The following is a 42,874-nucleotide window of genomic DNA, read 5'->3' as shown; positions in this document are numbered from 1 at the left end:
ACCGAATGCTCTTAAGGCACTTGATCGCTCTCATGATCGGTGTCCGGGCGAGCAAGGCTCGCTTCCGGCCACGGTCACGTCAAGACCAGCGGCAGGGCCCTTTCGGCACCCTGCCGTGTATGCTTGCCGAACACCTCCAGAGCCCCGGCTCTCGCCGGACCCCTGGACGCATTCCCTCTTCACGATGTCAAACATCCGCGCCGGCCGCATCGCGGCGGCGCGAAACCCGTTGCCCTTCCGGCGCCCGGATCCGCCGCTCGACACCGCACCCCGAGAGGAGAGTGGTGGAGCTGGACGGGATCGAACCGACGACCTCATGCTTGCAAAGCACGCGCTCTCCCAACTGAGCTACAGCCCCGCGCGGCGATCGCAGCCCCGGCGATCTGGTGGGCCTGGGACGACTCGAACGTCCGACCTCACCCTTATCAGGGGTGCGCTCTAACCACCTGAGCTACAGGCCCCAGGGATTGGCATCAGCCAATCCCCCGGAAAGGCGGAGAAAGAGAAACGAGGACGGCGCGTCCCGCCAATCGAGGCCTGACCGGCCTCGTATGATCCAACGACGCCGGGAGAGTGAGCGCACCCACGTCCACCAGCATCCTTAGAAAGGAGGTGATCCAGCCGCAGGTTCCCCTACGGCTACCTTGTTACGACTTCACCCCAGTCGCTGACCCTACCGTGGTCGCCTGCCCCCTCGCGGTTGGCGCAGCGCCGTCGGGTAAGACCAACTCCCATGGTGTGACGGGCGGTGTGTACAAGGCCCGGGAACGTATTCACCGTGGCGTGCTGATCCACGATTACTAGCGATTCCGCCTTCATGCACTCGAGTTGCAGAGTGCAATCTGAACTGAGACGGCTTTTGGGGATTTGCTCCAGGTCGCCCCTTCGCTTCCCATTGTCACCGCCATTGTAGCACGTGTGTAGCCCATCCCGTAAGGGCCATGAGGACTTGACGTCATCCCCACCTTCCTCGCGGCTTATCACCGGCAGTCCCCCTAGAGTGCCCAACTCAATGATGGCAACTAAGGGCGAGGGTTGCGCTCGTTGCGGGACTTAACCCAACATCTCACGACACGAGCTGACGACAGCCATGCAGCACCTGTGTGCAGGTCCCCGAAGGGAACCGTGAATCTCTCCACGTAGCCTGCCATGTCAAGGGATGGTAAGGTTCTGCGCGTTGCTTCGAATTAAACCACATGCTCCACCGCTTGTGCGGGCCCCCGTCAATTCCTTTGAGTTTTAATCTTGCGACCGTACTCCCCAGGCGGAATGCTTAAAGCGTTAGCGGCGCCACTGAGGTGCATGCACCCCAACGGCTAGCATTCATCGTTTACAGCGTGGACTACCAGGGTATCTAATCCTGTTTGCTCCCCACGCTTTCGCGCCTCAGCGTCAGAACCGGACCAGACAGCCGCCTTCGCCACTGGTGTTCTTGCGAATATCTACGAATTTCACCTCTACACTCGCAGTTCCGCTGTCCTCTTCCGGTCTCAAGCCCGCCAGTATCGAAGGCCATTCCGTGGTTGAGCCACGGGCTTTCACCCCCGACTTGGCGAGCCGCCTACGCGCCCTTTACGCCCAGTGATTCCGAGCAACGCTAGCCCCCTTCGTATTACCGCGGCTGCTGGCACGAAGTTAGCCGGGGCTTATTCCTCCGGTACCGTCATTATCGTCCCGAAGAAAAGAGCTTTACAACCCTAAGGCCGTCATCACTCACGCGGCATGGCTGGATCAGGCTTGCGCCCATTGTCCAATATTCCCCACTGCTGCCTCCCGTAGGAGTCTGGGCCGTGTCTCAGTCCCAGTGTGGCTGATCATCCTCTCAGACCAGCTACTGATCGTCGCCTTGGTGAGCCGTTACCCCACCAACCAGCTAATCAGACGCGGGCCGATCCTTCGGCAGTCAAGCCTTTCTCCTTGCGGACGTATCCGGTATTAGCCCTAGTTTCCCAGGGTTGTTCCGAACCGAAGGGCACGTTCCCACGCGTTACTCACCCGTCTGCCGCTGACCCCGCAGGGCCCGCTCGACTTGCATGTGTTAAGCCTGCCGCCAGCGTTCGCTCTGAGCCAGGATCAAACTCTCACCTTGAAGAGCTGACCTCAAAACGCTCGATCACAACATTGACAGGGCACACTCGATCCCGGGTTGCCCCGGATCGGTGAGCTTCCAGAAACGTCGGACCGGCGCCTCATCCTGCTCCGGCCAGGGCCCAAGCCCCAGCCCGCAAGGACAACGCCGTCCACGCTTCTCTTCCTCCGATGCACTTGTCAAAGAGCAGAACCGGCTTTCGCCAGAGTATCTCGACCAAGAGAACTTGCCGTCCTCTATACCGAACCGGTCGAACCTGGCAAGTCCCTTTTTCTAACCTTCTCTAACCTTCGATTTTGGCCCCGGATTGCTGGGGCCCGTCGAAGGAGGCGCCCGTATAGTCGGCTCCCGAGAGGCTGTCAACCGCCCCGATCCGGCCGATGCCCCGCCGCTCCGGCAGGACCGGCCGGGGGTGCGCGAAAAGGGGAGGGGAGGGGCCGCGCTCCAGGAGCCGCGGCGCCTCAGCCCCATGTGGGGACGACCGCACCGCTCTTCAAGCCGAGCGCGGGTTCGCCGGCGGCTTGCGGAAACGCGGAACCACGCCAGCGGGCGCGCGTTGTCGGGGCCCGTCAACGGTGCCAGCTCAGCGCGTGCATGTCCCTGTCGAAAAAGGTGAAAGTCGCCCTCGACGAGAGCCGCATCCTGATCCTCGGGTCGCAGATCCTGCTCGGCTTTCAGCTCCAGGGCGCGTTCCGTCCGGCGATCGCCAAGCTGCCGCCCCACGACAGCCTGGTCTGGTGCGCGGCGCTCGGCCTGATCACACTCACGCTCGCCCTGTTGATCACACCCTCGGTGAGGCACCGGATGGTCGAGGGCGGCCAGGACACACGGCGGATCCTGCGGGTCATCGGGCGATGCGCCAGCCTGTCCCTCGTGCCCTTCGCGCTCGTCCTCGGGGCGGATCTCTTCCTTGCCGTGGAGCGGGTGCTCGGGCTCTGGGCCGGCATCTCCGCCGGTCTCGTCTTCGGCGCGCTGGCGCTCACGTTCTGGTTCGGGCTCGAGGCGGCGCGGGCACGCCGCACGGGCGGCCGTGAGCGCGCCATGGCCGATTCCGAACCCGAGCCCGGACCAACGCCCCTCGACGTGAAGATCGAGCAGATGCTGACCGAGGCCCGCGTGATCCTGCCCGGCGCGCAGGCGCTGCTCGGATTCCAGCTCGTCATCACCTTCACGGAAGCATTCGAGACCCTGCCGCTCGCCGCCCGGATCATCCACCTCGCCGCCCTCGGCCTGATCGCCCTCACGGTGATCTGGCTCATCGCGCCCGCCGCCTTCCACCGGATCGTCTATGCGGGCGAGGACACAGCGGAGTTCCACCGGCTGGGCACGCGCTTCCTGCTGGCCGCGAGCGTGACGCTGGCGCTCGGGATCTCGGCTGATCTCGGGGTCGTCGTGGCGAAGGTCGTCGGGTCCGGATCCTGGGGAATCGCTGCGGCGGGACTGTCACTCTGCGGGCTCGTCGGCCTGTGGCACGTGACGCCCCTCGTCCTTCGCCGACGGCAAGCACGGAGACGCCCGTTCCCGCAAACGAGAGGCGCCCCCCGATAGGCGGGCTGCCCGGAGATGCGGCCCGCCGCGGAGATCATCGCGGCGCATCCCGGCGTGATGCACCATCACATCCTCCCTCACCGGTGCGCCACAGACGGCAATCCGTCGCCGTGACCGGCCCACCCCGCCGCAGGATCAGCGCAGGACCGAGAGGTAATGCATGTCCTGCGTCAGGCAGAGGGAGAGGCGCCACTCCACCGGGCGCTCCTCCAGGTCCATCGCGACGCGGTCGATCTCCAGGGCGGGCGTTCCTTCCGGCATCTCCAGCAGGGCGGCCTCGCGGGCCGGCAGCAGGATCGCCTTGAGACGCTCGCGGGCGGTCCCGATGGTGATCCCGAACCGCGTCGCGTAGAGGCTGTAGAGCGTGTTGGGGAGCGAAAGCTCGGCAATGCCCGGAAACAGACTCTCCGGCAGGCTGATCGTCTCGCACACGCAGAGCCGGCCGGCGACGGAGCGCAGGCGCTCGATCCGAACCACCTGGGCCGTCCGGGGCAGATCGAGGCGCTCGCGCTCGTCGCCATTCGCCGTGCCCCGGGAGAGCGCCAGCACGCGGCTGTCGGGGATCCCGCCCCCGTCCGCATCCGGCCGCAGCTTGAAGAAGCGAAAAACGCTCTGCTGGTCGTCGTGCTCGGCCACGAAGGTGCCGCGTCCCTGGCGGCGCACCAGCAGGCTGTCGGCGGTCAGGGCGTCCAGGGCCTTGCGCACCGTCCCCTGGCTGACCCCGAGTTCGGCGGCGAGTTGCCCCTCGCTCGGCAGCAACTGGCCAGGCTGCCAGACCGCGTCGGCGAGGCGGCGCAGCAGTGTGTCGTAGACCTGCCGGTAGAGCGGCCGATATCCCACGGTCTCGCCGCGCGGCGCATCGGTCGAAGGGCCTGAGCCCGATCGCCTCATCTCGTCCCGACGCCGCTCCTCACCCCTGGGAGATGCGGTCGCATCCGTACTCGGCACAGTCTCCCTCTCCTCGTTAGAGCGCGGGTCTGAGGCTGGCAATCGGAGGAGCGGAGCAAGCCACAGACAATGAGATTGGGTAGCCTTCGCTCACAGCGACCGGATCTCCGCCAGGAGGGCATCGGGAATGCTCACCCCCTCGGCTTCCGCCCGGGCGCGCAGGGCGAGACGGCGGGCCCCCGGGAGGCGAGCCCCCTCCTGCGCCTCGATCGACGCCGCGAGCGCCGCGAAGCGTGCCAGGGTTCCGTCGCCGAAGGCGGTGGCGTCGATCGCGATGAGAAGCTGGCCGGTGCCCGGCGGCTCGCCCTCGGCGTCGAGGAACGAGCTCGCCTCGGCGGCGTAGCGCCCGCCCGTCAGCCCGGCGGCAAGCAGCTCGACCATCAGCGCGAGCGCCGTACCCTTGGCGTCGCCGAGGGGCACCATGGTGCCGGCGAGGGCGGCGGCCGGATCGGTGGTGGGGCGGCCCTCCGCGTCGAGCGCCCAGCCCTCCGGGATGGCCTCGCCGCGCTGCCGGGCCGCCATGATGTTGCCCCGCGCGACCTTCGAGAGGGAGAGATCGACCACGATCGGGGCGCGGCCCGGCAGCGGGCAGGCGAAGGCGATCGGGTTGGTGCCGAACACCGCTTTTGCCCCGCCCCAGGGAGCCATCGCGGCGGGCGTGTTGGCGAACAGCAACGCGACGAGCCCCTGTGCGGCGAGCGCCTCGACGGGCCGCCCGGCCGCGCCGCAATGGTGCGAGCGGCGAATGCCAGCCGCCGCAAGGCCCTGCGCCCGCGCTACCGCCGGCAGCTGCGCCACGGCCGCGTCGAGGGCCGGATAGGCGAAGCCGTGCGCGGCATCGATCGCCAGGAGGCCGGGCCGCGGCCGGGTGACCACCGGGACGGCATCGCCCACCACCTTGCCGCGGCGCAGTTGCGCCGCGTAGGCGGGCAGCCGCGACAGGCCGTGCCCCTTCAGCCCGTCGGCCTCGGCGCCGACGAGGGCCCGGGCCGTGCTGGCGGCCGCATTCGGGCTCGCCCCGCAGCTGATCAGCGCCGCGGCGGCGAGGTCGTGGGCGGCCGCAAGGGTGAGGATCGGCATCGGGTCTGCCCTCCGTGAGGCGGTGCCTCGGATGCTCAGGCGCTGCGGTAGAGCTTGGTCATCACGAATTCCCGGTGGCCGAGCGCCTCGGCAGCGGTGAGCCGGCCGTTGGCAGTGCGCACCACCATGTCGATCAGTGCGTCACCCGCTTGGCTGATCGTCATCTCCCGCGTCAGCACGCCCGAGACATCGACGTCGATGTGCTCGCCCATGGTGCGCACGGTGCGCGGATTGCCCGAGATCTTGATCACCGGAAGGATCGGGTTGCCGATGACGTTGCCCTGGCCGGTCGGGAAGGTGTGCACCACGTAGCCCGCCGCCGCCATCAGGGTCACGCATTCGGCCGCCGCCGAGGACGTGTCCATGAAGTAGAGGCCCGGCCCCTTCGCGGGCGCCTCGGCGGGCTTCAGCGCGTCGATGAAGCGCGAGGTGTGGCCGATCTTCTCCAGGTTGCCGAGCGCCTTCTCCTCAATGGTGGTGAGCCCGCCCACGATGTTGCCCTTGGTGGGCTGGCTGTCCGAGAGGTCATCGGTCTTGTGCGCCTCGATCACCTCGTCCTGATAGGCCTTCCACATCGCGTACCACTTCTCCGCCACGTCCGGCGTGGCGGCGCGCTCGCGGCAGAGATGCTCGGCGCCGGTGATCTCGGAGGTCTCGCCGAAGACGCCGTAGATGCCGAGCGGGATCAGCTTGTCGTAGAGGTTGCCGACGGTGGGGCAGGAGGACAGGCCCGTGGTGGTGTCGGACTCGCCGCACTTGGTCGAGACCCAGAGATCCGCGATCGGGCAGCGCTCGCGCGGCAGCTCGGTCGCCCATTGCACGAGGCGCTTGGCCTGGTAGCTCGCCTTGGCGATGGTGGCGATGTCGCCGTGGCCCTCGATGCCGAAGCCCACCACCGGCTTGCCGGTCCGGGCGATGCCCGCGACGACGCGGTTGGTCCACTGGTCCTCGATGCCGATCACCACCACGGCGGCGACGTTCGGGTTCGAGCCGATGCCGATCAGGGTGCGGAAATGCAGCTCCAGGTCCTCGCCGAACTGCAGCCGGCCATAGGAATGGGGCAGCGCCATCGTGCCCTTGACGAGGTTCGCGACCGCCTCGCAGGCGGCGTTGGAGAGGTCGTCGAGGGGCAGCAGCACCACGTGGTTGCGCACGCCCACGCGGCCGTTCTCGCGCCGCCAGCCCATGAAGGTGGCGTTGCGGTAGTCTGCCGAGGCGCGGGCGGCGGGCAGGGCTTTGGTGGCGAACTGGTCGGGGGCGCCGCCCGCGAAGGGGCTGGCGATCTCGGAGGCGAGCGTGGCAGCGGTTTTGGACATGATCACCTCACCAGCGCTTCGTCTTGACATTGTGAACATGGACGTGCTCGCCCTTGGCCACGTCCTTGATGACCCTGCCGATATCCTGGCCATACTTGATCGCCGTGTCGCCGGTCTTGAGGTCGGCGAGCGCCACCTTGTGGCCGATCGGGATGTCGTGCCGGACCTCGACCTCGAAGGTCGAGTTGTCCTGCGTAACGACGCCGAAGGCGGCCGTGCCGGCCTTGAGATCCTCGACCACCGCCACGGCGACGTTGTCGAGCGGGCTGTGGGCGAGAAGGTGCGGGTGGGTCCGCCCCCCGCCCGAAGCGGCGTGACTGCTCATCCTGTCTCCTCCCGGGCCGGCCGTCAGATTCCCTGGCCGGAAGTCTTCTATAAGACATCGGATTCCAGCGCCGTCAACCGCCCCGCCCGACCCCTGAGAATCCGGCTGCAAGGGCGAAGCTTCCGCCTTGAACTATCAGGCTGCGCAGGGCTGCTCGCGCGCCTCGATTGCGCAAAAAGATCTATCTTATATAAGACTGTCGCGATGCGCCCACCGCTGCGGGCGACAGGCGCATCGGCATGCGCAACGGCACCTGCCGTGCTGCCCCCGCGAGAGGCCGGACGGGTTCAGCCGTCGGCCAGGATCCGCCCCACATGCCGCAGCTTGTCCGGATTGCGCACGATGTAGATCGCGGCGATGCGCCCGTCCTCGATCGCCAGCGCCGTCGTCTGCAGGATCGCGCCGCGATCGATGCTGACATAGCCGGGAAGGCCGTCGATCCAGATCGGGCGCAGGAGCTGCGGCACCGCGGGCCCATGCTTGCGCTGCAGCCCCGCATAGAGCCGCAGGACCCGCGCGATCCCGACGATCGGGTTGCGGAAGGCGATCACCCGCCCGCCGCCATCCGAATGCAGTACGACATCCGCGGCCAGCATCCGGCCGAGCGCCTGCGTGTCGCCGTCGCGCGAGGCTGCGAAGAAGGCGGTCGCGATGCGCTCGGCCTCGGCCCGTTCGACCGTGTAGCGCGGGCGCGCCGCCTGGACATGCCGGCGCGCCCGGACGGCAAGCTGGCGCACCGCCGCCGCCTCCCGCCCGAGCGTGCCGGCGACCTCGTTCAGGGGAACGCCGAAGACGTCGTGCAGCAGGAAGGCCGCGCGTTCGAGCGGCGAGAGGCGTTCGAGCGCGAGCATCAGGGTCAGGGTGAGGTCGTCCTCGGGCTCCTCCGGCGTCGTGCCCATCAGCGGTTCGGGAAGCCACGCGCCCACATAGGTCTCGCGGCGCGCCCGTGCGGATTTCATCCGGTCGAGGCAGAGCCGCGTGACGATGCGGGTCAGGTAGGCCGCGGGCTCGTCCACCTCCGCCTCGACGCGCCGCCAGCGCAGCCACGCATCCTGGACCGCATCCTCCGCCTCCGCGACGGAGCCGAGCATGCGGTAGGCCAAGCGAACGAGGCGCAGGCGCTGCGCCTCGAAGACCCGTGTCGCCGCATCAGGCGGCATCACGGGGCGCCTCCGCGGGATGCGGCACCCGGAAGCCGACCTGAAGCCGATTCCAGACGTTGATCGCGCCGATCAGGAGCGTGAGCCGAACCTGCTCGGCCTCGCTGAACTCCGCGGCGAGCAGCGCATAATCGGCGTCGGGGGCGCCGGTCTCGGCGACGCGGGTCAGCGCCTCGGTCCAGGCGAGCGCCGCGCGCTCGCGCGGGCTGTAAAGGCTGGATTCGCGCCATGCGCTCAGCATGTAGAGACGCATCTCGGTCTCGCCGTGCCGGCGGGCATCGGTCGCATGCATGTGGATGCAGAAGGCGCAGCCGTTGATCTGCGAGGCGCGCATCTTCACGAGCTCCATCAGGCGGTGCTCCAGAGGGCCTGCCTTGAAGCTCGCCTCCAGCGCAAGCATCGCCTGAATGCCCTCGGGCGCCAACTTGTGGGGGTTCCGCAAACGGGGGGTCATGGTCCATCTCCCGCGTGCACCATGCACGCTTGCCACCATGACGATCGGCCCCTGCCGGGTGTGACATGCCGGGTTCAGTACCGGTGGTGCAGCACCGATGCCCTCCGCAATCCCTGCCGCGCCCATGACGGGAACCGACCGGTTCGCTCCTTCCCGCATGGCCTTGAACCGCCCCGGTCCGACCTTCCGTTTCATGTCCTCGCAGGGCGCGCGGGCCGGCCTCTCCGAAGGACGAAGCTGCGGGCCGGGCGCCGGACGCCCCAGTCGGCCACGTGCCGGAGCCGGCCGACCGAGATGGCTTCGGCAGCCAAGCCAGGGCTGCGGGCCTTCAGCCTGTTCTCTCCCATATCGCCGGATCCCGCTTCCCACCCTGGATGATGGATAATCTTGGCTTATGCCGTGTATCCAGCGTATCTCTGAGCGCCTTAAGAAATCCCGTAGCCTGGTCCGGGAGCATGCCTATCAATTCGTCCAGCTTGCGGAGCGTATTCGCCCTGGACGTGAGATCATCAGGCTCAAGCGCGTTGAGAGAGTAGGAAAACAGATCGCCAATGCGGATTTCGAGCCTGGCCGTATTGTCGGACCTGCGTCCCGGTATGAGGTCGGCCATGTCCTACTCCATCCATGTGGCTCGCACGCTGCATCTATCCTCCTGTTCCAACGATCCTGCTCGTCGCCCGTTCACCCCGCGGCGCGAGACTCGCCGACCGCCGGCTGCGTGCAGCATCCGCACGCTCGTCCTCACCGGGACCATCGCGCGCAGCTTCGGCCTCGACGCCCTCGCGGACGCGTTCCGCTACGAGGAACCCGGCGCGCATCTCGGGAAGATCTGCGTTGACGTCCGAGGCCGGTCTGCGGCACTCGCGGGATGCGGCGGCACGAACGCTGCGAGAGCGGCACGAAGGAGCGTCACACATGAGAGCGGCGGACCTCGCGCCCTATGCGGATCGGGTTCTGGCGGAGGCGACCCTCCCGGAGCTGCCGAACCATTCCCGCGGCAAGGTGCGGGACAATTACGACCTGCCCGACGGGCGGCGCATCCTGATCAGCAGCGACCGGATCAGCGCCTTCGACCGCATCCTGGCCGCGATCCCGTTCAAGGGGCAGGTCCTCACCCAGACGGCGCGCTACTGGTTCGAGGCCACCCGCGACCTCTGCCCGAACCACGTGCTGGACTATCCCGACCCGAACGTGGTGGTGGCCCGCCGCCTCGACATCCTGCCGGTGGAGATCGTGGTGCGCGGCTATCTCGCCGGGACCACCGCGACCTCGATCCTGACCCAGTACAGGGCGGGCTTGCGCGAGATGTACGGCCACCGCCTGCCGGACGGGATGCGGCCGAACGAGCGCCTGCCGGAGGCGATCCTTACGCCCACCACCAAGGCAGGGGAGGGCGGCCACGACACGCCGCTGACGCCCGACGCGATCCTCGCCCAGGGGCTGCTGACGCAGGAGCAGTGGGAGACGGTGTCCCGCGCCGCGCTTGCGCTGTTCGCGCGCGGCCAGGAGCTCGCCGCCCGGCGCGGGCTCATCCTCGCCGACACCAAGTACGAGTTCGGGACGGATGCGGATGGCCGGATCGTGCTGGCCGACGAGATCCACACGCCCGACAGCAGCCGCTACTGGTTCGCCGCCAGCTACCCGGAGCGCTTCGCCGCCGGCACGGCCCCGGAGAGCTTCGACAAGGATTTCATCCGCAACTGGGTCGTGGCCCGCTGCGACCCCTATCGGGACGCGATCCCGGCGATCCCGCCCGAGATGGTGCTGGAAACCGCCTCGGTCTACATCCGCGCCTTCGAGACCATCACCGGCGAGACCTTCATACTCCCGGATCTCTCGCTTGCGCCGCTCGAACGCATCCGCCGCAACCTGCGGGCCTATCTGTGAGGGGGCTTGGTCCGCGGGGGTGATGCGGATTTCGCGCGGCCCATCGTCCGGGACAGGGGGCGGGAGAGAAACCGACGGTCGGCTCGGAGACCGTCGGTTCCCTCGCAACCAGCCGGCCGGAGGCCGGATCACGCCAGCATCTGCAGGTCGCCGTCGACCGCGAGGGCCTGGCCCGAGATGGTGCGCCCCCGCGGCGAGGCCAGGAACACGATCTGATCGGCGATCTGGCGGGCCGTGACGTAGTCCTTGATCGAGGCCGCCGCGAAGGCTTCAGCCTCGGCCTGCGCGAAGCTCAGGCCCCGCTGCTGGGCGCGGGCTTCGAGCACCCGCCGCTGCCGGTCGCCCGCGACGATGCCCGGCAGGACCGCGTTCACCCGGATCCCGTCCGCCCCGAGTTCCCGCGACAGGGACTTCGTGAAGCCGATGACCCCCCACTTCGCCGCCGCGTAGGGCGTGCGCAGGGGAAAGCCGAACCGGCCCGCCGCCGAGGACAGGTTGACGATCGACGGGTTGCGGCTTCGGCGCAGGAGCGGCACCGCGTGGCGCACGCAGTTGAACTGCCCGGTGAGGCAGACCGCGAGGCAGCGGTCCCACTCCTCCGGACCGATCTCCTCGACGCGGCCGGTCGGGCCGGCGATGCCCGCGTTGTTGACGAGCGCATCGAGCCCGCCGAGCGCGGCCGCGGCCTCCGCGAACAGATGCTCCACCGCCGCGCGATCGGCGACATCGGCCCGCGTGCCGGTGATCCCCGCCGGCAGCGCGGCGAGCGCGCCATCATCGACGTCGCAGACATGGACCCGCGCGCCCTCCTCCTGGAAGGCGCGGGCGATCTCAAGCCCGATTCCGGAAGCCCCCGCCGTCACCAGGACCCGCAGGTCCTTCACGTCCATATCCATCACGCTCTCCCTTCCTCCGGCAGACGCCCGCTGCCGGCAATGAATCGCGCCGCCTCCTCGATATCGGCGACGAGGGCCGCGCGGGCGGAGGGCCCGTTCCGCTCGCGGATCGCCGCGACGAGGCGGGCGTGGTGGCGCTCCGCCGTCCCCTCCGCGAGGCGCTGGCCCGAGACGCGCATGTCGAGGTTGAGCACCGGGCCGACCCGCAGCCACAGCCCCTCGATGATCGACACCAGCGTCGGCAGCTGCGTCGCGGCGTAGACCGCGAAGTGCAGGTCCTTGTTCGCCCGCACCGCCCGCTCGAAATCCGGATTCTCGGCATGCGCCTCCGCCCGGAAGACCGCGTCATGCGCGGCGATCGCCGCGAGATCCGCCTCGCCGCGCAGGCGGGCCGCCTCCTCGGCGGCGAAGCCCTCGATGGCGATCCGCACCCGCGTCAGCTCGCGGAACTGGCCGGCATTCATCAGCGGCACGCGCACCGAGCGGTTGGGCAGCACCTCGAGCGCGTCGTCCGCCGCGAGCCGCGACACGGCCTCGCGCACCGGCATCATCGAGGTGCCGAGCTGGTCGGCGACCCGGCGCAGCGACAGGCGCTCGCCGGGCGCGAGCTCCCCCGCGATGAGGAGCGCGCGCAGCTCCGCATAGACGCGCTCGCCGAGCGTCGCGCGCTCCATCCGGCCGATCCTGGCGATGGCTCCGTCCACGGCGCTCCTGCCCTTTCCCGATCCTGCGGCGCGAGGGCTCGACAGGCACCCGGTTTGATGCCACCCTAAGTGTGATCACAGATCACGGCAAGCCATCGACCGTGACGGGTTGCAAGGGCAGGAACGCACCATGACGCAGGGGATGAACCCGACGCGCCGCCGCATCATGCAGGGTACGCTCGCAGCCGGCGCGGCGCTCGCCATGCCGGCCATCGTCCGCGCGCAGGAGGGCCCGATTCGCATCGGCCACCTGACGCCGCGCACGGGCTTCCTCGGGCCGCTCGGCGAATATGCGGTGGCGGCCGCCCAGCTCGCCACCGAGGAGATCAACGCGGCGGGCGGCATCAACGGCCGCAAGGTCGAGCTCCTCACCGAGGATTCGGTGAACCCGCAGACCGCGTCGAGCAAGGCGGAGCGCTACATCGAGCGCGACAAGGTGGTGGCGATCGTGGGCGAGATCTCCTCGGCCTCGGCGCTCGCCATCGGGCAGGTGGCGCAGCGCGGGCGCACCCCCTTCTTCAACACCGGCGCCAATTCCGACGCGCTGCGCGGCCAGGACTGCAAGCGCTTCATGTTCCACATCGAGGGCGCGAACTCGATGTACGTGAAGGCGGTCGGCCGCTCGCTGGTCCAGGAGGGACTGGTCAAGGGCAAGAAGTGGTACTCGCTCACCGCCGACTACGCCTTCGGCCACGATCTCCTGCGCGTCGCCAAGGTGTTCATGGAGGCCAATGGCGGCACCTTCGCGGCCGACGAGCTCGTGCCCACCGACGCCACCGACTTCTCCGCCTACCTCATCAAGATCCGGCAGGCGAAGCCCGACCTCGTGATTTCGAACCTCGCCGGCAACCAGATCACCAACTTCCTCAAGCAATACGCCGAGTACGGGCTGCCCTTCCCCATCGCCGGCTTCGGCTTCGACACGGCGCTCGCCTGGGGCGCGGGGCCCGGCAGCTTCGCCGGGACCTGGCCCTGCCTGTGGCACCACAAGGTCGATACGCCCTCCGCCAAGGCCTTCGTCGCCGCCTTCACCAAGAAGACCGGCAAGCCGCCCGAGAACCAGGCCTGGGGCGACTACAACGGCATCAGAATCGTCGCCCAGGCGATCCGCGAAACGAAGTCGATGGAGGGACCTGCGCTCGTCTCCTACCTGGAGAGCGGCGCCAAGTTCGACGTGCTGAAGCCCCGCCCCGGCTATTTCCGTGCGCGCGACCACCAGCTCATCAGCGAGATGTTCGCCATCACGGCGCTTCCGGCTGACAAGGTGAAGGACAAGTGGGACATCTTCACCTCCTCGCCGGCCCTGCCGGGGCCGCAGGAGGACATGGAGGTGCTGGCGCCCACGGCCGAGGAGGCCGCCTGCAAGATGGATGCGTGATCCCCGCCGGATCCGCATGACCCGCAGGAACCCCTCTCCCGAGCGGGGAGAGGGGTTCCTGCGTCACGTGTTTCGAAATCTGGTCCACCGAAACGGAACCGACCCGCCGTGATGCTTCTCACCCTTGCCGTCGAGCAGGTCGTGAACGGCCTGTTCCTGGGCGCGATCTACCTGCTCATCGCCCTCGGGCTGTCGCTGATCTTCAGCCTGGGCGGCATCGTGAACCTCGCGCACGGGGCGTTCTTCGCCATCGGCGCCTACCTGACCATCGTGCTCTCGCCCGTTCTCGGCTTCGGCGGTGCGCTCGTGGCGGCGCCCGCCATCGTCGGGATCATCGGCCTCGTGGTCGAGCGGGTGCTCTTCCGCCGCTTCTACCGCGCGGACCCGATCCTCTCGCTCCTCCTCACCTTCGGCCTCGCCATGGTGGCCGAGCAGGCCCTGCGGATGATCTTCGGCGCCCCGCCGCTCCCCTACAGCATCCCGCAGGCCCTGCGCGGGCAGCTCTTCCTCGGCGATTTCGTGCTCTCCCGCTACCGCCTCAGCATCCTGGCCGCGGTGGTGCTCGCGGTCGCCGCCGTCTGGTACCTGCTCCAGCGCACCACCTTCGGGCGCGTGGTGCGGGCGGGCGTGCAGAACCCCGACATGGTCGCGGCGCTCGGCATCTCCCTCAAACCCTACATGGCCGCGGTCGTGTTCATCAGCGTCGGGCTCGCGGCGCTCGCCGGGGTCATGCTCGCGCCGATCACCGGCGTGCATCCGGCCATGGGCGCCGAGGTGCTCACCGGGGCCTTCGTGGTGGTGGTGATCGGCGGCCTCGGCTCGTTCTGGGGCGTCGTCGCGGCGGCGCTCATCGTGGGCGTCGTCCGCGGCCTGATGGTGCTGGTCTATCCGGGCTTCGCCGAGGCCGCGATCTACGCCCTCATGGCCATCATCCTGCTCGTCCGGCCCCGCGGCCTGTTCGGCGAGCGCATCCTGCGCTTCGAATAGGAGCCGCCCGATGACCCGTACGGACCGGCTTGCGCTTCCGGCCTTCGTCGCCGCCCTCGTCGTCCTGCCCCTTGGGCTCCAGGCGATCGGGCTGACCCTCACCTCGGCCACCGACGTCGTGGTCTTCGCGGTCGCCTGCCTCGGCCTCAACATCCTGGTCGGGCAGACCGGCCTCGTGTCCTTCGGGCACGGCGCCTTCTTCGGCCTCGGCGCCTATGCGGCGGCGATCAGCCAGCGGGCCTTCTTTCCCGGCAGCCTCGTCGCCCCGACGCTGTTCGCCCTGGTGTTCGTGGCGCTTGCCGCCCTCCTGGTCGGCCTCCTGGTCCTGCGGCGGCGCGGGGTCTACTTCTCCCTGCTCACGCTGGCCCTCTCGGCCCTCAGCTTCACGGTGGCCTATCGCTGGACCGCGCTCACCGGCGGCGAGAGCGGCTTCGGGGGCGTGGTGCGGCCGGCCCTGCTCGGATTCGATCTCGGCGAATCCGTCCTCTGGTACGGGGTGGTCGCGGCCTGCGGCTTCGGTGTCCTGTACGCGCTGGCGCGCCTGCGCCGCTCGCCCGTGGGCAGCGTGCTGGAGGCGATCCGCGAGAACGAGCAGCGGGCGCGCTTTCTCGGCTACCCGACGACCCGCTACAAGCTCCTCGCCTTCACGGTGTCGGCGACCGTGACCGGGTTTGCCGGCGTGCTCTCGGTCTTCACCCACCGCTTCGCTTCCGCCGAGCCGCTCGGCATCGCCTTCTCGGGCGAGCTCCTTGCCATGGTGGTGATCGGCGGCATGCGCAGCCTCGCCGGGCCGGCGATCGGCGCCCTGTTCTTCATCCTGTTCCGCGAACTGCTCTCGATCTGGACCGGCGACTGGCTGTTCTGGTTCGGCCTCCTGTTCATCGGCTTCATCCTGTTCTCGCCGGACGGGCTCGTCGGCATCGGCGAGCGCATCCTGCGCCTGATGCGGCCCGCGGCGACCGAGGCCGCCGCCATGGCGGGCCGCAAGGCCGGCGCGCCCGAGAACCTGCCGGACTTCCTGCGCCCGACCGGGCTCGTGCCGGGCTCGATCCTGGCCGCGACCCACATCTCGAAGCATTTCGGGGGCATCAAGGCGGTGGAGGACGTCTCGATCGCGGTGCGCGACCGGACGCTCCACGCCCTGATCGGCCCGAACGGCGCCGGCAAGACCACGGCCTTCAACCTGATCTCCGGCATGTTCCGCCCGGATACCGGCGACGTTACCCTGCAGGAGCACTCGATCGCGGGCCTGCCGCCGGAGCGGATCTGCGCGGCCGGCCTCGGGCGCTCCTTCCAGATCACCAACCTGTTCCCGGCCCTCAGCGTCGAGGAGAATGTGCGCCTCGCGGTGCAGGGGCGGCATCCCGGGCGCTTCAACCCCTGGCGCGACGCCCGCCACCGGCGGGAGGTCGCGGCCGAGACCCGCGAGATCCTGCGCTGGCTCGGCCTTGCCGGCCTGGAGCGGGCCGAGGCCGGCTCGCTCTCCTATGGCGGCCAGCGCCTCCTCGACATGGGGGTGGCGCTCGCGACGAAGCCGCGCGTGCTCCTCCTCGACGAGCCGCTCGCCGGGCTCGCCGCCGCCGAGCGCGGGCGCATCGGCGACATCATCAAGCGCGTCTCGACCGAGGTGCCGGTCCTGATGGTCGAGCACGACATCGACCGGGTGTTCCAGATCGCCGATGCCGTCACGGTGATGAACGAGGGCCGGGTGCTGGTCGACGGCACGGTCGAGGATGCCCGCTCCAGCAAGGCCGTGCAGGAGGTCTATATCGGCTCGGGCACGGCCGCGATGGCAGCGAAGCCCCGCCCGAGCGCCGCGGGAGGCGGCACGCTCCTGTCGCTCGACAAGGTCGATACCTTCTACGGCAAGAGCCACATCCTGGCCGGCGTCACCTTCGACGTGCACGAGAACGAGATCGTGGCGCTGCTCGGCCGCAACGGGGCGGGCAAGTCCACCTGCCTCAAGACCATCACGGGCATCGCGCCCCATGCCGCCGGCCATATCCGGCTCGGCACTGATAGCCTCGACGGGCGCTCGGCCGCCGCGATCGCCCGGGCCGGCATCGGATACGTGCCGCAGGGGAGGGGGCTCTTCGCCGGCATGAGCGTCGCCGAGAACCTCGAACTGGGGCGGCTTCGCCGCCGCACCGGCAACGGCGTGCACTGGGACGAGGAGCGCATCCTCTCCTACTTCCCGCGCCTGCGCCAGCGCTGGCGCACCGCCGCCGACTACCTGTCGGGCGGCGAGCAGCAGATGGTGGCGGTGGCGCGCGCCCTGTCCGGCGACACCCGCGTCCTCCTCCTCGACGAGCCCTTCGAGGGGCTGGCGCCCGCCGTGGTCGAGAGCCTGTTCGAGACCTTCGACGCGCTCCGCCGCGAGGTCTCGATCGTGATCGTCGACCACAACCTCGACCTCGCGCTGGCGTTATCGGACCGCACCGTCGCGCTGGAGCGCGGCCGGGTCATGCATGTCGGCCCGTCGAGCGCGCTGCGCGACGACTTGGATCTGCGCCGCAAGGTGCTGTGGCTGTGACCGGAGATTCTCGCATGCCGACCGTCGCAATCATCGGAGCCGGGCTGATCGGCCGCTCCTGGGCCGTGGTCTTCGCCCGGGCCGGCTTCCAGGTCCGCCTCACCGACCGGGATCCGGCGGCTTTGTCCGCCGCGCCCGGCCATATCGCGGAGGCCCTGCGCCAGCTCGAAACCCATGGCCTCGTCGGGGACATCCCGGTCATCCTCGAGCGGGTGACCTGCACCGGCGCGCTGGCCGATGCGGTCGCGGGCGCCGATCTCGTGCAGGAATGCGGTCCCGAGACCGTCGAGGCCAAGCGCGCGCTGTTCGCGGAGCTCGATGCCCTCTGCCCGCCCGGCACGATCCTCGCCTCCTCCACCTCGGCCATCGTGGCCTCGCGCTTCACGGAGGATCTGCCCGGCCGCGCCCGCTGCCTCGTCGGGCATCCGGTCAACCCGCCCCACCTCGTGCCGGTGGTTGAATTGTGCGGCGCGCCCTGGACCGACCCGGCGGTGGTGGAGCGCGCCCGCGCCCTCTACGCGGCGGCGGGCCAGGTGCCGGTGACCCTGCACCGCGAGGTCGAAGGCTTCGTGCTCAACCGGCTGCAGGGGGCGCTCCTGTCGGAGGCGTTCCGCCTCGTCGCCGAGGGCGTGGTGAGTCCGGAGGACCTCGACAAGACCGTGGCGGAGGGGTTGGGCCTGCGCTGGTCCTTCCTCGGCCCCTTCGCCACCATCGACCTCAACGCCCCGGGCGGCGTCGCCGATTACGCCGCCCGTTACGGCGGGTTCTATCGCCGCCTCGCCGCCGACCCGGCCCCACCCGAGGTCTGGGATGCGGACAGCCTCGCGCGGATCGGGGCCGCCTGGAACGGCGGGCCGGATCCGGCAAGCCCCGACGAGCGCGCACGCCGCCGCGACGCCCGCCTCGCCGCCCTGATGGCGCACAAACGCGCCCAAAACTGAGCAAGAAAGGCACCCCCATGGCCGCACGCAAAGTCATCATCACCTGCGCCGTCACGGGAGCGATCCACACGCCCTCAATGTCGCCCCACCTGCCGGTGACGCCCGAGGAGATCGCCGAGGCGGCGATCGGGGCCGCGGAGGCCGGCGCAGCGATCGTCCATCTGCACGCCCGGGATCCGAAGACGGGCAAGCCCGACCAGCGCCCGGAGGCCTTCCGGCCCTTCCTCTCCGTCATCAAGCAGCGGGCGAACTGCGTCATCAACCTGACCACCGGCGGCGCCCCCACCATGGGCATCGAGGAGCGTCTGGCGCCGGCCTCCGAACTCAAGCCCGAGGTCGCCTCCCTCAACATGGGCTCGATGAATTTCGGCCTCTACCCGATGCTGGAACGCTTCAAGTCGTTCAAGCACGACTGGGAGGAGCCCTACCTGGCCGGCTCGCGCGACCGCATCTTCAAGAACACCTTCGCGGATATCGAGCACATCCTGACCACCTGCGCCGAGAACGGCACGCGCTTCGAGGTCGAGTGCTACGACATCGGCCATCTCTACACGCTCGCGCATTTCGCCGACCGCGGGGTGATCAAGCCGCCCTTCTTCGTCCAGAGCGTGTTCGGGATCCTGGGCGGAATCGGCCCGCATCCGGAGGACGTGGCGCACATGAAGCGCACCGCCGACCGGCTGTTCGGCAACGACTATCACTGGTCGGTGCTGGGGGCTGGCCGCAACCAGCTCCCCATCGCCGCCCAGGCCGCCGCGCTGGGCGGCAACATCCGGGTCGGGCTGGAGGACTCGCTCTGGATCGGCCCCGGCAAGCTCGCCCAGTCGAATGCCGAACAGGTGACGCGGGCGCGCCAGATCATCGAGGGCCTCGGTCTCGAGATCGCGACCCCGGACGACGCCCGCACGATCCTCGGGCTGAAGGGCGGAGACCGGGTCGGGTTCTGACCCCCCGGCGGCCCAGGACGGGGACGACCGTCGGCGGCGACCGAGAGGGCCCGGTTCGCCCGCAAGCGCGCCTGAGAGGTCGCCGCGCGGGTCGGCTGCGACCGTGCCGCGCGGCGCTCCGGCGGCGGCGCCCCAGGGCGCGCTGATCACCTTTGAGAACGGCCAGCTGCGCATTCCGGAGTGAGCGCGCGCCGACCGGGCGGCCTCACGCCGCCCGGTCCAGCGCGGCCTCGGCGAGGATGGCGGCGATCGCGTCCGCCAGCGCGGTGTCGTCGCCCGCCATGCCCTCCATGGCGGCGAGCCGCGCCACGACGGTCGCGGTGACCGCCTCCTCCACGGTATCCTCCGCATAGGCGTAGTAGATCACCGCGTGCTGGCCGTCGCGGTGGCAGCGGCCCTCGATCTGCTGGAGCTGGATCGCGCTGTGGCGCATGTCGTGCACGACGAGCGCGCGCGGCGCCTCGCCGCCGAGACACTCGCCGCGATGCAGCGAGATCGATTCGGTGACCGTGAAGATGACGATGTCGCTGTCGCCGCGCTGGAAGGCGAGGCGGGCTTCCTCGTTCGCCTCGCCCGGGCGCTGCCCGTTGATCTCCTCGACGCGCCAGCCCTGCCCGCGCAGCGTCGCGGCGAGAAGAGCCGAAGTCTCCAGGAACGCCACCGAGATCGCCACCTGCTCGCCCGCCGCCAGCAGGTCGCCCGCGAAGGAAGCGGTGCCCTCGACCCGCAGCAGGCTCGCCTTCTGGCGGAAGCGCAGATCCGCCGCCCAGCCGGTCGGGCGCCGCGTCGAGCCGCCGGCGAGGCCGAACTCGCGGCGGAACTCGCGCCAGGTCGCCGCATAGAGGCGGCGCTCGGCCGGCCCGAGCGCGGTCGGGGCGACTTCGCGCTGCACCTCCGGCCAGCCCGCGATGTCGGCAGGGCGGCGGCGCAGCCCGATCGCGCGCTCGCCCCGATAGAGCAGGTCGGCCATTACCGCGCGGTCGCGCTCGTTCGGCGTCCAGGACCAGTTCACCCAGCGCCCCTTCGCCCGCCCGATCCCAAGGCTGCGCATCAGGGTGCGGAAATCCGCCAGGGTCTCGGTCGGGCGCCCGGCCGCATGGCCGAGCAGGCGCCCGAGATAGGAGAGTTCGTGCGGCGACTGCCCGGCCGTGGCGCTCATGTAGACCGTGAAGGCCGCCCGGTCGGCGAGCTGGCGGCAGGCCATGCTCTGCTGTGCGTAAGGATTGCGCAGCCGATGGGCCTCGTCGAAGGCGACGAGGGGCCAGGTCCGCTTCGGCCGCCCCTCCCGGGCCAGTTCGTTGTTGCGCGCGCGGGTCGAGCGCCGGGTGCTGCCCGGCGGCGCCTCGAACAGGGATTTTGTGCGCTCGTAGTTGATCAGCGTCACGGCCTTGGGCGGCAGGCCGGCGCCCGCGATGGTCCGGCGCCATTGCGGCAGGGCCCCCTTGGGGCAGACGATCAGCACCTCGGCCTCGGGCATCGCGGCCAGCGCCGCCCAGACGGAGAGCGTCTTGCCGAGCCCGGTGAGATCGCCGAGCAGGAAGCCCGGCCGGCCGGCAGCGCGGGCCGCCAGGATCGCGTCGCGCGCCACGCGCTGGTGAGGACGCAGGACGAAGGTCGGGGACGGGCCGGTCTCGACGGGCATTGCACCTCAGGATGGGGTGGGGGCGGACTCGATCGGCAGCGTGGCCGAGGATCCGCTCCCCGACGCGCCCGATCCCGCATACCGCAGCCGCTGGCGGCGCGATACGGCCGCGCAGCTCGACCCGCAGTGCCTCCTGCCTGCTCTCATGCTCTCCGTCGCCAAGCTCGCGATCGACGCCGTCGTGGCGGGACGGGCTGTGGGCTGCCGTCCGCCCCTCCCAAGTCCGCAAGACGGTCGTGGAGGCCGGAACAATCCTCATGCTGAGGCGCGGGCGATCGCAGATCGCCCGCGCCTCAGCATGAGGGCCGGGGCTGGTTGCCACGGGAGGGAGCGCTCGGTCAGCCGGTTTCATACGGCTTCCGGTTGATCTGTTCCGAGGCGAGTCCGCGCGGGGAACCCCTCTCCCGTGCGGGAGAGGGGTTCCCGCGGTTCCCGCGCCCTCTTGTCTCCGAACGGAGCGGCCGGAAACCGGATCACCCCCTACCCCGCCCGCGGCGGGGCAGGGCGCCTCCATCCGGAGCCTAGGCCGCGCTCTGGATCGACCGGAGAACCGTCGCGAGCTGATCGGCTTGTTCACGCGTCAGCCCGGTGCTGACGACACCACCATTGCAACAGACCGTGTAGGTTCCATCCCCGCACAGTCTCACCTTGATCGAGGCCATGACGCCCTTTACTCGGCACCGCAAAAGCGGCTTGCCCGAACCTTAGCCATTCGGTCGCAGGCCGCAACTGCCGCAGGCCGGGGATGTGGGGATGGCGGCCCGCCTCCATCAATACGCCACCCATGAGCGGGATGCAGACCCGGTCTCGCCCGCATGCCGGCCTCTCACGGATCGGGCTTCAGGGCCGCGAAGGCCGGTTCCAGCGACGCGAGAAACATCTCGGACGCCACCGGCAGCGTCCGGTGGGCTTTCTTGATCAGGCAGACCGGGCGCTCGAAGCTCGGCTCGGCGATGGGGCGCGAGCGCAGATCCGGCTCGGCCCGGATCTCCCGCGCCGAGCCGGGCAGGATCGTCAGGCCGAGCCCCGCCCGCACCATGCCGATCGCCGTCATCATGTAGGTCGCCTCGCAGGCCGTCACGGGAAGCCGTCCGGCCGCCACGAAGGCGCTATCGACCACGGCCCGCACGCTCGTCTCGGCATCCATGAGCACGAGCGGATACTCGGCGAGGCACTCCACGGTCACCGCCGCCATCGCCCCGATCGGGTGGCCGGCGGGATAGACCACGTGCAGGGTGTCGACCGCGCGGGCGAGCACCGTCACCTCGGGATCGCGGATCTCGCCGCCCATGATGCCGAGATCGACCTCCTCCCGGCGCACGAGGTCGAGCACGCGCTGCGCGATCGCGTCCTTCACCGCGAAGGTCATGCGCGGATGGGCAGCCCGGAAGGCCGCGATGGCGTCCGGCAGGAGATCGGCCGCGAAGGAGGGCAGGGTCGCGATCCGCACGATGCCGTGACGGCGCGCGGCGAGATCGCGGGTGTCCACGACCACGCTATCGAGCTCGCGCAGCACCCGCTGGAAGACCGGCAGCAATTCGCGGCCGATCCGGGTCGGCGCGACGTTGCGGCTGTCGCGGTCGAGGAGGCGCACCGCCAGCGCCTCCTCGAGGCGCCGGATCTGCACGGTGAGCGCAGGCTGCGACAGGTTCAGCAGCGCCGCCGCGCGCGTGAAGCTGCGCAGATGCGCGACGGAGACGAAGGCGCGGATCTGGCGCAGGCTGAGGTCCATAACGAAACACTATCGCTGCGATCCAACCTTTTCAATTGCTTGATCGAACCATCCGTCGTTTCGTGATCCAAAGAACACGCGGCACCCCGCGACCGAAGACGGAGGAAACGATGCTGGCCCTGCTCGGCCTGTGCACGATCGCCCTTTTGCTCGCCGTCATCCTGACGAAGCGCATGTCGCCGCTCGTCGCCCTGATCGTCATCCCGGTGGCGGCCTCCCTCGTCGGCGGGTTCGGCCTCGAGACCGGCAAATTCGTGCTCGGCGGGATCCAGAGCCTCGCGGGCGTCGTCGGCATGTTCGTGTTCGCGATCCTGTTCTTCGGGGTCGTCAGCGATGCGGGGATGCTCGACCCGATCATCGATCGCATTCTCGCTACGGTCGGCACCCGCCCGACCCGGATCGTGCCCGGCACGACGCTGCTCGCACTCCTGATCCACCTCGACGGCTCGGGCGCGGTGACCTTCCTGATCACTATCCCGGCGATGCTGCCGCTCTACGACCGCGTCGGCATCGACCGGCGGATCCTCGCCTGCGCCGCCTCGATGGCGGCGGGCGTCAACTTCCTGCCCTGGACCGGGCCGATGATCCGGGCCTCGGCCGCCCTCAAGCTGCCGATCCCCGAGATCTTCTCGCCCCTCGTCGCCGTGCAGGCGGTCGGTCTCGTGTTCATCTTCACGGTCTCGTACTGGCTCGGCCTGCGCGAGGAGCGCCGCCTCAAGCGTGCGCAGCGGGCCCTCGCCGCGGGCGGCGAGGCGGGCCCGGCCATCCGCACCTTGAGCGACGCCGAGCGGGCCCTGCGCCGGCCCGACCGGTTCTGGGTCAACCTCGCGCTCACCCTCGCGGTGCTCGGCACCATGGTGTTCATGGCGGAGAAGATCCCGCCGGCCCTGATGTTCATGCTCGGCACGGCCGTCGCGCTCCTCGTCAACTACCCGAACGTGGATGCGCAGCGTCAGCGGGTCGACGCCCACGCCAAGGCGGCGGTCCTGATGGCCTCGATCCTCCTCGCGGCGGGCGTCTTCACCGGCATCATGCAGGGCACCGGCATGCTGAAGGCGATGGCCCAGAGCGCCGTGGCCTTCGTGCCGCCCGGGATGGCGCCGCACATCCCCTTCGCGCTCGGGCTCGTCTCGATGCCGCTCAGCATGCTGTTCGACCCCGATTCCTTCTATTTCGGCGTCCTGCCCGTGGTGGCCGAGGTCGCCCACCAGCTCGGCGTGCCGCCCCTGCAGGTGGCCCAGGGCGCGCTCCTCGGGCAGATGACCACGGGCTTCCCGGTGAGCCCGCTCACCCCCGCCACCTTCCTGGTCTGCGGCCTGACCGGCATCGACCTCGCCGACCACCAGAAGTTCACCTTCCCGTTCCTGTTCGCCGCCTCGGTGGTGATGACCTTCGCCTGCGTCGCCCTCGGCGTGTTTCCCCTCTGATCGGAGACGAAGCATGAAGACCATCCGTCTCGGCGCCGGGGCCGGATATGCGGGAGACCGCATCGAGCCCGCCGTCGAACTCGCCGAGAAGGGCGGGCTCGACTATCTCGTCTTCGAGTGCCTCGCGGAGCGGACCATCGCGCTCGCCCAGCAAGCGCGGATGCGCGATCCCGGCGCCGGCTACGATCCGCTGCTGGAGGCGCGGATGCGGGCGGTGCTGGAACCCTGCCGGCGGCAGGGCATCCGCATCGTCACCAATATGGGGGCGGCCAATCCCCTCGCGGCGGCCGAGCGCACCCGGGCCATCGCGCGGGACCTCGGGCTTGCCGGCCTCAAAGTCGCGGCGGTGACCGGAGACGACGTCCTCGCGGCGCTCCAGGCGAGCGACCCGGTGATCGAGGAGACCGGAGGCCGTCTGTCCGATCTCGGCAACCGCATCGTCTCGGCGAACGCCTATCTCGGCGCGGGGCCGATCGTCGACACGCTCGGGCAGGGCGCGGACGTGGTGATCACCGGGCGGGTGGGCGACCCGGCCCTGTTCCTCGCGCCGCTCATCCACGCCTTCGGCTGGCGCTGGGACGACTGGGACGCGCTCGGGCGCGGCACGCTGGCCGGCCATCTCCTCGAATGCGCCGGCCAGATCACCGGGGGCTATTTCGCCGATCCGGGGGTCAAGGAGGTGGAGGGCCTCGCCCGGCTCGGCTTCCCGATCGGGATCGTGGCGGAGGACGGCACGGTCGAGATCACCAAGGTGCCGGGCTCGGGCGGGGCGGTGACGCTCGCGACCTGCAAGGAGCAGCTGCTCTACGAGGTGCACGACCCGGCCCGCTACCTGCAGCCGGACGTGGTCGCCGATTTCTCGCAGGTCGCGATGGAGGTGCTCGGCCCGGACCGCGTGCGGATCACCGGAGCCCGCGGCGCCCCTGCGACGGGCTCGCTCAAGGTCTCGGTCGGCTATGTCGATTCCTACATCGGCGAGGGCCAGATCTCCTATGCGGGACCGGGCGCGCTCGCGCGGGGCCGGCTCGCCCTCGACATCGTGCGCGAGCGCCTGCGGCTCACCGGCGTGGCGTCGAGCGAGCTGCGCTGCGACCTCATCGGGATCGACGCCCTGCACGGGGATCGGCCGGGACGCGCGGAGCCCTACGAAGTGCGCCTGCGCGTGGCGGGGCGGACGGACAGCCTCGCCGAGGCCGTGCGGATCGGGAACGAGGTCGAGACTCTCTACACCAACGGCCCGGCCGGCGGCGGCGGCGCCTGGAAATCCGCCCGCGAGGTCGTCGCGGTGCTCTCGGTCCTGGTTCCGGCGGCCCTGGCGCGGCCGGCCGTCCACATCATGGAGGCGTGATCATGCGGCTGCGCGCCATCGCCCATTCGCGGACCGGCGACAAGGGCGACACCTCCAACGTCTCGCTGATCGCCTACGACCCCGCCGATTATCCCTGGCTGGAGGCGCAGGTGACGGCCGAGCGGGTACGCGAGCACTTCGCCGGCCTCGTCACCGGCCCCGTCGTGCGCTACGCCCTGCCGCAGCTCGGGGCGCTCAACTTCGTGATGCGCGGGGCGCTCGGCGGCGGGGTGACGCGCTCGCTCGCCCTCGACGCCCACGGCAAGAGCCTGAGCTCGCTGCTGCTCGATCTCGAGATCCCGGATCGGGACGCGGGCTGATAGCAACGGGCCTTAAAGGACCGCTGGTTCCGTTCTCGAATTTTCGCCAAGCCTTGGGCTTGGCGAAAATTCGAGACGGGTCAACGGCCCGCTGCGTGAGCATGCGCGGCAGCACTTGGCTTACGTCAGCAGCCTGGGCCGTTAGCATGAGGGGCGCGATCTCTCGCCCGAGGTGCAAGAGCCTTGGCTTGAAGTAGGCTTGGCTTGGCTTGAAGACCGCGAGTATCCGGAGCCCGGATGGAGGCGGACATGGCCGAGCTGCCCGAAGACACCACGCTCGACGTCATCGAGCAACTGATCGACGAGGGGGAGACGCGCCGGGCCGAACAGGTGCTGCTGATCGAGATGCAGGACCGGCGCGGCCAGGACACCACCGAGGCCGAGCAGGTGCTGCAGGAGATCGAGGACACTCTCGCGGCCCTGCACTGCCGCCGGGCCTACCTGCGGGCGATGCAGACGGACCCGTGATGCGGCGCCCGGCCGGCGTCACGCGGCGAGGTCGCGCATCACCCGGATCAGGTCCGACTTGCCCTCGAACCCGATGCCGGGAAGCTCCGGCATGACGATGTGGCCATCCTCGACCCGCACGCCGTCCGGGAAGCCGCCATAGGGCTGGAACAGGTCCGGGTAGCTCTCGTTGCCGCCCAGGCCCAGACCCGCCGCGATGTTGAGCGACATCTGGTGCCCGCCATGCGGGATGCAGCGGGCGGGCGACCAGCCGAACCGCTCAAGCACCTCGAGGGTGCGCAGGTACTCGACGAGACCGTAGGACAGGGCGCAGTCGAACTGCAGCCAGTCGCGATCGGGCCGCATCCCGCCATAGCGCAGCAGGTTCCTCGCATCCTGGTGCGAGAACAGGTTCTCGCCCGTGGCCATCGGTCCGGGATAGAACTCCGCCAGCGCCGCCTGGAGGGCATAGTCGAGCGGGTCGCCGGCCTCCTCGTACCAGAACAGCGGGTACTGGCGCAGCATCTTGGCGTAGGCGATCGCGGTTTCGAGGTCGAAGCGCCCGTTCGCGTCGACGGCCAGCCGCGCCTGCACGCCGATCTCGGCGAGCACCGCCTCGATCCGGCGCTGATCCTCGGCCAGGGAGGCGCCGCCGATCTTCATCTTCACGACGGTATAGCCGCGGTCGAGATAGCTGCGCATCTCGGCCCGCAGGGCGGAATCGTCCTTGCCGGGATAGTAGTAGCCGCCCGCCGCGTAGACGAAGACCTTCGGATCCGCAGCCCGGCCGGTCCGCTCGGCGAGCAGCCGGAACAGCGGTTTGCCGGCAATCTTGGCCGTGGCGTCCCAGATCGCTATGTCGAGGGTGCCAACCGCCACCGAGCGCTCGCCGTGGCCGCCGGGCTTCTCGTTGGTCATCATCGCGGCCCAGATCCGGTGCGGATCGAGGGTGCCGTTGCTCTCGTCGACGAGGCTCTCGGGCGGCGCCTCCAGGATCCGGTCCCGGAACCGCTCGCGGATCAGGCCGCCCTGGCCGTAGCGGCCGTTCGAGTTGAAGCCGTAGCCGACGACCCGCCGCCCGTCGCGCACCACGTCCGTGACGACGGCCACGAGGCTCGTGGTCATCTTCGTGAAGTCGATATAGGCGTTGCGGATCGGGGAGGCGATCGGCTTCGTGACCTCGCGAACGTCGACGATGCGCATGGACGGACCTCCTGGGTCGGCACGGGGGAGCGGCGACCATCGCTCGCCGGATGGCGCCGACTAGCCTAGTGACTCGAGGCACGCCAATGCCGAGATCGGCGCGGCCCATGCGCGAACGGCATCATGGACCTGGACTGGCTCAAGGATTTCCTGGCGCTTGCCGAGCAGAGGACCTTCTCGCGCGCGGCGGAGGTCCGGAACGTCACCCAACCCGCCTTCAGCCGGCGCATCCGTGCCCTGGAGGACTGGATCGGCACCCCGCTCTTCGTGCGGGGGGCGCAGGGGGCGGTGCTCACGCCGGCCGGCGCCCACCTGCAGCCGCTCGCCGCCGAGCTGGCGCGCAGCCTCGACCGGGCCCGGCGCGAGACCCGCGCCGTGGGCGCGGCCGAGACCGCGACGCTGTCGATCGCGGCGACCCACGCCCTGTCCTTCACCTTCTTTCCCGCCTGGATCCGCCGGCATTTGCGCGTCGAGGTGCTCGGGACGCTCAACCTGATCTCGGACAGCCTCGAAGCCTGCGAGCAGATCATGCTGGCCGGGGAGGTGCATTTCCTGCTCTGCCACACCCATCCGGACGTGCCGCTGCGTGTCGATGCCGACCGCTTCCCGAGCCGGCGCGTGGGCGACGATCTCCTGGTCCCGGTCTGCGCCCCGGATGCCGCGGGCGCCCCGCTGTGGCCGCTCCCCGGCCCGCCGGGCGCCCCGACCCGCCTCCTCGCCTACAGCCAAGCCTCCGGGCTCGGCCGCATCCTGGCGGCGCGGGAGGCGGACCGGCCCAGCGGCACGGCCCTGGAGACCGTCTTCACCTCTCATCTCGCCGCGACGCTGATGAGCATGGCCCGGGAGGGTCACGGCCTCGCATGGCTGCCCCTGACCCTGGCGGAGGAGGATCTGGCACGCGGGCGCCTCGTCCGGGCCGGGCCGGACGCGTTCGCGATTCCGGTCGAGATCACGCTGTTCCGGGCGATCGGCTGCCGCAATCCCGCAGCCGACGCGATGTGGGCGCAGGTGACGGGCATCCATGCGGGCGACGATCCCGGCGGCCAGCCGGGTCGTTCCGGCATGGCGGACCCGGAATAGGATCGGATCTCGCTCAGCTTGGCAGCGGAAAAGCCGCTCCGCGGTGCCGCGTCGCCCGCCATCTCTCGCAGGTGCATCCTCGGCACTGCCTCGCATTCTACCGTTTTCGCGGCCGTACTCTCCACCTTCACGCCGGTGTGCACAGCTGCTCCTTGACATCATTGTCAGATCGCCAATATCGCGGGCGGGCTCGGTATTCGGCCGAGCTGTGAGATCTAGGATCCATCAACGTGTCAGAAGAAAATCGAGGTCGTCAGACCAAACTCATTACGCTCGCAGCCGATCTCGTCTCGGCCTACGTAGCCAACAACTCCGTTCCGGCGGCCGGCCTGCCCGACCTGATCAGCGTGGTGCACGGCTCGCTCGCGGCCCTGGGGCAGCCCGCGGCACCCAAGCCCGAGCCACTGGTCCCGCCGGTGCCGATCAAGAAAACCGTCACCCCGGACTACCTCATCAGCCTGGAGGATGGGCGGCAATACAAGTCGCTCAAGCGCCATCTGAGCACGCGCGGGCTCACGCCCGAGGAATATCGCCGCAAGTGGGGTCTTCCCTACGATTACCCGATGGTGGCGGCGAACTACGCGGCCCAGCGCTCGGAGCTCGCCAAGAGCATCGGCCTTGGCCGCAATCGCGCCGCCGCGGCGAAGCGCATGGCGGATCCCGTGGTGAGCGCCCCTGCGCCGACGCCACGCCGCGGACGCGCCCGCAAGGCGGCCTGAGGTCGGGCAGCCTGCGCACCGTCACGTCGCGTAGGCCGTCAGGGCTTCGCCGTCGTGGCGTGGGCGGCCTCGACGGCCTGGAGGAGGAGCGGTTTCGCTCCCTCCTGGCGCAGCACCGCGGTCGGGATGACGACCGCGTCGGCGCAGGCCTGCACCGCGTGCGGGAGATCGAACGACAGGGCGAGGCCGCCCTCCCGCGCATCGAGCCACGCCATCATGGCGGGTGGCGTGTCGAACCCGCTCGCCACCGCCTCCCGGCACGCAGCGTCCTCCGCCGCCTCGGCCTTCGGCGAATCCGTCTTCGGGCGGTAGCCCGCGAGGTAGAGCGCGTGGAGCCGCCGGGAGGCGAGGGTCACCATCCGGGTACCGTCCATGCCTGTCGCGAGGGCCACCTGTCCGGTCAGGGCCGGTGGCAGCAGGGTGGTCCAGTCCACGGGGGCACCGCTCACGAGGTCGTACACGATCGCCATCGTGCCCGCGTTCGGATGGGCGCCGCCGCAGAACGCGCTGTCGGTGATCGCGTAGCTCAGGAAGCGCGGGCCGCGCATCGCAACCGCGACGGTGCGCTCCCACGAGCCCCGGCCGCCGCTCTCCTTCCGGCACTCCGCGGCGGCCTTGCGGGCCTTGGCGTCGAGGCGGGCGAGGGCGGCGTTGATCGCCTCCTCGGCCGCATCGCGCGGCGCGGCGATGCGCGGCAGGGCCGCGAGGCCCTTGGCGAGATCGGCGGGGACCTGAAGGCGCACGGGCCCGTCTCCGGCCTCGGCCAGGGTGACGCCGCCGATGAGCAGGGCCAGGGCTCCCAGGCCGCGGACGAGGCAGGACATGGAGGGGTTCCTCGACGATGGCTTCGGCGGACAGGCTCTGGAACGGCCTGAGCCCGGCGCGAGTCAAGCGCGGCGCCGATTGCGGTTGGAGTCGCGCACCGAAAAGTCCTCTGAACGGCAACTTCGTTGGGCCGAATCCGCCGGAGATCGCCAGCATTGTTGACGACGAGGCCCAGCTCTTGATTCAAGCTCTGAATCCTGGCCAGAGGACGCGATTCGCTGTGTCGGCTGCGTCTTTTTCGAATCCTCTCGAGACAATTGCCGAAGGCGTTTTGAATCTGTTTTCCTAGTTTTAGAATCTAAGTTTCAGGTCCGGATCTGTGCGTGCCGTCAAACGCTTAAGCGGCGATTCGCGGACCGATGTACGGACGTGACGGATTGAAATACGGCACTGACGGAATGAAGTACGGGAGCGGCGGCAGCGAAGTACGGCGTCCTCTGCCAGAATCCGGGGAATTATCCACAGAACGGCCGGTCATCCACAGGCCGTCCGGCCGCTTCGGCCCAAGGGGCGAGCCCGGTTTTTGTCATCGGCGGGCGGACCGAAGTACGGCAATTCGGTCAGACCGCCCGGCGGCCCGGCACCTTCCCGGTTTTGGCAGACTGGCGCGGACCGAAGTACGGCGGCCTGCCAAAAATCCGCCGGCCCGGACCGCCGGAGTCCCATGTACGGGATTTTTGTCAAAGCCGGGCGGAGCGAAGTACGGGGTTTTTGTCAGACGCGCGGCTCAGGCCTTTTTCGGTTTTGGCAGACCGGCGCGGACCGAAGTACGGCGGCCTGCCAAAAATCCGCTGGCCCGGACCGCCGGAGTCCCATGTACGGGATTTTTGCCAAAGCCGGGCGGAGCGAAGTACGGGGTTTTTGTCAGGCTCACGCGGGCGGGGCGTCGGGGGCGCCGGCCGGCATCTCTCCGGGCCCGTCGCGGCGCACCGGCCGGCGCCGCATGCGCAGCACGGTCGAGCGCTCGCTCTTCTCCAGGATCAGGTCGTAGTCGGGCAGCGGGCTCAGCTGCGCGTCCTTCACAATATCCTCGACCGCCTGCCGGAACTTGTGCGGGGGCAGCTTCGAGCCGGACCGCTTGTGCAGCTCCGGCAGCGAGTAACGGGCCTCGCTCTCGCCCGCGGCCTTGCGCGCGAGGCGGTAGATGAACTTCGCGATCGGCCGGTTGATCAGGAAGTAATCGGCGTTGAGGGTCAGGATCGTCGGCTTGCCGTCCGGCTTGACGATGCCCTCGTAGACCCAGTTGGGAATCTCGATCTCGATCTGATCGATGCGGTCCTGGGCGGTGCGGCTCACCACCTTGTAGCGGCCGATGAGCGGAAAGGACTGCGTCTCGCGACGCTTGCCCCCGTGCAGGTTGGTGATCTTGACGCGGGTGGCCTGGAGCCGGTCGAGGGCGCGCTCCAGGTCCAGATACTGCTTGCCGCCGAGGTCGCGCCGGCAGAATTTCAGGATCTCCGCCGCGGCCGGGCGGTAGATCCGCCCCGGCAGGTTCGGTCGCCGGCCCTTCGCCTCCTCGATGCGGTAGACGCGCACCGCCTCGGCGAGATGCGAGATCATGTTGATGACGATGTCGTAGTCGTAGGCCGTGGCGAGCCCGACCTCGGCCCCGCCCTCGATCGTGATGATGGCGTCCTTCAGCTCGTAGCGGATGATGCCCTCGCCTGCCGTCTTCGACAGGGCGAAGGGCGCGACGTCCATCAGGTTCATGTCGTCCTTGATGGGGGCGTCGAAGACCGCCGGCACCCAGAACATCAGCTGGGCGTCGGCATCGGGCGGCGGGCGGGTGATCGGGCGCGCCTGGCTGCTCGGGGCGGCCTTGCGGCCGCTCGGCAGTTCGTGCTCGATGACCTTCTGCACCTCGTCGGCGCGGATCGCCTCGGCCATGCGGTCGAGGGCGTGCCGCATGCCCTCGTCCTCGATCTCCTCCCGCTTCAGGTCGGCGAAGGAGCGCCGCATGTAGAAGCGCCGCAGCCGCGACAGCGCATCCTTCGACAGCGGCACGTGCTCCTCGCCGCGCACCTTCATGACGCGCTGCGCCACCTCCTGAAGGTAAGCGTTCTTCTCGTGCAGCGAGAGCGCCGCGAAATCCTCGCGGCTCTTCAGGTGAAGGCGGACCCGGGCCATGCGCGTCTCGTATCCTGCCCAAGCCGCACAGGCACGAACTTATTCACGGAAAAATGCGGGCGAGGCGGGGGCGCAGGCGTCGTGCCGCACCGGAAAATCTCAGGTTGCTTAAGACTTCCGCAATCGGGCCGTGGCAGCAGGAGCGTGCTCTTGCCGAGGCGGCCATGCAGCAGATGCAGGTTACGGCCAGGACCATCGGTCGTGTCATCAGCGCCGATCCGACCATCGACGGAAGGCAGGTTCTCGTCACGGTCGAGATAGCCGGGCAACCGGAACGGCTGGCCATCAAGGCCGAGGATGTGTTTCGGCTGATGGCGCTGCTCTCGATGGCGGCCGGGGCGACGACGCGCGCGAAGGGTTTGCCGCCTGGGGTTCGCCACGTCTTTCCGGCCGAGAGCGTCAGCCTGCGCCCCGCCGCGGAACCGGACAGCATCGTGATCGATGTCGAGGTGCCGGGCGGCCTTGTCTTGGCGTTTCTGCTGTCCGCCGGCCAGTCTCAGGGGCTCGCCGAGGGTATCGGCGGGCGCTCTCCCGGCGATGGCCCGATCGACCCGGAGCCAAACGGATTGACCCTGGATGGGCCGGCCGAGCTGATCGTCGGACCTGATCGACTGCCGGAAGCGCAGCGCTCGGCACATCGCACGGCCGAGAGCCGGCCGGCGCCGCGCCGCCTGTGGGGACTGTTCCGATCGCGCTGAAAGCCCGGTGGCGGAACACCGGACATACGGAAGCGGGATCTCGCGGCGACCCGACAGCCTCGCCCCCCGAGCACAGGACGGGGCCCGAGCCGTCCAGAGAAAGCCCGGCGATGTCCCTCCGTGTCGCTGATCGAAGCTTCGCGGGCGTGAGGCGCCCTCAAGACTGCCTGCAGATCCGACGATGCTCTTCATCAAATCGCTACTATCCTGATATTCAGATCCAGATTCGGCGCTTCGGCATGGCACTCCGCCCGGGTATGGAGGGGCATCTCGTGTTGGTTCTCGTCGCGGCAGCACTGGGCGGCGGCATCGCAACGGCGGCGCTCATGCACGGCTACAGTCCGCTCTGGGCGGCCTTGACAGCGCCGCTCGGCGGCAGCGTGGCTGCCCTCGCGGCGGCCTTTCTTCTGGCGAGCCAGCGCGGCCGCGACGGGCAGGCGGACGCGGATCTCGATGCGCGGATGGAGGCGAAGGTGGCGGCCCTGCGGGAGATGGCTGCCCAGGAACAGGATCGAAGGACACCGCCTGAGCACCCTCCGGCAGGGTCGGCGGCCACGGCGCGGGACCGTCACGTCGCGTAATATCGCCGGGCCTTGAGCATGGCCGTCGGGCCCGGTCCCGAATGGCCGCCAAGCCTGGGGTTGGCATCGACCCTTCGAGAGGGGGCAACGGCCCGATGCGTCGGCAACTCGGGCCGTCGATATCAGTTCACCACCGGCCGGGCGATCCTGAGGGATGAAATCGCGGCCGACTGAGCGCTCCCTTCTGTGGCAGCCAACTCCGGCCCTCATGCTGAGAGCGTGTGAATCTTTTGGATTGTCGACCTTCTAGCGTCCGCTAAGTGATTGATCTTATTAGGACCAGAAAAGTCCAAAACCGAAAGATTCACAGCCTCTGAGGCGCGGGCGATCGCAGATCGCACTGGCGATCGAAGATCGCGCAGGCTGCCTCGAAGCACGCCTGACCGGTGATCCCATCCACCAGAGCCTTGGACCAGCGGTCCGAGGTGCTTCGAGGGCCGGCTCGCGCCGGCCACCTCAGCATGAGGAGCGGGGCGGCTGCCACGAAGGTCAGCGCGGCGGATGCGGGGTCGCATCGTGGCGGCCATCTTCTGGTCGGTTTGGCGGGTCATCACGCGCGGCGTTGCCGACGCGCCGCGTCGCCGATCTGTCTTCAGCCGGGAGATCAGATGCTCGTCCGCACCATCGCGCTCCTCGCCATCCTGGCGGGTCCCGCGCTCGCGCAGGATTACAACCGCGCCGACCTGATCCGCGGTCTGTGCCAGAAGGACGGCTGCGACGAGTTCAGCGTGGCGAGGGTGGAGACGGTCACGCGGACGGGGGAGGGCGTCCTCAACCGGACACGGGTAAAGACCTTCCATGCCAGCTACCAGGGCCGCAGCGAGGGCCCGGAGGAGAGCGGCTACGTGTTCTGCTCGGCGACACGGCCCGCCATCCTCTCCGAGCAGGGCGGCCGGACCACCGCCCTGATGATCGCTCCCTTCGCCTCGCAGGATTCGCGCGAGACGATCCGCAAGAACGCGAATTTCGTGGCGCTGTATTTCTCGATCTGCCACGGGGCCGAGGCGGGCAAGGCGGCGGTGCGCGACCTGCGCGGGACGGCGCAGTCCTTCGGCTACCATGTCGCTGCGGCGCAGTCGCAATTCGTGCAGCTCAAGCGCGCCGAGGACATCCTCCATCGCGACTAACCCGGGCGGCGGGGTGCAGCCGCGCCACCCTGCTTGGATGTCTTTGCTTTCGCAACATTGTCGGCTCGACGCACGAGCGCAAGGCCATGATGGCGGATCTTGCGGACGGCTTCGTCGCGCTGCCCGGAGGCCTGGGCACCTTCGAGGAACTGTTCGAGGTCTGGACCTGGGCCCAGCTCGGCTATCATTCGAAGCCCGTGGCGCTCCCGAACCTGGGCGGGTTCTACGACGGGCTCCTGACCTTTCTCGACCGCGTGGTCGGGCAGGGCTTCGTGCACGCGCCGCATCGGGCGATGCTGATCATCGCCGACGGCCCGCAGGATCTGCTGGAGTGCATCCGCGGCTACACGCCCCCACGGGTCATCAAGCGGGTCGAGGCCAACGAGCTGTGAGGATCAAACCTTCCGGGGTCTGACGGGTTGTCCGCTCATCCTGCGTGACGGCGCGCGCGGCTCCTCGACGGGCGGGGCGGGAGCGCCGCCTCGCGCGCGCCCATCCGGGCGAGAGCGAGACCTACCCGACCGGGCTGTGACCGAAGCACGGATTCCGGCCCGCGCCGCCGACCGGCGGCCCGCTCACGCCTTCGGCGGGTAGCGGCCCGTCAGCTCCGCCTCGCTCAGGATGTTCTGGCGGGCGACGTCCCAGACCTCGGCCGCCGCGGGCTGCCCGTCCAGGCCCAGCGTGTCGATCCCGAGGGCGACCAGGCGGAACCGGTAGGTGTGCGGCGGATCGCCGGCGGGCGGCTGCGGGCCGTCGTAATGGGCGTTGTGGAAGTCGTTGATGCCGTGCGGCAGCCCTTCGACCGCCGCGCCCGAACTGCCGCCCTCCGGCAGGTGGCGGCGCTCCGGCGGCATGTCGTAGATCGCCCAGTGCCGGAACGACGGCGGGCGGGAGTCGGGATCCTCCATGACGAGGACGAAGCTGCGGGTTCCGGGAGGCGGGTCGCTCCACGCCAGCGGGGGCGAGAGATTCTTGCCGCGCCGGGCGTAGCGCTCGGGGATCGGCCCGCCGTTCTCGAAGGCCGGGCTGGTGAGGGTGAAGGCCATGCCGGTATCCTCCGCGGAGCTGTGCGCGCCCCGACGGGGCGCCTCACCTGAGCAACCCGGAGGGAGGCGCGGTGTTTCCCGGCGCGTCTGCGGCGCGGCGCAGCCCCCGCGCGGCACCGCCCTTGCCTTCGTGCCCGTCTCCCGCCGAATCGCGTGACGAGCACCACCCAGGAGCCGCGATGGAATCTCAGCCCGGCAGCGAAGGCGGACGGATCGCGGCCTTCCTGGTCATGGCCTTGATCTGGGGGCTGACATGGCTGCCCATGAAGCTCGCCGCCGAGGTCGTGCCGCCGATCTTCCTCGCCCTCGTGCGCTTCGTGCTCGCGGGCCTGTGCTACCTCGCCATCATCCTGCCGAAGGGGATCTCCCTCAGGCTGGAGCAGCCCGGCCGGGTGATCGCGGCCTCGCTGCTCATCACCACCGGCAGCTACAGCCTCCTGTTCTGGGGCGTCGCCCATTCCCCGACCGGCCTCTCGGCGGTCGTGAACCTCGCGCTCATGCCGATCTTCGTCATCCTGGTCGGCGCGCTCTACGGGCAGGAGCGCATCACAGCGCGCCGCCTCGGCGCGATCGGGCTCGGCGTCGCGGGCCTCCTCCTGCTGTTCTCAGGGCGGACCGGGGCCGCCGCGGATGGCGCGGCCCTCGGCCTCGCGGCGGTCGCGGCCGGCACGCTGAGCTACGCCTGGGGCGCGGTGATCAGCCGTCCCCTGATGCGCAGCATGCACCCCCTCGCCCTCGCCTTCTGGGAGACGAGCCTCGGAGCGCTTGCCCTCGCACCCGTCTCGCTCCTGGTCGAGGGCTACGATTCCTGGCGCCTGTCGGCCCTTGCCGACGGGCGCGCGCTTTTGGGCTTGAGCGTGCTGGTGCTCGGGGGATCGCTCGGCGCCTTCACGATCTACCTGTGGCTGCTGCGCGAATGGGGCGCGTTCCGGGCCGGGCTCTACGCCTTCGTCAGCCCCGTCGTGGCCGTGGCGGTCGGGGTCGCGGTCGCGGGCGAGACCTTCGGGCGGCCGGAGGCGCTCGGCATGAGCGTCTTGCTGGCCGCCACCGCGCTCGCGCTCACGGACGGCCGGCGGGTCGCGCGGTCGTCGCCCTGAGCGCTGCAGCCGGACCGGATCGGAGGCCTTGGCGCGCCTCAGGGGGCCGGCGGAGGCGCTTCGCGCGCCGGCAGGATCTGGCCGAGGAAGCGCTGCGTGCGCGGGTTCTGCGGCTGCCCGAAGAAGGCGGCCGGTGGCGCCTGCTCGACGATCTCGCCCTGGTCCATGAACACCACGCGGTCGGCGACGCGGCGGGCGAAACCCATCTCGTGGGTGACCACCAGCATGGTCATGCCGCTCTCCGCAAGCTCGATCATCACGTCCAGCACCTCGCCCACCATCTCGGGATCGAGGGCGGAGGTGGGCTCGTCGAACAGCATGATCTTCGGGTTCATGCACAGCGAGCGCGCGATGGCGACCCGCTGCTGCTGCCCGCCCGAGAGCTGGATCGGGTATTTGTGCGCCTGCTCGGGGATATGGACGCGCTCCAGGAAGGTGCGGGCGGTCGCCTCGGCCTCGGCGCGGGAGAGGCCCCGCACCTTCATGGGCGCGAGCGTGCAGTTCTCGAGCGCGGTGAGGTGCGGAAACAGGTTGAAGCGCTGGAACACCATGCCGATCTCGCGCCGCACCGCCTCGATGCCGGCGAGCCCCGGGGTCAGGGGGACGCCGTCCACGACGATCTCCCCCGATTGATGCGTCTCGAGCTGGTTCAGGCAGCGGATGAGCGTCGACTTGCCGGAGCCCGAGGGACCGCAGATCACGATCCGCTCGGCCTTGCGCACGGTGAGGTCGATGTCGCGCAGCACGTGGAAGGCGCCGTACCACTTGTTGACGCCGCGCATGGTGATGACGACCTCGCCGAGAGCATGCGGGAGGGGGGCGGTCGCGTCGCTCATCGTCGTGGGGGCCTCATGAGGAGGCCGGGCGGAAGCGGCCGCCCGGCATCGGCGCGTCAGAACTGCGGCATCGGCGGCAGCGCCCCGAGCGGGCGGCCGAACCAGCGCTCGTGGATGGCCGTGAGTTCGCCGTTGCCGGCGATCTCCGCGATGAAGGCATTGGCCCGGTCGCGCAGGGCCGTATCGGCCTTGCGGAACGCCATGCCGTTCGCCTGCTCCTTGAGGTTGAACTTCGGCTCGATGCCGAGGCTCGCGTAATCCTTGGTGAGCTGGGCGAGGACGGTGTTGCTGGCGCCGATCGACTGGACTTGGCCGGAGATGAGCGCCTGGGTGGTGGTGGCGTCGTCGTCGAAGCGCATGATGCGCGTGCCGGGCGGGGCGACGGCCGAGACCGCCGTGTCCTGGGTGCTCGCCCGGGCGACGCCGATGGTCACGCCCTTGAGGTCCTCCGGCTTCGCGACGGCGAGCGATTTCGGGCCGAGCACGTAAGTGCTGAGCGCGCTGTAGGGGTTGGAGAACAGCACCTGCTTCGACCGCTCGGCCGTGATGCCGAAGGTCGCGATCAGCATGTCGACCTTGTTGGTGAGGAGATAGGGGATGCGGTTGGGGCCCGTGACCGGCACGAGCTCGAGCTCGACCCCGAGGGACTTGGCGAAGAGCCGCGCCACGTCGACGTCGTAGCCCGCCGGCTTCTGGTCCGCATCCGTCCCGCCGAAGGGCGGGTAATCGGTGAGAACCCCGATCACGATGCGGCCGCGGGCCTTGATCTCGTCCGGCGTGGCGGCTGCCGCGGCGCGGGGGCCGATGGGCCCGCAGGCGGCGGCAAGCCCGCCCGCCAGCATCAGGCCGAAGCGCCGCCGGGACAGCTTATCCAGTGACGTCATGGGGGTCCTCCTCGGGATGCGTCGCTCTTCAGCGGCTTGCCACCGCGAACGTCTTCTCGATCCGCCGGCTATAGGCCGACAGGGGCCAGCAGATCACGAAATACACGAGTGCCACCAGACCGAAGAGGGTGAAGGGCCGGAAGGTGGCGTTGTTGATGATCTGGGCGGCGCGGGTGAGCTCGACGAAGCCGATGATCGAGGCGAGCGAGGTGCCCTTGATCAGCTGCACCAGGAAGCCGATCGTCGGCGGCACCGCGATGCGGACCGCCTGCGGCACGATGACGAGCGCCATCCTGGGCCAGTAGCGCAGGCCGAGCGCGGTCGCGGCCTCCCATTGGCCGCGCGGCACCGTCTCGATGCTGCCGCGCCAGATCTCGCCCAGGAACGCGCTGGCGTGCAGCGACAGCCCGAGGGCCGCCGCGCCCCAGGGATCGATGCTGAGGCCGAAGATGCCCGGCACGAAATAGGCGAGGAAGAGCTGCATCAGCAGCGGCGTGCCCTGGAACAGCTTGATGTAGGCCATCGCCGCAAAGCGCAGGGGCCGGATCTCGCCGGTGCGGGCGAGCGCCACGCCGAGGCCGCCCACCGCCCCGCCCAGGAAGGCGATGACGGACAGGAGCAGCGTCCAGCGCACCGCCGCCAGGATGAAGAGGATGTCGCCCTCGCTCAGGATCCGCATGGCGCGCCTCCTATCGCCGGCTCGGCTTGCGCAGGAAGACCTGCTCGATTCCCGCGAAGGCCCCCCACAGAACCACCGACAGCGCGAAGTAGATGCCCGTCACCACGAGGTAGACCTCGAAGCTGCGGAAGTTGCGGGACTGGATGTCGCCCGCCGCCGCGGTCAGCTCGCTGGCCGCGATCGCCGAGCAGACGCTGGAATTGAGCATCAGCAGGATGAACTGGCTCGTCAGCGCCGGGTAGATCGCCTGGATGGCGGGCTTGAGCACCACGTAGCGAAAGATCTGGAGCGGCTTGAGGCCGAGGCTCTTGCCGGCCTCGATCTGGCCCGGGTCGATGCTGTCGATGCCGGCCCGGATGATCTCGATGCCGTAGGCCCCGACATTGACCACGAGGGCGAGGAGCGCCGCGCTGTTCGGCTCCAGCCGCAGGCCCGCCGAGGGCAGGCCGAAGAAGATCACGAAGATCTGGATCAGGAACGGCGTGTTGCGGATGAGCTCGATATAGGCGTCGACGATCCAGCGCAGCCAGACCGGGCCCGAGGTCTTGGCGAGGGCGCCCAGCACCGCCACCACCATGCCGATCGCCATGGCGAGCGACGACAGGACGAGGGTGTGGAGCGCGCCCGCCGCGAGCTCCGGCCAATAGGCGAAGACCTCGCCGAACTCGAATTCGTAGCTCATGCGGCGCGGATCGCACCGGGCGCCGGCCGGATGCCGACGGAGTCGGGATCGTCGATCCGCACGCGAGCCTCCTCCCTGATCGCGCGCTCCCGGCCGTCCGGGCGGCCTGCCGGCGCTGTCCTGTCCCCCGACTTGGCCCAAACCGGGCGGATGGGCAATCCGGCATCCACCGGAAATGGCGCGCGGCGCCTGATCGACCTCGCCGCCGGCTGATGGCAGCATCGCTCGTGCAGGGACCTGGCCTCGTTCGCGGAGATCCTGCGCGGAGATCCTGCATGACCACCATCATCCTCGCGCTCCTGATTGGGTCGGTGGCGGGGCTGCGCACCATGACGGCGCCGGCCGCCATCGCCTGGGCTGCCCGGCTCGGGTTCCTCCCCCTCGGCGGCACCGGGCTCGCCGTCCTGGGCTATCGATTCACCCCCTTCCTCCTCACGGCGCTCGCCCTCGCCGAGTTCGTCACCGACCAGCTGCCAAGCACCCCGAGCCGCACGGTTCCGGTGCAGTGCGGGGCCCGCTTGGCCAGCGGAGCCCTTTGTGGCGCGGCGATCGGCCTCCCGGCGGGGTCCCTCGCCGGGGGGATCGTCGCGGGCGTGGTCGGGGCCGTGATCGGCACTCTCGGGGGCGCCGCCGCGCGGGGCCGCCTCGCCGCCGCCTTCGGCCGGGACCGGCCGGCCGCCTTCATCGAGGACGCGGTCGCCATCATCGGTGCAGCCGCAATCGTGGGAGCTTTGCCATGAGCCGCCGATTCGACGCGATCATCATCGGGGCCGGTCAGGCCGGGCCCTCGCTTGCCGGCCGCCTGACCGCCGCCGGTCAGGAGGTGGCGCTGATCGAGCGGCATCTCTTCGGCGGCACCTGCGTGAACACCGGCTGCATGCCGACCAAGGCCCTGGTGGCGAGCGCCTACGCGGCCCATCTGGCCCGCCGCGCCGCCGATTTCGGAATCGTGGTGCCGGGTCCGGTCGGCATCGATCCGAAGGCGGTGGCCGCCCGCCAGCAGGCCGTCTCGGCCACGGCCCGCGCCAATGTCGAGCGCTGGCTGCGCGGCATGCCCGGCTGCACGGTGATCACGGGCCATGCCCGCTTCCACGGCCCGCACGCCGTCGCGGTGAATGGAGAGGTGCTGGAGGCCGCGCGCATCTTCATCAATGTCGGCGGCCGGGCCCGGGTGCCGGACCTGCCCGGTCTCGATCGGGTGCCCTTCCTGACCAACACCACGATGCTGCAGCTCGACAGCCTGCCGGAGCATCTCGTGGTGGTGGGCGGCAGCTATATCGGGCTTGAGTTCGCGCAAATCTATCGGCGCTTCGGCAGCGCCGTGACGGTGGTCGAGCAGGGCCCGCGCCTGATCGGCCGCGAGGACCCGGACGTCTCGGAGGCCGTGGCCGACATCCTCCTGCGCGAAGGCATTCAGCTGCGCCTGAACGCCGCTTGCATCCGCCTGAGCCCCCGGGACGGCGGCATTGCGGTCGGCGTGAGCTGCGAGGACGGACCGCCCGAGGTGGTGGGCTCGCACGTGCTGCTCGCCGTCGGCCGGCAACCGAACACGGACGACCTCGGCCTGGAGGCTGCCGGCATCGCCACCGACGCGCAGGGCTCCATCACGGTCGACGACGAGCTCCAGACGAATGTGCCCGGGATCTACGCGCTCGGCGACTGCAACGGGCGCGGCGCCTTCACCCACACCGCCTACAACGACTTCGAGATCGTAGCCGCGAACCTCCTCGACGGGGCGCGCCGGCGCGTGAGCGAGCGCATCCCTGGCTACGCCCTCTATACCGACCCGCCCCTCGGCCGGGTGGGCCTGACGGAAGCGCAGGTGCGGGCGCGCGGCCGGCCGGCGCTGATCGGCACGCGGCCGATGACGCGGGTCGGGCGCGCGGTGGAGAAGAGCGAGACGCTCGGCTTCATGAAGGTGCTGGTGGATGCCGAGAGCCGGGCGCTGCTCGGGGCAGCCATCCTCGGCACCGGGGGTGACGAGGCGGTGCACGGCATTCTCGATATGATGAATGCGGGCGCTCCCGCGCCCATGCTGCAATGGGCGGTGCCGATCCACCCCACCGTGTCCGAGCTCATCCCGACGGTTCTGGGCGGGTTGCGGCCGCTGGCCTGAGATCAACGGTCATTTCCACTGACCGTTGGTTCCGTTCTCGAATTTTCGACACCAAGCCTGCGGCTTGGCGAAAATTCGAGATGGATCAACGGCCCGCTGCGCCAGCAGCCTGGGCCGTTGGTATGAGGCGGCGCGATACCGCCCCCCATGACACAACCGTGACGCCGGGTCGCGCGTTGGTCCTGCGGCCCAGCCGGACGGATCGGCGCCGGTCTTCTCGAGAAGGGACGCTTCCATGGCCAACACGCCCGACTTCGCTCCTCCGCCCGATCCCTCGGCCGATCTGGACTCCATGAACATGTGGCTCGCCGCCTGGGCGGCCGCGTCGGCGGAGGAGAGCCCCTCCCTGATCGAGCGCTTCGAGGCAATGGGATACGAGGTGCGCGGCAAGTCCCGGGACGAGGTGGCGGAGGTGCTGCGGCACCCGCCGACGCGCGCGCCGCGCCCCTGACCCGATCGGGCCGGACGCACCGGTGCGGACATGATCACCATCGCGCATCTCGCCGCAACGGCGCTCGGGGATCAGCTCGCGGCGGAGCTGAAGGGCACCTTCGGCACCTCCCAGGCGCCGCTCGCCGAGACGGTCGGATCGGTCGCACGCCTCGCGCTGGAATGCCTGGCCAATTCCGACGCGCTCTATCACGACCTGGAGCACACCCTGCTCGTCACGCAGGTCGGTCTCGACATCCTGCGCGGCCGCACGCTGCTGGAGCCGGTGACGCCGGCCGACTGGGCGCATCTGCTGGTCGCCTGCCTGATGCACGACATCGGCTATGTGCGCGGCCTGATCCGGGGCGATTGCCCGGTGAACGGCTACGTCATCGACGAGACCGGCGCGCGGGTGACCCTGGCCCGCGGGGCCTCGGACGCGGCCCTCACGCCCTACCACGTCGACCGCTCCAAGCTCTTCGTGAAGGCGCGCCTGGGCGGCTCGGCGCTCCTCGACGCCGAGCGCATCGCCGCTGCCATCGAGCAGACCCGCTTCCCGGCTCCGCCCCCGCGCCCGGACGACGATCCGACCGAGGAGGCCTGCCTGGTGCGGGCGGCCGACCTGATCGGCCAGAT

At 69.8% G+C, this 42,874-nt stretch carries 41 protein-coding genes, 2 tRNA genes and 2 rRNA genes (2 of these 45 running past the window's edge); 22 read left to right on the top strand and 23 right to left on the bottom strand.

Annotated elements, in window-relative coordinates; all coding sequences use genetic code 11:
* From MNOD_RS17540 to MNOD_RS17525, 4 genes are all read right to left on the bottom strand, one after another.
* Positions 1 to 26, bottom strand: a 23S ribosomal RNA gene (locus tag MNOD_RS17540); it reaches 2,784 nt to the left of the window's first position.
* A 256-nt stretch (positions 27 to 282) separates the two neighbouring features.
* A tRNA-Ala gene (locus MNOD_RS17535) sits at positions 283 to 358 on the bottom strand.
* 26 nt (positions 359 to 384) lie between these two features.
* Positions 385 to 461, bottom strand: a tRNA-Ile gene (locus tag MNOD_RS17530).
* Positions 462 to 605: 144 nt separating this feature from the next.
* Positions 606 to 2,089 (bottom strand): 16S ribosomal RNA (locus tag MNOD_RS17525).
* Together the 16S and 23S rRNA genes with 2 tRNA genes alongside form the textbook arrangement of a ribosomal RNA operon.
* A 594-nt stretch (positions 2,090 to 2,683) precedes the next feature.
* On the opposite strand from MNOD_RS17525, the gene MNOD_RS17520 reads away from it, so the two are divergent.
* Positions 2,684 to 3,637, top strand: a complete 954-nt coding sequence (locus MNOD_RS17520; protein ID WP_015930272.1) for a DUF6328 family protein — start codon at positions 2,684 to 2,686, stop codon at positions 3,635 to 3,637.
* Between the two features lie 135 nt (positions 3,638 to 3,772).
* On the opposite strand, the gene MNOD_RS17515 is transcribed toward MNOD_RS17520, so the two are convergent.
* The 7 genes from MNOD_RS17515 to MNOD_RS17485 all read right to left on the bottom strand — a co-directional run bounded on the left by MNOD_RS17515 (position 3,773) and on the right by MNOD_RS17485 (position 9,530).
* Positions 3,773 to 4,528 carry a GntR family transcriptional regulator gene (locus MNOD_RS17515; protein WP_015930271.1) on the bottom strand — a complete coding sequence of 252 codons (756 nt, stop codon included), beginning with the start codon at positions 4,526 to 4,528 and terminating at the stop codon, positions 3,773 to 3,775.
* A gap of 147 nt (positions 4,529 to 4,675) precedes the next feature.
* Positions 4,676 to 5,665: an Ldh family oxidoreductase gene (locus MNOD_RS17510; protein WP_015930270.1), complete on the bottom strand. Its 990-nt coding sequence runs from the start codon at positions 5,663 to 5,665 to the stop codon at positions 4,676 to 4,678.
* Between the two features lie 35 nt (positions 5,666 to 5,700).
* Positions 5,701 to 6,981, bottom strand: coding sequence for a UxaA family hydrolase (locus MNOD_RS17505; RefSeq protein ID WP_015930269.1), 1,281 nt, complete (start codon positions 6,979 to 6,981; stop codon positions 5,701 to 5,703).
* 7 nt (positions 6,982 to 6,988) lie between these two features.
* Positions 6,989 to 7,306 carry a UxaA family hydrolase gene (locus tag MNOD_RS17500; protein WP_015930268.1) on the bottom strand — a complete coding sequence of 106 codons (318 nt, stop codon included), beginning with the start codon at positions 7,304 to 7,306 and terminating at the stop codon, positions 6,989 to 6,991.
* 287 nt (positions 7,307 to 7,593) lie between these two features.
* The gene (locus MNOD_RS17495; RefSeq protein ID WP_015930267.1) at positions 7,594 to 8,466 is read right to left on the bottom strand and encodes a sigma-70 family RNA polymerase sigma factor; all 873 of its coding nucleotides are present in this window, start codon (positions 8,464 to 8,466) and stop codon (positions 7,594 to 7,596) included.
* Entirely contained in the window at positions 8,456 to 8,920 is a 465-nt protein-coding gene (locus MNOD_RS17490; protein WP_015930266.1) for a carboxymuconolactone decarboxylase family protein, read from the bottom strand. Before MNOD_RS17490 ends, MNOD_RS17495 begins: the two co-directional genes overlap by 11 nt.
* Before the next feature lie 328 nt (positions 8,921 to 9,248).
* A complete protein-coding gene (locus tag MNOD_RS17485; RefSeq protein WP_015930265.1) occupies positions 9,249 to 9,530 on the bottom strand; it encodes a hypothetical protein in 282 nt (93 codons plus the stop codon).
* Between the two features lie 305 nt (positions 9,531 to 9,835).
* Between MNOD_RS17485 and MNOD_RS17480 the strand changes: the two genes are divergently transcribed.
* A complete protein-coding gene (locus MNOD_RS17480) occupies positions 9,836 to 10,807 on the top strand; it encodes a phosphoribosylaminoimidazolesuccinocarboxamide synthase (protein ID WP_015930264.1) in 972 nt (323 codons plus the stop codon).
* 128 nt (positions 10,808 to 10,935) lie between these two features.
* Here the strand turns inward: MNOD_RS17480 and MNOD_RS17475 are convergent, their stop codons facing one another.
* Entirely contained in the window at positions 10,936 to 11,703 is a 768-nt protein-coding gene (locus MNOD_RS17475) for an SDR family oxidoreductase (RefSeq protein WP_015930263.1), read from the bottom strand.
* A complete protein-coding gene (locus tag MNOD_RS17470) occupies positions 11,703 to 12,407 on the bottom strand; it encodes a GntR family transcriptional regulator (RefSeq protein ID WP_015930262.1) in 705 nt (234 codons plus the stop codon). The genes MNOD_RS17475 and MNOD_RS17470 overlap by 1 nt, the downstream gene beginning before the upstream one ends.
* Before the next feature lie 130 nt (positions 12,408 to 12,537).
* On the opposite strand from MNOD_RS17470, the gene MNOD_RS17465 reads away from it, so the two are divergent.
* From MNOD_RS17465 to kce, 5 genes are all read left to right on the top strand, one after another.
* Positions 12,538 to 13,785, top strand: a complete 1,248-nt coding sequence (locus MNOD_RS17465) for an ABC transporter substrate-binding protein (RefSeq protein ID WP_015930261.1) — start codon at positions 12,538 to 12,540, stop codon at positions 13,783 to 13,785.
* A 111-nt stretch (positions 13,786 to 13,896) separates the two neighbouring features.
* Positions 13,897 to 14,772, top strand: a complete 876-nt coding sequence (locus MNOD_RS17460; protein ID WP_015930260.1) for a branched-chain amino acid ABC transporter permease — start codon at positions 13,897 to 13,899, stop codon at positions 14,770 to 14,772.
* Positions 14,773 to 14,782: 10 nt separating this feature from the next.
* A complete protein-coding gene (locus MNOD_RS17455) occupies positions 14,783 to 17,305 on the top strand; it encodes a branched-chain amino acid ABC transporter ATP-binding protein/permease (RefSeq protein ID WP_015930259.1) in 2,523 nt (840 codons plus the stop codon).
* Between the two features lie 14 nt (positions 17,306 to 17,319).
* Positions 17,320 to 18,246: a 3-hydroxyacyl-CoA dehydrogenase gene (locus MNOD_RS17450; RefSeq protein ID WP_015930258.1), complete on the top strand. Its 927-nt coding sequence runs from the start codon at positions 17,320 to 17,322 to the stop codon at positions 18,244 to 18,246.
* A 17-nt stretch (positions 18,247 to 18,263) separates the two neighbouring features.
* Complete coding sequence (kce, locus tag MNOD_RS17445; protein WP_015930257.1) at positions 18,264 to 19,193, top strand: 3,5-dioxohexanoate:acetyl-CoA acetone transferase; 930 nt, start codon at positions 18,264 to 18,266, stop codon at positions 19,191 to 19,193.
* Positions 19,194 to 19,398: 205 nt separating this feature from the next.
* Here kce and MNOD_RS17440 read toward each other — a convergent pair whose 3' ends face one another.
* Both MNOD_RS17440 and MNOD_RS17435 read right to left on the bottom strand, forming a co-directional pair.
* The gene (locus MNOD_RS17440) at positions 19,399 to 20,835 is read right to left on the bottom strand and encodes an SNF2-related protein (RefSeq protein ID WP_015930256.1); all 1,437 of its coding nucleotides are present in this window, start codon (positions 20,833 to 20,835) and stop codon (positions 19,399 to 19,401) included.
* 826 nt (positions 20,836 to 21,661) lie between these two features.
* Positions 21,662 to 22,567, bottom strand: coding sequence for a LysR family transcriptional regulator (locus MNOD_RS17435; protein WP_015930254.1), 906 nt, complete (start codon positions 22,565 to 22,567; stop codon positions 21,662 to 21,664).
* Between the two features lie 110 nt (positions 22,568 to 22,677).
* Between MNOD_RS17435 and MNOD_RS17430 the strand changes: the two genes are divergently transcribed.
* The 4 genes from MNOD_RS17430 to MNOD_RS17415 all read left to right on the top strand — a co-directional run bounded on the left by MNOD_RS17430 (position 22,678) and on the right by MNOD_RS17415 (position 26,130).
* On the top strand, positions 22,678 to 23,994 hold the full coding sequence (locus MNOD_RS17430; protein WP_015930253.1) for a CitMHS family transporter: 1,317 nt from the start codon (positions 22,678 to 22,680) through the stop codon (positions 23,992 to 23,994).
* Between the two features lie 13 nt (positions 23,995 to 24,007).
* The gene (locus MNOD_RS17425) at positions 24,008 to 25,342 is read left to right on the top strand and encodes an acyclic terpene utilization AtuA family protein (protein ID WP_015930252.1); all 1,335 of its coding nucleotides are present in this window, start codon (positions 24,008 to 24,010) and stop codon (positions 25,340 to 25,342) included.
* 2 nt (positions 25,343 to 25,344) lie between these two features.
* Positions 25,345 to 25,662, top strand: a complete 318-nt coding sequence (locus MNOD_RS17420; RefSeq protein WP_015930251.1) for an AtuA-related protein — start codon at positions 25,345 to 25,347, stop codon at positions 25,660 to 25,662.
* Positions 25,663 to 25,911: 249 nt separating this feature from the next.
* Positions 25,912 to 26,130: a hypothetical protein gene (locus MNOD_RS17415; protein WP_015930250.1), complete on the top strand. Its 219-nt coding sequence runs from the start codon at positions 25,912 to 25,914 to the stop codon at positions 26,128 to 26,130.
* Between the two features lie 18 nt (positions 26,131 to 26,148).
* On the opposite strand, the gene MNOD_RS17410 is transcribed toward MNOD_RS17415, so the two are convergent.
* Positions 26,149 to 27,312 (bottom strand): mandelate racemase/muconate lactonizing enzyme family protein, encoded by a 1,164-nt coding sequence (locus tag MNOD_RS17410; protein WP_015930249.1) that lies wholly within the window; start codon positions 27,310 to 27,312, stop codon positions 26,149 to 26,151.
* A gap of 123 nt (positions 27,313 to 27,435) precedes the next feature.
* On the opposite strand from MNOD_RS17410, the gene MNOD_RS17405 reads away from it, so the two are divergent.
* Entirely contained in the window at positions 27,436 to 28,392 is a 957-nt protein-coding gene (locus MNOD_RS17405) for a LysR family transcriptional regulator (RefSeq protein ID WP_015930248.1), read from the top strand.
* 230 nt (positions 28,393 to 28,622) lie between these two features.
* The gene (locus MNOD_RS17400; protein ID WP_015930247.1) at positions 28,623 to 29,111 is read left to right on the top strand and encodes a Ros/MucR family transcriptional regulator; all 489 of its coding nucleotides are present in this window, start codon (positions 28,623 to 28,625) and stop codon (positions 29,109 to 29,111) included.
* Positions 29,112 to 29,149: 38 nt separating this feature from the next.
* Here the strand turns inward: MNOD_RS17400 and MNOD_RS17395 are convergent, their stop codons facing one another.
* Together MNOD_RS17395 and MNOD_RS17390 are read right to left on the bottom strand one after the other, a co-directional pair.
* On the bottom strand, positions 29,150 to 29,935 hold the full coding sequence (locus MNOD_RS17395) for a polysaccharide deacetylase family protein (protein WP_015930246.1): 786 nt from the start codon (positions 29,933 to 29,935) through the stop codon (positions 29,150 to 29,152).
* A gap of 871 nt (positions 29,936 to 30,806) precedes the next feature.
* On the bottom strand, positions 30,807 to 32,063 hold the full coding sequence (locus MNOD_RS17390) for a replication initiator protein A (RefSeq protein ID WP_015930244.1): 1,257 nt from the start codon (positions 32,061 to 32,063) through the stop codon (positions 30,807 to 30,809).
* 164 nt (positions 32,064 to 32,227) lie between these two features.
* Here MNOD_RS17390 and MNOD_RS17385 point away from each other — a divergent pair, with 164 nt between their 5' ends.
* The 4 genes from MNOD_RS17385 to MNOD_RS17370 all read left to right on the top strand — a co-directional run bounded on the left by MNOD_RS17385 (position 32,228) and on the right by MNOD_RS17370 (position 34,861).
* Positions 32,228 to 32,761 (top strand): hypothetical protein, encoded by a 534-nt coding sequence (locus MNOD_RS17385; protein ID WP_015930243.1) that lies wholly within the window; start codon positions 32,228 to 32,230, stop codon positions 32,759 to 32,761.
* A gap of 239 nt (positions 32,762 to 33,000) precedes the next feature.
* Positions 33,001 to 33,342: a hypothetical protein gene (locus MNOD_RS17380; protein ID WP_050783355.1), complete on the top strand. Its 342-nt coding sequence runs from the start codon at positions 33,001 to 33,003 to the stop codon at positions 33,340 to 33,342.
* 608 nt (positions 33,343 to 33,950) lie between these two features.
* Complete coding sequence (locus tag MNOD_RS17375) at positions 33,951 to 34,469, top strand: hypothetical protein (RefSeq protein WP_015930241.1); 519 nt, start codon at positions 33,951 to 33,953, stop codon at positions 34,467 to 34,469.
* An 86-nt stretch (positions 34,470 to 34,555) separates the two neighbouring features.
* Positions 34,556 to 34,861 (top strand): LOG family protein, encoded by a 306-nt coding sequence (locus MNOD_RS17370; RefSeq protein ID WP_083786479.1) that lies wholly within the window; start codon positions 34,556 to 34,558, stop codon positions 34,859 to 34,861.
* Positions 34,862 to 35,044: 183 nt separating this feature from the next.
* On the opposite strand, the gene MNOD_RS17365 is transcribed toward MNOD_RS17370, so the two are convergent.
* Positions 35,045 to 35,515, bottom strand: a complete 471-nt coding sequence (locus MNOD_RS17365; protein WP_015930240.1) for a YbhB/YbcL family Raf kinase inhibitor-like protein — start codon at positions 35,513 to 35,515, stop codon at positions 35,045 to 35,047.
* Between the two features lie 179 nt (positions 35,516 to 35,694).
* Between MNOD_RS17365 and MNOD_RS17360 the strand changes: the two genes are divergently transcribed.
* Complete coding sequence (locus MNOD_RS17360; RefSeq protein WP_015930239.1) at positions 35,695 to 36,612, top strand: DMT family transporter; 918 nt, start codon at positions 35,695 to 35,697, stop codon at positions 36,610 to 36,612.
* Positions 36,613 to 36,650: 38 nt separating this feature from the next.
* On the opposite strand, the gene MNOD_RS17355 is transcribed toward MNOD_RS17360, so the two are convergent.
* The 4 genes from MNOD_RS17355 to MNOD_RS17340 are packed head-to-tail and all read right to left on the bottom strand — an operon-like array spanning position 36,651 to position 39,693.
* Positions 36,651 to 37,448: an amino acid ABC transporter ATP-binding protein gene (locus tag MNOD_RS17355; RefSeq protein ID WP_015930238.1), complete on the bottom strand. Its 798-nt coding sequence runs from the start codon at positions 37,446 to 37,448 to the stop codon at positions 36,651 to 36,653.
* Positions 37,449 to 37,504: 56 nt separating this feature from the next.
* Positions 37,505 to 38,332 (bottom strand): transporter substrate-binding domain-containing protein, encoded by an 828-nt coding sequence (locus MNOD_RS17350; RefSeq protein ID WP_015930237.1) that lies wholly within the window; start codon positions 38,330 to 38,332, stop codon positions 37,505 to 37,507.
* Positions 38,333 to 38,360: 28 nt separating this feature from the next.
* The gene (locus MNOD_RS17345; protein WP_015930236.1) at positions 38,361 to 39,011 is read right to left on the bottom strand and encodes an amino acid ABC transporter permease; all 651 of its coding nucleotides are present in this window, start codon (positions 39,009 to 39,011) and stop codon (positions 38,361 to 38,363) included.
* A gap of 10 nt (positions 39,012 to 39,021) precedes the next feature.
* On the bottom strand, positions 39,022 to 39,693 hold the full coding sequence (locus MNOD_RS17340) for an amino acid ABC transporter permease (RefSeq protein WP_015930235.1): 672 nt from the start codon (positions 39,691 to 39,693) through the stop codon (positions 39,022 to 39,024).
* A gap of 275 nt (positions 39,694 to 39,968) precedes the next feature.
* Between MNOD_RS17340 and MNOD_RS17330 the strand changes: the two genes are divergently transcribed.
* The 4 genes from MNOD_RS17330 to MNOD_RS17315 form a co-directional block, all read left to right on the top strand.
* Positions 39,969 to 40,433 carry a membrane protein gene (locus MNOD_RS17330; RefSeq protein WP_015930234.1) on the top strand — a complete coding sequence of 155 codons (465 nt, stop codon included), beginning with the start codon at positions 39,969 to 39,971 and terminating at the stop codon, positions 40,431 to 40,433.
* Positions 40,430 to 41,809, top strand: coding sequence for an FAD-containing oxidoreductase (locus MNOD_RS17325; protein ID WP_015930233.1), 1,380 nt, complete (start codon positions 40,430 to 40,432; stop codon positions 41,807 to 41,809). The genes MNOD_RS17330 and MNOD_RS17325 overlap by 4 nt, the downstream gene beginning before the upstream one ends.
* Before the next feature lie 235 nt (positions 41,810 to 42,044).
* Complete coding sequence (locus MNOD_RS17320) at positions 42,045 to 42,260, top strand: hypothetical protein (protein WP_015930232.1); 216 nt, start codon at positions 42,045 to 42,047, stop codon at positions 42,258 to 42,260.
* A gap of 30 nt (positions 42,261 to 42,290) precedes the next feature.
* Positions 42,291 to 42,874: the 5' portion of an HD domain-containing protein gene (locus MNOD_RS17315; RefSeq protein WP_015930231.1), read on the top strand. The gene runs 268 nt beyond the window's last position; only the first 584 of its 852 coding nucleotides appear in the window; the start codon lies at positions 42,291 to 42,293; the stop codon falls past the right edge of the window.

It is taken from the genome of Methylobacterium nodulans ORS 2060, assembly GCF_000022085.1.
GTDB classification, from domain to species: Bacteria; Pseudomonadota; Alphaproteobacteria; order Rhizobiales; family Beijerinckiaceae; genus Methylobacterium; species Methylobacterium nodulans.
This window is presented reverse-complemented; position numbering and strand designations above follow the sequence as displayed.

What these genes read in the sequence shown, in the direction of transcription:
- MNOD_RS17515 (WP_015930271.1), bottom strand. Translation starts at nt 4,528, where the DNA reads ATGAGGCGATCGGGCTCAGGCCCTTCGACCGATGCGCCGCGCGGCGAG.
- MNOD_RS17485 (WP_015930265.1), bottom strand. Translation starts at nt 9,530, where the DNA reads ATGGCCGACCTCATACCGGGACGCAGGTCCGACAATACGGCCAGGCTC.
- MNOD_RS17460 (WP_015930260.1), top strand. Translation starts at nt 13,897, where the DNA reads ATGCTTCTCACCCTTGCCGTCGAGCAGGTCGTGAACGGCCTGTTCCTG.
- MNOD_RS17475 (WP_015930263.1), bottom strand. Translation starts at nt 11,703, where the DNA reads ATGGATATGGACGTGAAGGACCTGCGGGTCCTGGTGACGGCGGGGGCT.
- MNOD_RS17320 (WP_015930232.1), top strand. Translation starts at nt 42,045, where the DNA reads ATGGCCAACACGCCCGACTTCGCTCCTCCGCCCGATCCCTCGGCCGAT.
- MNOD_RS17360 (WP_015930239.1), top strand. Translation starts at nt 35,695, where the DNA reads ATGGAATCTCAGCCCGGCAGCGAAGGCGGACGGATCGCGGCCTTCCTG.
- MNOD_RS17490 (WP_015930266.1), bottom strand. Translation starts at nt 8,920, where the DNA reads ATGACCCCCCGTTTGCGGAACCCCCACAAGTTGGCGCCCGAGGGCATT.
- MNOD_RS17455 (WP_015930259.1), top strand. Translation starts at nt 14,783, where the DNA reads ATGACCCGTACGGACCGGCTTGCGCTTCCGGCCTTCGTCGCCGCCCTC.
- MNOD_RS17440 (WP_015930256.1), bottom strand. Translation starts at nt 20,835, where the DNA reads ATGCCCGTCGAGACCGGCCCGTCCCCGACCTTCGTCCTGCGTCCTCAC.
- MNOD_RS17435 (WP_015930254.1), bottom strand. Translation starts at nt 22,567, where the DNA reads ATGGACCTCAGCCTGCGCCAGATCCGCGCCTTCGTCTCCGTCGCGCAT.
- MNOD_RS17350 (WP_015930237.1), bottom strand. Translation starts at nt 38,332, where the DNA reads ATGACGTCACTGGATAAGCTGTCCCGGCGGCGCTTCGGCCTGATGCTG.
- MNOD_RS17505 (WP_015930269.1), bottom strand. Translation starts at nt 6,981, where the DNA reads ATGTCCAAAACCGCTGCCACGCTCGCCTCCGAGATCGCCAGCCCCTTC.
- MNOD_RS17450 (WP_015930258.1), top strand. Translation starts at nt 17,320, where the DNA reads ATGCCGACCGTCGCAATCATCGGAGCCGGGCTGATCGGCCGCTCCTGG.
- MNOD_RS17480 (WP_015930264.1), top strand. Translation starts at nt 9,836, where the DNA reads ATGAGAGCGGCGGACCTCGCGCCCTATGCGGATCGGGTTCTGGCGGAG.
- kce (WP_015930257.1), top strand. Translation starts at nt 18,264, where the DNA reads ATGGCCGCACGCAAAGTCATCATCACCTGCGCCGTCACGGGAGCGATC.
- MNOD_RS17325 (WP_015930233.1), top strand. Translation starts at nt 40,430, where the DNA reads ATGAGCCGCCGATTCGACGCGATCATCATCGGGGCCGGTCAGGCCGGG.
- MNOD_RS17420 (WP_015930251.1), top strand. Translation starts at nt 25,345, where the DNA reads ATGCGGCTGCGCGCCATCGCCCATTCGCGGACCGGCGACAAGGGCGAC.
- MNOD_RS17380 (WP_050783355.1), top strand. Translation starts at nt 33,001, where the DNA reads ATGGCACTCCGCCCGGGTATGGAGGGGCATCTCGTGTTGGTTCTCGTC.
- MNOD_RS17495 (WP_015930267.1), bottom strand. Translation starts at nt 8,466, where the DNA reads ATGCCGCCTGATGCGGCGACACGGGTCTTCGAGGCGCAGCGCCTGCGC.
- MNOD_RS17520 (WP_015930272.1), top strand. Translation starts at nt 2,684, where the DNA reads ATGTCCCTGTCGAAAAAGGTGAAAGTCGCCCTCGACGAGAGCCGCATC.
- MNOD_RS17425 (WP_015930252.1), top strand. Translation starts at nt 24,008, where the DNA reads ATGAAGACCATCCGTCTCGGCGCCGGGGCCGGATATGCGGGAGACCGC.
- MNOD_RS17385 (WP_015930243.1), top strand. Translation starts at nt 32,228, where the DNA reads ATGCAGCAGATGCAGGTTACGGCCAGGACCATCGGTCGTGTCATCAGC.
- MNOD_RS17370 (WP_083786479.1), top strand. Translation starts at nt 34,556, where the DNA reads ATGATGGCGGATCTTGCGGACGGCTTCGTCGCGCTGCCCGGAGGCCTG.
- MNOD_RS17410 (WP_015930249.1), bottom strand. Translation starts at nt 27,312, where the DNA reads ATGCGCATCGTCGACGTTCGCGAGGTCACGAAGCCGATCGCCTCCCCG.
- MNOD_RS17500 (WP_015930268.1), bottom strand. Translation starts at nt 7,306, where the DNA reads ATGAGCAGTCACGCCGCTTCGGGCGGGGGGCGGACCCACCCGCACCTT.
- MNOD_RS17375 (WP_015930241.1), top strand. Translation starts at nt 33,951, where the DNA reads ATGCTCGTCCGCACCATCGCGCTCCTCGCCATCCTGGCGGGTCCCGCG.
- MNOD_RS17395 (WP_015930246.1), bottom strand. Translation starts at nt 29,935, where the DNA reads ATGTCCTGCCTCGTCCGCGGCCTGGGAGCCCTGGCCCTGCTCATCGGC.
- MNOD_RS17465 (WP_015930261.1), top strand. Translation starts at nt 12,538, where the DNA reads ATGACGCAGGGGATGAACCCGACGCGCCGCCGCATCATGCAGGGTACG.
- MNOD_RS17405 (WP_015930248.1), top strand. Translation starts at nt 27,436, where the DNA reads ATGGACCTGGACTGGCTCAAGGATTTCCTGGCGCTTGCCGAGCAGAGG.
- MNOD_RS17330 (WP_015930234.1), top strand. Translation starts at nt 39,969, where the DNA reads ATGACCACCATCATCCTCGCGCTCCTGATTGGGTCGGTGGCGGGGCTG.
- MNOD_RS17510 (WP_015930270.1), bottom strand. Translation starts at nt 5,665, where the DNA reads ATGCCGATCCTCACCCTTGCGGCCGCCCACGACCTCGCCGCCGCGGCG.
- MNOD_RS17355 (WP_015930238.1), bottom strand. Translation starts at nt 37,448, where the DNA reads ATGAGCGACGCGACCGCCCCCCTCCCGCATGCTCTCGGCGAGGTCGTC.
- MNOD_RS17340 (WP_015930235.1), bottom strand. Translation starts at nt 39,693, where the DNA reads ATGAGCTACGAATTCGAGTTCGGCGAGGTCTTCGCCTATTGGCCGGAG.
- MNOD_RS17345 (WP_015930236.1), bottom strand. Translation starts at nt 39,011, where the DNA reads ATGCGGATCCTGAGCGAGGGCGACATCCTCTTCATCCTGGCGGCGGTG.
- MNOD_RS17365 (WP_015930240.1), bottom strand. Translation starts at nt 35,515, where the DNA reads ATGGCCTTCACCCTCACCAGCCCGGCCTTCGAGAACGGCGGGCCGATC.
- MNOD_RS17415 (WP_015930250.1), top strand. Translation starts at nt 25,912, where the DNA reads ATGGCCGAGCTGCCCGAAGACACCACGCTCGACGTCATCGAGCAACTG.
- MNOD_RS17390 (WP_015930244.1), bottom strand. Translation starts at nt 32,063, where the DNA reads ATGGCCCGGGTCCGCCTTCACCTGAAGAGCCGCGAGGATTTCGCGGCG.
- MNOD_RS17430 (WP_015930253.1), top strand. Translation starts at nt 22,678, where the DNA reads ATGCTGGCCCTGCTCGGCCTGTGCACGATCGCCCTTTTGCTCGCCGTC.